Below are 55,574 nucleotides of genomic sequence, written 5' to 3' on the forward strand. Positions count from 1 at the left end.
TTGAACGCTTTAAAGTCCAGACTTGGGAAATCGGTAAAGGAGATCTGTTCATTGGTCCCGATGGTCATCAGATCGATTTAAGCCGAGTAAACGTTCTCTGGACCGGTGTGGATACCGTTCGGCAATTGTTTGAGGGTCGACTAAAGCCGGAAGTCCTGGCTGAAATAACCACCGCCTACGAAGAAAGCTTTGAAGCGTCGTTCGAGATTCGAAACGTCTTGTTCCGTGTCCAGTCAGGTCGTAGCGGGGGGTTAAGTACATCCTCCAGAACCGCGAGTACGGTCTGACCAATCTGGTTCAGAGCTTCTACGCCGAAGCCGACACTTAGGGAACCCACGTCAAAATCGAAACGTCCCCGCGCTGGCTCTATGAACGCTCCAGTCAGCAAGTCCACGACGAATTGGCCGAGTGGGGAATGCATTTCCTGAAGGCGATTAACCCCGTCGGCACTGCGTTGCATCTGGCGGTGGATTTTTAGGGGTGGGGACCACCGGAAGACTTTGCGCAACACTTTGTGACCAGGGCAAAGACGGTCACCGTCCACAGCGGAATGAGAGACTTCCACTTTCAGGGCTTACAAGGGACCACTATCAATGGTCGCGGTGAAACCTACACCTTTGGCAAGGCTAACAGGTTGCAGGTGTGTCTGTACGACAAGTCAAAGGAGATCGACGTGAGCGACAAGCGCGCATTCATGGAGGGCATCTGGGAAAGCGCAGTCAATGAAGACGCCTTCCCGGATACCTGCTACGACTCGGACAAGTCGGTCTGGCGGTTGGAAATCCGCTTTCATCACAGAATCGTCAACGAGATCTCCCAGGGCACACCCAACATGAAGCCCATTTATACCTTCATGGATGCCGTACCGCATCTAACTGGTTTGTGGAAATACGCTCTTCAGGGCAACCGCTACGAGGCTAAGAGGGACTGGGTACACCCCATCTGGACGAAACTTCGGGATGACATCGGCTTCGGGTATTCGGCCCCTGATCTGCTCTACAAACGCGTAAAAAAGGAGCCTGGTTGCGGCAACGAGAAGAACGTCTCCCTCGCCTTCGGCAATCTCCTGAGCATTTATGCCCGCAACCGTTTTAACACCCGTCAGGCTTGGGATTGCCTCAAGAAAAGCGGCCTCTGGGAAGACTTGTGCAGCTACTATCGGCGTCGGGAGATCTATGAGAACGAACTGTTCCCGCTTGTTCAGGACGGGCTCATCAAACGACGACTGCTGACTAAGGTGGCCGCGTGATTTCAAAAAACGAACATGGCTGGAAGGTGGACTTCTATCCGGAGGGTAGGGAAGGTCCGAGAGTACGCAAACAGGGCTTCAAAACCCGATTGGATGCACTTCAGTTTGTTCGTGACTATGGGCGTAAAAATCGGGTCCCATCGGAACGACTCAAAGATCTGGTTAAGAAGTGGTACGACTATCACGGCCATATGCTGAAGGACGCGAAGTACCGTCTGTCGAGGACAAACGCTATCTGCGATCGGCTTGGGAACCCCGGAGTAAAGGATTTCACCGCGACTGACTGGATGGAATACCGTGCCCTACGAATGCAGGAAGTTACGCCAAGAACCTGTAACCACGAGCAGCGATACCTTTCGGCTGTGTTTGCTGAGATGGTGAGAATCGGGCACCTCAAAGCTAACCCGATCGGGCCGGTTCGTCAGGTGAGGGTCAAAGAACGGGAAATGTCCTTTCTTACTATCGACCAGTGCAACCAGCTCCTGGAGGAATGCAGGCAAAGCTCGAATGAGTTTGTCTGGTCTGTAGCAATGATCTGTCTGGCGACGGGCGCAAGGTGGATAGAGGCGGAAACTCTGACGAACTCCGGGTTTCTCTCAGGGAAAGTCATCTTTCGGGATACGAAAAACGGAAAGAGCGGGGCGGTTCCGATTGATCCGAAGATCCAGGAGCAAATTCTTGAAAATGCCTTGCCGGGTCCAGGACGTTTATTTGGTCCATGCCGATCAGCGTTTCGCGCTGCCTACAAGCGATGTGGATACTCAACACCGCAACAGTTCACTGACATCCTCCGGCATACCTTCGCTAGCCACTACTTGATGAACGGAGGGGACATTCTTACGCTCCAGAGGATTCTAGGGCATGGCAACATTGCTATGACTATGAAGTACGTGCATTTGTCTCCTGATCACCTAGAGTCTGCGGTCAGGTTGTCTCCTATTTCCCGTGTAGTCATGACGGAAGGCTCGGTGGGTATCAATGATTTAAAGCGCGAGCCTGGACAGAGGTAGGGCTATTCCTAGGCAGCTTGCGATCCAGTAGAAGAAAAAAATGATGGACGCAATCGTGAACGTGGTTGCCGCTCTCCAGATTAGGTTTCTTAAACCTTGACCATTCTCGATTTTTTTTAGCTGCTCGTGCTGATCGTTGTGAACTGCGATTAATTGTTTGTAGGTGTTTGCTGCAGCTAATAGCTCGTTATAGTTCCCTCTAGATAGAATCTGTCTTACTTCATGCTTAGCTTGCTCTTTTGTCATTCCTTTGTTGCCATGCTTTAGATCAAAGGTTCTATTTATGGCTTCGTCGATATTTTTTTGGATAGAGCTTTTGAAGTCTGAATCGGGACCGAATCCTGGAGGCCACTTTACTTTGTCCCGCTCGCCATCAACTCGATCAAGAACATCCCTGCTGCTAGCTTTCATTGAGTACCTCGGGCTTTTTGGAGTGTCTACGATAGGTTGCCAAAACTATACGGCTAAAACTGTAGCTGAAAAAACGAGAACATTTAGGAGAGTTATAGGACGTGGGCTTTTGTGTTATCGGTTCGAGGCACGTAGGTCGGCGCAAAGACTTGGTCTCCCACGCTGTAGTCAATTTGTAGTCAACCAACGAAAAAAGGGTTACAGCGTGAACTGTAACCCTTTGGAATCTGGTAGCAAGGGGCGGAGTCGAACCGCCGACCCCAGCATTATGAGTGCTGTGCTCTAACCAACTGAGCTACCTTGCCATTTCGCTTTGGGCTTCGCCCCAAACGAGGCGCGTATTTTCAGTATTTGGGCCCATGCTGTCAAGGCTTCGGGCCTATTTTTTCCTGAAAAGTTAGACGTTGAAACGGAAGTGGATAACGTCGCCGTCCTTGACGATGTAGTCTTTGCCTTCCAGGCGCCATTTCCCTGCATCCTTGGCGCCGGCTTCGCCGTTGTACTGGACGTAGTCGTCGTAGCTGACCACTTCTGCCCGAATGAAGCCGCGCTCGAAGTCGGTGTGGATCACGCCCGCCGCCTGAGGTGCCGTGGCACCGATTTTTACGGTCCAGGCGCGCACTTCCTTCACGCCAGCGGTAAAGTAGGTCTGCAGGCCCAGGAGGCCGTAGCCGGCACGAATCACGCGGTCCAGGCCGGGCTCTTCCATGCCCATTTCATCCAGGAACATGGCTTTCTCGTCGTCTTCCAGCTCGGAAATCTCGGCCTCCAGCTTGTTGCAGATCGGCACCACCACGGCGTTCTCCGATTCGGCGATTTCCCTGACCTTGTCGAGATGCGGGTTGTTCTCGAAACCGTCCTCGTTCACGTTCGCGATGTACATGGTGGGCTTGACGGTCAGCAGGCACAGTTCGCGCACCAGGGCCATCTGGTCTTTGTCCAGGTTCATGCTGCGCACCGGCTTGCCTTCGTTCAGGACGGGCAGCAGCTTCTCGAACATGTCGAGCTGGGCCTTGGCGTCCTTGTCGCCGCTCTTGGCGACGCGCTGAACGCGTTTGATCGCTTTCTCGACGGTGTCGAGATCGGCCAGGGCCAGTTCGGTGTTGATGACGTCGATGTCCGAGGCGGGGTCGACCTTGTTGGCCACGTGGATCACGTTGCCGTCTTCAAAGCAGCGTACAACGTGGGCGATGGCGTCGGTCTGGCGGATGTTGGCCAGGAACTGGTTGCCGAGACCTTCGCCCTTCGAGGCTCCAGCAACGAGGCCTGCTATGTCCACGAATTCCATGGTGGTGGGCACCACGCGCTCGGGCTTTACGATCTCGGCCAGCTTGGTCAGGCGAGGGTCGGGCATGGCCACCACACCGGCGTTCGGCTCGATCGTGCAAAACGGGAAGTTTTCCGCGCCGATGCCGGATTTGGTCAGTGCGTTGAACAGGGTGGATTTGCCGACGTTGGGAAGGCCGACGATGCCGCAGTTAAATCCCATGGAATGCCTCTGCTGGTACTGAAAAAATGGTGGGCGGATTATACCGGTGTCAGCCGGTGGGTGCGAGTAAGGGGAAATGCCCCCTCAGGGCGCGGGCTTGAAGCTGTGCAGGCGGTTCATGGCCGCGGCCAGTTTGCCGCTGGCGGCATCCGGCAATACCCGCATGACTTCGTCGAATACCGCGGTGAGGTCCTCTGTTTCTTTCTTGCCGAGTCGGCCCAGAACAAAACCCGTGACCTTGCGGCTGTCGCCGGGATGGCCGATGCCCAGGCGCAGGCGCTGAAAATCGTTGGTGCCCAGGTGGGCAATGGTGTCCCTGAGACCGTTGTGACCACCGTGGCCGCCGCCTTTTTTGAGTTTGGCAGTGCCGGGAGGCAGGTCGAGTTCGTCGTGGGCAACCAGGATCTGTTCGGGAGAAATCTTGAAGAAGTCCGCCAGAGCCTTGATGGACAGGCCACTGCGGTTCATGAACGTGGAGGGATTCAGCAGGTGCAGGTCAAGGCCGTGCAGCTGAATGCGGGCGTAGAGCCCATGGTACTTCTTTTCGGGGCGGAGCGTCTGGCCCGCATGGCGGGCCAGCGCTTCGACGAACAGGGCGCCGGCGTTATGGCGGGTATTTTCGTAGTCAGGCCCCGGATTTCCCAGGCCGACCACCATGACAATATCCTGTGCCATTCGCCGTTGCCCCCGGAGTGCTTACTCCTTCTCTTCGCCGCCTTCTTCGCCTGCTTCACCTTCTTCCGCTTCGTCGTCAGCCTTGGCGCCACGCGGTTTGTGGATAGCAACAACCGGCAGGTCGTGGTCTTCGCCCTGCAGCAGGGCAGCAACACGAACGCCTTCCGGAAGTTTCAGGTCACTCAGGTGAACAACCTGGTCCATTTCAACGGAAGTCATGTCGACCTCGATGAACTCGGGCAGGTTCTGCGGCAGACAGATCACTTCCACTTCGTTGATCTGGTGGTTGGCAACACCACCGTGCAGCTTGATCGCCGGAGCGGTGTCTTCGTTGATGAAGTGCAGCGGTACGTTAACGTGGATCTCGTGATCCTTGTCGACGCGCAGGAAGTCAGCGTGCGTCAGGATAGGCTTGTACGGGTGACGCTGCAGATCCTTCAGGATCACGCTTTCTTTCTTGCCGTTCAGTTCAACGGTCAGAACGTGAGAGAAGAATGCTTCGTTTTCCAGGGCTTTCTTCAGTTCGTTGTGCCAGATGGAAATCGGAGTTGCATCCTTGTTGCCACCGTAGATGATGGCCGGGATTTTCCGTTCCTCACGACGCAGGCGGCGGCTCGCACCTCTCCCCTGATCGTCACGAGGAAATGCTTCGATAACAAATTCCTGAGACATGGTAGTAACCTCAATCGTCACCTGAACTGCCCGCGACCAGGCGTTGGATCAGGTGATGTTTCTGAAAAGCCGGATTTTTCCGACTGACTAAAAGAGTCGGGAGCCTGATTAGGCTCCCGACCCGGTAACTGCTTGTTTTGCCTGAAAACTAGCGCGTTAAATTCGCTCAGGCATTGTCGAACATGGCGCTGATCGATTCTTCGTTGCTGACGCGGCGAATGGACTCCGCGAGCAGACCGGCCATTCCGAGGACGCGGATTCTATCACAATTCTTCGCTTTGTCACTCACCGGAATGGTGTCGCAGACCACCAGTTCATCCAGTTGTGACTCGTTGATGTTGTCGATCGCCGGACCGGAAAGCACCGGGTGGGTGATGTACGCCACCACGCGGGCCGCGCCATGCTCTTTCAGGGCGTTGGCTGCCTTGCACAGGGTGCCGGCGGTATCGATGATGTCGTCGACCAGGATGCAGGTCTTGTCTTTCACGTCACCGATGATGTGCATGACCTGGGAGACATTGGCCTTCGGTCGGCGCTTGTCGATGATGGCCAGGTCCGCATCGTCCAGCTTCTTGGCCACGGCCCGGGCGCGGACAACGCCGCCCACGTCGGGGGATACCACGATGAAGTTTTCGAAGCGCTGCTTTTCAATGTCTTCGAGCATGACCGGGGTGGCATAGATGTTGTCCACCGGAATGTCGAAGAAGCCCTGGATCTGGTCTGCGTGCAGGTCGACCGTGAGGACCCGATCCACGCCGATGCTGGAGATCATGTCGGCAACGACCTTGGCGCTGATGGCGACGCGGGTTGATCGTACCCGGCGATCCTGGCGCGCGTATCCATAGTAGGGGATAACGGCGGTGACTCGTGTTGCGGATGCACGGCGAAGTGCGTCAGCCATCACGATCAGTTCCATCAGGTTGTCGTTGGTGGGGTAGCAGGTCGGCTGGATGATGAACACATCATGGCCGCGAACATTCTCATTGATCTCAACGGTGGTCTCACCGTCGCTGAAGCGGCCTACAGTGGCCTGACCCATGGGAATGTGGAGTTTCTGCGCGATAGCTTTGGCAAGCTCGGGGTTGGCATTGCCAGCGAAAATCATCAGTTTGGACACGACGGCATCCTTCTCAGTATCGGCGTTTGATTCAGAAGAAGCGGGAGAAAGGTGGCTGGGGTGGCAGGATTCGAACCTGCGCATGACGGGATCAAAACCCGTTGCCTTACCACTTGGCGACACCCCAGTATCGTGCTTTTTTGGCATCATTTCAGCTCTGTTAGCTTTTTGTGTAGAGGTGAACTGTTCACCCCTTTAGCTACGAACCCCGTGACGCCGGAGGGTTTGCTTTCCCAGATAATCCGGGCTGCGGATTCTGTCGGGAAACGTCCAAATATGCAAGCCCCGGTTCCGGTTAATCTTGCAGGTCCGAATTGTGCAAGCCATTCCAGGCTTCGGTTAACCTCAGGATACAGTTTTCGAACTACATCCTCACAGTCGTTTCGGTACCTCGAGGCGTCTCCCTCAAAAGCGGGCGCTATTTTGATTCTCGGGGTGTTCCTTGTCAACCCTTCCTCGGAAAAAATCTTGCCAGTATTGATGTTGCAGGATGGCTTCAAAATGACGAACCAGTCTTCCGGCGGACTGGCTGGCGTCAGCTTTTCCCCCACGCCTTCACCGAACGCGGCGTGGCCCCGCACGAAAACGGGAACGTCCGCGCCAAGGGTCAGTCCGAGTTCGGCGAGGTCGTCCAGCGGGACGTGCAGTTGCCACAGGTGGTTCAGGGCCAGCAATGTGGTGGCGGCATTGGAGCTGCCTCCGCCGAGGCCTCCGCCCATCGGTAGGCGCTTGTTGATGCCAATACTGACGCCCGGAAGCGGGCCAGGCGCCCGTGCGGCCAGGGCCTTTGCTGCCCGGACAATCAGGTTCTCGTCGTCCGGCACGTCGGGGACGGGGTCGGTCAGGCGAATGCCGGGACGCTCGGGTGTCAGGGTGAAGGAGAGTTCGTCGCCGAAGTCGAGGAACTGAAACAGGGTTTGCAGTTCGTGGTAGCCGTCGGGCCGGCGACCAACGATGTGGAGAAAGAGGTTCAGCTTGGCCGGTGACGGCAGGGTGATGCTGGCGGTCACTGGTCTGCCTCGTGCCGGTTCCATTCACTGACCACCAGGCGAACCCGCTTGTCGTCCTTCAGGGCGGTGATTTTTGCGGGCAGTTCGGGGTGGTCCGGCAAGAACTGCTGCCATCGGTCATAGCGGATTTCCCAGCCGGCCTGTCGAATCATGGCAAGCTGACTGCGTTCATCAAACAGCAACCGGAAATCGTCGCCCGGCGCGGGCAGGCCCCGTATCCACCAGACCAGGTGGTTCAGGGGCAATTGCCATCCGGTAGCCGCTTCCACCAGGGCTTCGGGTTCACCGGACCGGTAGGTGTCGCCACTGGGCAGGGTCAGCTCGATGAAGCCGGGCACGCCTTTCAGGGTGGTGCTGCCCATGCCCAGAAACGAGGACGAAAGGGCCAGGTCGTAGGCTTCGCCGTCCTGAATCCAGTGATTGATTAAAGCCGTGCCGCTGTCAGAGGGCTGGCGCACGGCCAGCTTGCCCATCAGCCGCCAGTGGTCGAACCGGGTAAGTTGTTGGCTCCGCTCAGCCCAGCTTGCGGGCGGCTGGTCGGTCATGCCCTCGGGCAGGGGCTCCAGTTGGATGGTGGTGCAGGCGCCCAGCAAGGCCAGTAATGGCAGGGTCAACCAGACGCGGAACCGCACAGCCATCAAAGATCACCGTTGTCGGTCAGTCGTTGGATGGTCTCGCGAAGGACATCGTGGTCGGCGTCCTGTTCCAGGCCCTCTCTCCAGATGATTCGGGCCTGTTCTTCCGCCCCGCTCATCCACAGGGCCTCGCCGTAGTGGGCAGCCACTTCGGGGTCCGGGTAAGCGGACCAGGCGCGGGCCAGGTAATCGAGTGCAGGCTCAAGCTGGCCCTCCTGAAACAGGACCCAGCCCATACTGTCGAGAATGGCGGGGTTATCCGGGTCCAGGGCGAGCGCGCGCTCGATGTAGCCGCGAGCTTCTCCCAGTCGGTCGGTCCGTGTGGTCAGGATGTACCCCAGGGCATTGAGCGCCACCGCGTTGCCGGGATCCTCGTCGATGATCCGTTTGAGGTCCTCCTCGGCGCGTGCCGGCTTGTCCAGGGAGTCCAGTAACATGGCCCGGGCGTAGCGGATCTGGATGTTGTCGGGATATTCCGCCAGCGCCTCGGTGGCCGTTTCCAGGGCAGCCTGTTCCTGGCCCTGGTCGAGCAGCAGGTTTACTTCCAGTAGCCAGAAGTTCTCGGCCTGCTCGGGGTTGGCGTCCTTGAGGTTGCGGATGTTGGTGACCGCCTCATCCAGCCTGCCATTCTCTGCGAGCAGGGCGCTTGTCCGGGCCAGAGCCGGAAAGTAGTAGTTGCCCTGGGTCACGCCCATGTAGTACCCAACCGCCTGCTCGGTGTTACCGGCTTCGTCCTCAATGCGCCCGAGGTAGTAGTTGGCCTCGTTGGTGTGCTGGCCCTGCTCGATGAGTTGAGTCAGTTCTCGCCTGGCCAGGTCGGTCTGACCATTTTCCAGTGCCACCAACGCGTGGGACAGTCTCAGGCCGGGGTTGGTCGGGTATTGCTGGGCCAGACGACTGAATTCGTCCTGAGCGGCCTGAAGCTCTCCCTCGCCAATCAGCATCCGTCCATAAAGCGTCCCCATCTGACGGTTTTCCGGGAAGCGGCGGGTGTTGACCATCAGGTAGTCGAGCGCTTCTTTTTTGGCGTCAGCCTCATACAGCAGGTCGCCCTTGAGGATGATGGCTGGCTGGAAGTTGGGGTGGGCCTCAAGCAGCGTATCGAGCCGGTCCAGGGCCTGTCCCGGATCGCCGTTCACTTTCAGGAGCAGGGCAATGCTGTACTCCAGTTCGGGGGAGTAGGTGTGCCGCTCCGCCAACTCCTTATAAAGCGTGAGCAACTCCTGCTGATCTTCCGGCGGCAGGTTGCCGGCCATGGCGGCGAGGCTGTCGAAGTCGGCGTCGCCACCCTGATCCATGATCTTTTCCATGTGGCCCAGGGCAACGTCCAGTTCGTTCCTTTTTACGGCCTGGATAGCGGATACCCGGAGCGCCTGGAGATTGTCCGGATCGACTTCGAGCCAGAGATCGGCGAGCTGTTTCTGGGCATTATCTCCGTTCAGGGACTGGGCAATCCGCATGGCGCGTTCGATAACGCCCGGATCCCGGGATTTCTGGGCGGCTTTCAGGTAGTTGACCAGAGTGACATCAAAGCGTCCGCGCTGGGCGGCTATCTCTCCGGATAAAAGGAGGTACAGAACGTCCGGCTCGAAGTCAGCGTACTGGATGCTGTCTTCACTGGCCGCTTTAGCCTTCGTGGGGGCGGGCTTTTCGGGCTCGGGTGCTTCCTTGGTGCCCGTGAAACCGGCACAGCCTGCCAGCGAGAGGCCAATCAGGCAGCTAACCAAAAACGGTAAGGATTTGTGCATGCAACTTCCCGTGAATCTGTCGACAACGCATCAGAAATAATCGCCAATCAGCCGCATTCGTTGAGCTGGATCGGGTCTCGGCTTCGGCCGGTTCCCTATAATGGCATAAGCGTCTGATCTTGCCCAACCTGTCCGCACTTGCCGAAGCGCTGAGGCATTTGGGTGGCAGCGGAGGGCGCTGGCCGTTAAAATAGCGGCAATTAACCCCTTTCTGCATAAGGTTGTTCACCCACGAGATGGCACTGGTAACGCTCGGAATCAATCATCGCACCGCGCCGGTCGAATTGCGTGAACGTGTGGCGTTCACGCCCGAGCGCATGGCCGAGGCGTTTGCCGAGTTGCGGGTCGCATCGGGCGCGTCCGAGGCAGCCATTCTCTCCACCTGCAACCGAACCGAACTCTACCTCGCCGGCGACGACGACTGTGCCCCGTCGGTGTTGCGCTGGCTCGCCGGATTTCATGATCTGGATGCCGCTGAGCTGGAGCAGTCGCTGTATGTGCACCGCGATGCTGACGCAGTCCGGCACGTGATGCGGGTAGCGGCGGGGCTGGATTCGATGGTTCTGGGGGAGCCCCAGATCCTTGGCCAACTGAAAGACGCCTACGCCCTGGCCCGGGAGAACGACGCCAGTGGCTCGTTTCTGTCCCGGTTGTTCGAGCAGACTTTTTCGGTGGCCAAACGCGTGCGCACCCAGACCGCCATCGGCGAAAACCCGGTGTCGGTGGCCTACGCTGCCGTCAGCATGGCACACCACATCTTTGCGGACATGGGGCGCAACAAGGCGCTGCTGATCGGTGCCGGCAAAACCATTGAGCTGGTGGCGCGACACCTTGCCGACGCCGGGGTGAAAGACTTTCTGGTTGCCAATCGCACGCTGGAGCGGGCCCAGGGGCTGGCGCAGTCCTACGGTGGCAAGGGCATCCTGCTGTCGGAAATTCCCGATCACCTGACCGACGTCGACATCATCATCTCCTCGACCGCCAGCCCCCTGCCGATTCTGGGCAAGGGGGCGGTCGAGCGCGCGCTGAAGAAGCGCAAACACAGGCCCTATTTCATGGTGGATATTGCCGTGCCCCGGGACATCGAGCCGGAAGTGGCGTCGTTGGCGGATGTCTATCTCTACACGGTGGACGACCTGCGGCAGGTCATCGAAGAGAATATCCGGTCCCGCGAGGGAGCCGCCCGGGAGGCCGAAAACCTGGTGGCCGCTGGCGTTCAGGATTTCCTGAATCAGCTCCGTGCCCTGGACGCCGTGTCGACCCTCAAGCAGTTCCGTCAGCGCGCCGAAATCCTGCGCGACACCGAAACTGAAAAAGCTCTGCGCACGCTTCGCAACGGCGGCGATCCGGAAACGGTTCTGCGTAGCCTGGCTCGAGGCCTTACCAACAAACTTCTGCATGAACCGTCGGTTCAGGTCCGCAAGGCGACCACCGAAGGGCGGCCCGAGGTGACTGAATGGCTGCGTGAGTTGCATCAGCTGGATGTTCTGGAAGCAGACGAGCCGACCACCCCGGAAAAACTATGAAACCATCAATCCAATCCCGCCTCGAACAGCTTGTTGACCGTTTCGAGGAGGTGAGTGCAATGCTCAGTGATGCCACCGTTATCGCTAATCAGAACCAGTTCCGGGATCTTTCCCGCGAATTTGCAGAGATCGAACCGATCGTGCATTGCTTTGAAGCCTGGCGACAGTCGCTGGCGGATATTGACGAAGCGAAGGAACTGGCGAAGGACAGCGACGCGGACATGCGCGAGATGGCCGCCGATGAACTGGCCGCCGCCGAGCAGAAAAGCGAAGAGCTGGATGAGGAATTGCAGCGCCTGATGCTGCCCAAGGATCCCAACGACAGCAAAAGCATCTTTCTGGAAGTGCGCGCCGGCACCGGTGGCGACGAAGCCGCCATTTTTGCCGGCGACCTGTTCCGGATGTACAGCCGGTACGCCGAACGTCGCCGCTGGCAGGTAGAGGTACTCAGCGAAAGCGAGGGCGAGCACGGCGGCTACAAGGAAATCATTGCCCGGGTGGCCGGCGAGGGTGTCTACGGCGCCTTGAAGTTTGAATCCGGCGCCCACCGGGTTCAGCGGGTGCCGGAGACTGAATCCCAGGGTCGGATTCATACCTCGGCCTGCACGGTGGCGGTCATGCCGGAAGCGGACGAAGCCGAGGCGGTGGAAATCAATAAGGGAGATCTTCGGATCGACACGTTCCGGGCATCGGGTGCCGGTGGCCAGCACGTTAACAAGACCGATTCGGCGATCCGGATAACCCATTTGCCCACGGGTATTGTCGTGGAATGCCAGGAAGAGCGTTCCCAGCACAAAAACCGCGCCAAGGCCATGAGCTTTCTGGCGTCCCGGCTGCAGAATGCCGAGATTGAGCGCCAGCAGAAATCCGTGGCAGAAACCCGCAAGAGCCTGGTGGGCAGTGGCGACCGCTCCGAGCGTATCCGTACCTATAATTTTCCGCAGGGCCGGGTCACCGACCACCGCATCAATCTTACCCTGTATAAGCTGGATGAGGTCGTGTCCGGGGATCTGGATGCGGTGATTGTTCCGCTGCAGCAGGAGCATCAGGCTGAGCTCCTGGCCTCCCTTGCCGATGACCAGTAAACCCTCACTGACCTGTGAGAGCCTGTTGCAGCAGGCGGCGTGCCGAATCGCCAGTGACACGTCTAGGCTGGACGCGGAACTGTTGTTGAGCCATGTCACCGGGCTGAGCCGGACCAGCTTCCGGGCCTGGCCGGAGCGGGAGATTACCGCGGAGCAGGCGGGCCGATTCGAAAAATTGGTGTCCGAACGGGCGAGTGGCACCCCCATCGCCTACCTGCTCGGCAACCAGGAATTCTGGTCCCTTCCTTTATACGTCAGCCCGTCGACTCTGATTCCCCGGCCCGACACCGAGTGCCTGGTGGAGGCCGCTCTATCCTTGCCGTTGCCGGCCAAGGCCCGGGTGCTGGATCTGGGAACCGGAACCGGTGCCATTGCCCTGGCGTTGGCCAGCGAACACCGGGAATGGCAGGTAAGCGCTTGCGACTGTGTGCCGGAGGCGGTGGCGCTGGCGCAGCGGAATGCCCGGGAACTGGGCCTTCTGGTCGGTGTGACGCAGAGTTCCTGGTTTCGGGGCTTGAGCGGCGGGCCGTTCGATCTGGTCGTCTCTAACCCGCCTTATATTGCCGCCGAAGACCACCATCTGGCACAGGGCGATGTGCGCTTTGAGCCGGCTTCGGCGCTCGTGTCCGGTGCCGATGGTCTGGACGATCTGCGGGTGATCATCAATGAGTCCCCGGACTGGCTTGAGGCAGGAGGCTGGTTACTGGTGGAACACGGTTTCGACCAGGCTGCAGCGGTTCGCGCGCTGTTCGGTGCCCGCGGATTCGTGGCGGTTGAAAGCCGGAAGGACTACGGTAATCAAGAGCGTATGACACTGGGACAGTGGCCACAGGGCGCTGCCTTGCCGGATCAGGAAACAGGAGACCAAGATGCTCAGTGACGACGAGCTGCTTCGCTACAGCCGACAAATACTGATGCCCCGATTCGACGTGGCCGGCCAGGAAAAACTGAAATCCGGCCGGGTGCTGGTTCTTGGTGCCGGTGGCCTGGGCTGCCCGGTAGCGCTTTACCTGGGCGCTGCGGGTGTCGGACAGATGACGCTCGTGGATGATGATGACATTGAGCTGGCCAACCTCCAGCGCCAGATTGGTTTCGAACAGTCGGAGCTGGGCGACTCCAAGGCGGAGGCGCTGGCGGCCCGCGTACGACGCATCAACCCCCTGGTTTCCATCACCGCGCTGAACCAGCGCCTGGACGGCGATGCCCTGGATCGGGCCGTGGAAGAGGCCAGCCTGGTGGTGGACTGCAGTGACAATTTCGCCACCCGTTTTGCCCTTAACCGCGCCTGTGTTGCCGCCGGCGTGCCGCTGGTGTCCGGTGCGGCGATTCGAGGTGAGGGGCAGTTGTCGGTTTACGATTCCCGGAATGAAGCCAGCCCCTGTTACCACTGCCTCTACCCTGAGCAGGGCAACGAGGACCTGACCTGCTCGGAGGCCGGTGTGATCGCGCCCCTTGTGGGCATGATCGGGGCAGCCCAGGCGATGGAAGCGATCAAGGTGATCTCCGGAGTCGGCCGGCCACTGATCGGCCGGCTTCTGATTCTGGATGCCTGGGACATGCAGTGGCGCGAGATGAAGCTGGCCCGGGATCCGGAATGTCCTGTTTGCGCCTCTAAATGATCAGTGCCTGCGGGCAGGGTGAGGCCGGCAGGCTTGTCCAGAACACGCTGTGAATACATCCCTGTACGCTCGGCTCCGCCATCCATGGCTCCGCACGGTTTTGGACAAGCCTGCCAGCCTCCCCCCTTTCAGTCCTTGAGTGCCTGAAACTTCGCAATAGCCTCCTTCCGGCTTTCCTTCAGGTCGACGATCGGTTTCGGATAGCCGCCGGGAATCACGCCGCCTTTGCCTGGATCGTGAATGCGTTTGGCGTCGAGTTTGGCCAGCTCAGGCACCCACCGGCGAATGAAATCGCCCTTCGGGTCAAATCGCTCACTCTGGGTCACCGGGTTGAAAACCCGAAAATACGGCGCGGCGTCTGTGCCGGTCGAGGCGCTCCACTGCCAGCCTCCGTTGTTGGATGCCAGGAAGCCATCCACCAGTTTCGACATGAAATAGGCCTCGCCCAGGCGCCAGTCAATGAACAGGTTCTTGGTCAGGAACATGGCGGTGACCATGCGCAGGCGGTTGTGCATCCAGCCGGTTTCATTGAGCTGGCGCATGGCCGCGTCTACCACGGGAATACCAGTATTCCCGGTCTTCCACGCGTCAAATGCCTCGCCCGGTTCGTTCCACGCCAGGGCTTCGGTCTCCGGTTTGAATGCCCGATGCATGCTGACACGAGGGTAGTGGTACAGGATATGGACGTAGAAATCCCGCCAGGCGATTTCGTTGATCCAGGTCGTCAGCCCTTCCTGGTTGCCACCCATGCCCTGGGCCTGGCGGGCGGTCAGAAGGCACTGGCGACCGGAAAGAACGCCGTTGGCAAGGTAGGGTGACAGTTGGCTGGTGCCGTCGATCGCCGGAAAGTCCCGGTCGTTCTTGTAGGCGCCGGCCCGCTCGGACAGGAACGTTTCAAGTTGGTTGTGCGCCGCGTCTTCACCGGTTTTAACCAGGGCCGGCGGCGCGTCCCGGAACGGCTCGGGAATGTCGTCCAGGCGTTCGGGCCGGACGGGGTCGCCCTGGGCCGGCGGTATCGGAAAGGCCACCGGCTGGGTGTCGTCGACCCAACTGCGCCAGCGCCGGGAGAACGGCGTGAACACGGAATAGGGCTCCTGCTGCTGGGTCAGGATGTCACCCACCGGTGCCACGGTCTGGTCCCGGTACTTGCAGACGCCGATGTGCTGTTCGTCCAGCCGGCTTTTCAGTGCCTTGTCCCGACGCCGCTCGTTGACGCCATACTCCTCGTTAAAATGTACCCGACCGATGGCGTTGTCGCGACAGAATTGTTCAAGCCTGTCGATGCTGTCGTCAAAGCGGCTGGCGCGGATGAACGTCAGTGGAATACCCAACTTGGCCAGTTCCTCCGACAGCGCGTTGGCGTGAGCGATCACAAACTGCACCCGCGCCGGGGACCAGTCGTGTTCCAGCCATTGCTCGGGCGTCACCACGAAGCAAGCCCGCAACTCGGAAGCCTCCTTGCAGGCGGCGGTAAGGGCAGGGTTGTCAGCAATCCGGAGGTCGTTCCGGAACCAGACCAGATGTCTCATGGGAAGTCCTGTGTCACGTTGCGCGTCCGGGCATACGGGCAATTACATCCCGGTGTTTCAATAAAATCACAGACTTGGATATTCGCTGAGGTGGCATGATTGGATTATAGTTAGTCCAAATTGCCCGCAGAACAGCAAGGAGACACAAGGCGAAGATGGAATCCGAAACCGAAGGCCGGCGCGACGGCGTTTGGGCTCAGCCCTATCACCTGGCTTCCGGGCAGACCCAGTACCACCAGTTGGGTCAGGTACGTCTCTGGGTGACGCTGCTGGACCAGGAATGGCAGGTTCGCTCCCAGACCATGGAGCCGGATACCGATCCTGTGACCTGGACCGAAACCATTGGCCACACGTTGCCATCATCGGAGGTGACACTCCAACGGTTTATCCGCTCCGGAGACTCCGGAACGGTCACGTTTATCCCCGCGGTTGCCGCGCTGCCCACGGTGATCCGTCCGTACCAGTCCCTGACCATTCCTGCCGACGGTCGCTGCGTCATTTACGTCGGTACGGTGCTGTGGATGAAGATCTGCGTTGGCGAGGCGCAGACTTTGCTGACTGAGGTTCCGCTGGGGATTCCGTCGCTGACGTGGGTGGGCGGCAACACCATGGAGGGGGAATTGTGTTATTCCTCTTCCAGCTATGCCCGTCTGGTCCTTGAAGCGGTACCGAAGCGGCCCTGGCGTGCGGTGACGCCGGTGACCATCGTCAACCGGCGCGAGGAGCCGTTATTGCTGGAACGGTTCAGCCTGCCGACACCGCTGCTGTCCCTGCACCTGAACGAGCGGGGCCAGGTTTGGACGCCCGGCGTGACGGTGGAATGCGAAACGGATATGAACTCGGCAAGCCTGCGTGTGGAGCAATCGTTGCTGGCGGCGGCCGGCACATGTCGGCGAGTGGGGCCGGCCCGCGAAAATATCGCCCGGGGCAGACTTGTCCGGGCTTTTGATCGAATGTTCGGGTAAGCCCGGTCTAGGGAGTCGAAGTTTTGCTGGAGCAAATACAAACTGGCGTTGCGTCGGTGTTCAACAATATCGCCTGGGGTACGTGGGTCAGTTCGATTTTTCTGATGGTTCTGGGGCTGGTGCTGGCCTCACTGGCGGCCCGAAGCATCTCCCGGTTCATGGCCCAGAGAAGTACCCGCCACCATACCGTCATGGTCCGCCGGTTGGTGTTCTATCTGATCCTCCTGCTGTTTGCGATTGCAGCACTTCGGGAGGCCGGATTCTCGCTGGATGTGGTCCTTGGCGCGGCAGGGATTCTGACGGTTGCCATCGGCTTTGCTTCCCAGACCTCCGCGTCCAACATGATCAGCGGCCTGTTTTTGCTGGTGGAGAAGCCCTTTGAAATTGGCGATGTGATCGAAGTCGACGCAACCATCGGCGAAGTGGTCGGTATCGACATGTTGAGCGTGAAGTTGCGGACACCGGACAATCTGTACGTGCGTATTCCCAACGAGACCCTGATCAAGACGCGAGTGGTGAACCGGTCCCGGTTTCCCATTCGTAGGCTCGACCTGACGGTGGGGATTGCCTACGCTGAAGATGTGGAACGAGTCGAAGCTCTGCTGTTGAGGCTCGCGGAACAGGAGCCTGTCTGCCTCGAGGAGCCCAAGCCCTTTGTGCTGGTGACCGCGTTCGGGCCGTCGTCCGTGGATATGCAGTTTTCCTTCTGGGTACCCAAGGACAAAGTGCTGGATGGGCGCAGCAGTATCATGGTAGCGATCAAGAAAGCGCTGGATCGGGAAAACATCGAGATACCTTTCCCGCACACCAGTGTCTATGCGGGCAGCCATTCCGAGCCCTTCCGTGTGCAGCTGCTGGGGCCGGAGACACTTGTTAACAAGGAACCACTGGATGTCGACGAAGACCGTTGAAGTGATCAAATCCATCCCCCCTAAACCCAACGAAAACAAGCTAGGCCTCGGCTGGCGGGAGTGGGTCGCGCTCCCGGATCTGGATATCAGCCGTATCAAGGCCAAGGTGGATACCGGCGCACGCACCTCGTGTCTGCATACCTTCCGAACGGAACCCTACACCGAGAAGGGCGAGCGCCGGGTCCGGTTCTGGGTCCACCCGGTCCAGAATGACATGCACAATGTTGTGGAGTGCGACGCCAGGGTGCTGGATGAGCGCAACGTGTCGGACTCGGGCGGGCACAAAGAAATCCGCCTGGTGATCGAGACCACCCTCGTGGTGGGCGATCAGAGCTGGCCCATTGAAATGACACTGACCAACAGGGACTCCATGCGGTTCCGGATGTTGTTGGGGCGTACCGCGATGTCCGGGCGCACCCTGGTTTACCCCGAAGCTTCTTACCTCGCCGGTGAACCGGCCCTAAGGACTGAAAAATGAGAATTGCGGTCTTATCGCGGAACAAGAACCTTTATTCCACCCGTCGCCTGGTCGAAGAGGGCATCAATCGGGGGCACGAGGTGCGGGTGATCGACTGTCTTCACTGTTCCATGAACATCACCTCGGCCAAACCCCAGATTCATTATCACGAAGAGGTTCTGGAAGAGTACGACGTGGTAATTCCTCGAATCGGCGCCTCCGTTACATTCTACGGAACGGCCGTCTTGCGTCAGTTCGAGATGATGGGCGTGTTTCCGCTGAACGAATCGGTGGCGATCACTCGCTCCCGGGATAAGCTGCGCTCGCTGCAGTTGCTGGCGCGCAAGGGAGTGGGCATGCCGGTGACCGGGTTTGCCAACAAGCCGGACAACGTCCCCGAACTTCTGAAAATGGTGGGTGGCGCGCCGGTGGTGATCAAGCTGCTGCAGGGCACCCAGGGCATCGGTGTGGTGCTGGCGGAAACCCGCAAGGCTGCCGAGAGCGTGATTGAGGCCTTCATGGGCCTGAAGGCCGACATTCTTGTGCAGGAGTTCATCAAGGAAGCCGGGGGTGCCGACATCCGTTGTTTCGTGATTGGCGATAAGGTCATTGCCGCCATGAAACGTCAGGGCGCGGAAGGGGAGTTCCGGTCGAACCTGCATCGCGGCGGCAGCGCGTCGTTGGTGCGGATCACGCCGCAGGAGCGGCGTACCGCCATTGCCGCCGCCAAGGCGATGGGGCTGAATGTGGCCGGCGTGGACCTGTTGCGCTCTACCCGCGGGCCGCTGGTGATGGAGGTGAATTCGTCGCCGGGGCTGGAGGGCATCGAGAACGCCACCGGCAAAAACATTGCCGGCATGATCATCAACTGGACCGAAAAGAACCAGAAGCCCTGGAAAACCCGCACCAAAGGCGGGGGCGGCTGATATGGCTGCAAGGGCGCCGTTTGTTATTGCCGATCAAGAAATCCGCGCTGGAACCCGTCAGACGGTCGAAGTACCCGTCGCCAAGTTGTATACCCACACACCACTGCACATTCCGGTGGAGGTGGTCCACGGTCGCCGCTCCGGCCCGGTGTTGATGGTGTGTGGGGCCATTCACGGGGACGAGATCAACGGCGTGGAGATTGTCCGTCGCGTGCTCAAGAATTCCGCCCTGCGCCACCTGCGTGGCACACTGGTGGCTGTGCCTATTGTCAACATCTTTGGCTTTGTGCAGCGTACCCGCTACCTGCCGGACCGGCGGGACCTGAACCGCTGTTTTCCCGGCACCGAGAGTGGCTCGTTGGGCGGCCGTATTGCGTACCTGCTGCGCACCCAGATCATGGAGAACGTCTCCCATATCATCGACCTGCACACGGGGGCGATTCACCGTTTCAACCTGCCGCAGATACGGGCCGAGCTGAAGAACCCCGAAACCATCCGGATGGCCGAGGCCTTTGGCGCGCCCATCATCATCAACGCCAGCCTGAGAGAGGGAAGCCTGCGTGCCTACGCGGATTCCCAGGACATACCGGTCATCACCTTCGAAGGTGGCGAGGCTCTGCGCTTTGACGAAGTCGTGATTTCAAGTGGCGTGAAGGGGGTGGTCCGGGTCATGCGGGAATTGGAAATGATACCGGCCAAGCGGGGGCCCAGAGCGCCGAGGAAACGGTCCGAGACCGCCGCCAATTCCCTGTGGGTTCGCACGGACATCGATGGCATCATGCGTCCAGTCGCGAGGCTGGGCCAAAAGGTCCGGAAAGGTCAGAAACTGGCCATGGTGGCCGATCCGTTCGGGGAATCCGAAAGCGCCGTTCTGTCGCCGTGTTCGGGTATCGTCATCTGCGTGAACAATCTGCCCCTGGTAAACGAGGGCGAGGCCATTTACCACGTTGCCCGTTTCGATGAACTGAACGAGGCTGAAAAGGCGATGAAGTATTTCCGAAGCAGCTACGAGTCGGATGTGGGCGATGAAGTCGTGCCGGTTCATCCATGGGATGAAAACCAGAAATAATGGGGGAGCAGGTCATGATCTGGGATCAAACGTTTGTCGACCTTTCGCCGCTGCCTCGCGGTTTCCACCTGGTGACCCGCGACGTTCTGGCGCAGGCACCGGACCTGACCAACTGCGAGGTGGGTCTGCTGCACCTGTTCATCCAGCACACGTCGGCGTCCCTGGCGATCAACGAAAACGCCGATCCCGATGTACGCGGCGATCTCGAGCGGCACTTCAATGTGATGGTGCCCGAGAACGCGCCGCATTATAAACACGTCACGGAGGGGCCGGATGACATGCCGGCCCACATCAAGAGCATCCTGGTCGGGCCGTCTCTCACACTCCCGGTCAGTCGGGGCCGGCTGGCGCTCGGCACCTGGCAGGGCATCTATCTCTGTGAGCATCGCGATCGCGCCGGTGGTCGCCGGTTAGTGGCCACGTTGCAGGGTCGGTAATCGGCACCTGTCCCATCGTCCCTCCCCATACCTTTCCATTCAGTGACTAAACTGAGGGTGTATTTCCACCCATTCCCAGAAAAGGATGGGTGAAAATACACCCATTTTTGAGCAGGAATGACCTCTGGATTTAGGTAATTGACTGTTTTAAAAGAACGTTTCGAAAGTGGTCTGCTCCTTGCTCCTACAGAACCACCGGAGTCGACCATGACTCCGTCAAGCACCCAACAAACAAAATGAAACGGGGAGCACTCTCTATGAAAACCCAAGCTGTAATGGCGGCGGCGTTCGCCTCTACTCTCGTTGTTGCAAACCCTGCAGTTGCCCAGGACCGGTCCGGATGGCCCGACAGCTTCACTGTGGGCACCGCAAGTCAGGGGGGAACCTACTTCGCCTATGGCTCTGGTTGGGCCAACTTTGTCGCAGAAAACCTGGGCATTTCCGGCGGTGCCGAAATCACCGGCGGGCCGATGCAGAATATGGCACTGGTGCACACCGGTGACCTGAAATTCGGCCTGACCACCATGGGGCCGGCTCGCGAATCCATGGAAGGCAATAGCCCGCTGGCTCCAGGCATGAATATGGACAACGTCTGCGCCATGTTCCCGATGTACGAGACACCGTTCTCCGTGACCGCACTGTCCAGCTCCGGCATTACCTCCATTGACGATATTCCTGATGGCGCCACCATCGGCTTTGGTCCGGCAGGGTCTACGTCCGATACCTACTTCCCGCGCATGATGGAAACGCTCGGCGTGAATTTTGAGCGTCGCAATGGCAGCTGGTCCGATCTCGGCGGGCAACTGCAGGATGGCCTGATTGATGTGGTGGCGTTTGCTGCCGGCATTCCTATCCCCGCGGTCAGCCAGCTGGAAGTTCAGACCGACGTGAACATCATCGGCATGAACGATGCCGAAGCCAAGAAGGTGATTGATAACTTCCCGGTTTCTGAGTTCGTGATCCCGGCCAGCACCTACCAGTCCCTGAACGAGCCGTCTCGCGTCGTGTCCATGTGGAACTTCGCCATGGTCAACTGCGACATGCCGGAAAGCTTTGTGTACGAAATCACCAAGCTGACCATGGAGAACAACGACAAGATGGTCTCCATTCACAAGGCTGCGCGTAACTCCGTTCCCGAGAACTACAGCAAGAACAACGTCCTGCCCTGGCATCCGGGCGCAGCTCGCTGGTTCAACGAGAACGGTTACCCGATCGAAGACAGCATGATCAAGTAGTAACCATCGCGTTGAGGAGGGTCGCCCCTGCGGCCCTCCTCGGTGCCGTCGGCCAACGGCCGATTCCGGTTTGTCTGTAAGCAGGGTTTATCATGACCACAGAACAATATCCCAAAGACGGTTCTACCCAATCGTCAGAGAATGCCTTACCCGATGACGATCACATGCTCGCCCACGACGTGGATGAAGAGCCGGTTGAAGCCAATCGCCGAATGTTTGAGGGTGGCCTCCTGAAATTCGTCACGCTGCTGGCCATCGCCTATTCAGCGTTCCACCTTTACACCCTGAACATCGCGCCGCTGGAAACCTGGTCTTTCCGCATTGTCCACATAGCCGGCGCCCTGGTACTCGGTTTTATTCTGTATGCCGGTGCCCGCTTTGTGTCTGCTGAGGAAGGCCCGGCCCGTCATCGCTGGACCACCTGGATGGGTGCAGTTGCCCTGGTGCCGGCGTTCTATGCGCTGTACCAGACCTATTCGTTCTATCAGATGGTGCAGGGCGGCACCCTGCGGATTCCTGTCGAACTCGAAACCTGGCACTTTGGCTGGCCACTGCTGGCTGCCACCGCAACCGGCATCATCATGAGCTGGTTCCACCAGCGCGAGCGGGCCCGATTCAGCGTGCCTGACCTGGTGCTGATTGTGTGTTCCGTGGCGGTCGCCGCGTATTTTCTCGTGGCCTATAACACCAGCATGCGGATGTCCACGGGGACATCGTTCGCACCGATCGGCATTTCCTTTGCGGCCATTGCCGGTACCGCACTCATCATGGAGCTGACGCGCCGCGTGGCCGGTATGGCGCTGGTGGTGATCGGACTGGTGTTCCTGGCCTACGTGTTCGCCGGTCCCTACTTGCCGGGCTTTCTCGGCTATCCGGGGCTGTCGGTCCAGCGCTTCTTCAGCCAGGTCTATACGGACGCGGGCATCCTCGGGCCGACCACGGCCGTGTCTTCCACCTACATTATCCTGTTCATCATCTTTGCCGCCTTTCTGCAGGCCTCGAAGGTAGGCGATTACTTTGTGAACTTCGCATTTGCGGCGGCGGGCCGGTCCCGGGGCGGGCCTGCCAAGGTGGCGATCTTTGCGTCCGGCCTGATGGGCATGATCAATGGCACCAGTGCCGGCAACGTGGTCTCCACCGGTTCCCTGACCATCCCGCTGATGAAGAAGGTTGGCTACAGCAAGAAATCCGCAGGCGCCGTGGAAGCTGCAGCCTCGACCGGTGGCCAGATCATGCCACCGATCATGGGTGCCGGCGCGTTCATCATGGCCGAGATCACTGGCATTCCCTACACCGAAATTGCCATTGCCGCGATCATCCCGGCCATCCTGTACTTCGCGTCGGTCTACTTCATGGTGGATTTCGAGGCCAAGAAGCTTGGCATGCGTGGCATGCGCGAAGACGAGCTGCCGAACCTGAAGCGGTTGGCGAAACAGGCGTACCTGTTTGTGCCGATCGTCATCCTGATCGTGGCCCTGTTCCAGGGTTACTCCGTGATTCGGGCAGGTACCCTGGCCACCGTGTCTGCGGCGGTCGTGAGCTGGATTTCGCCGCACAAGATGGGCATTGCTTCGATTCTGAGGGCCCTGGAAATTGCGTCCTACATGGCCATTCAGATCATCGTGGTCTGTGCCGCCGCCGGGGTGATCGTCGGGGTGATTTCCCTGACGGGCGTTGGCGCGCGCTTCTCGGTTTTGCTTCTGGATGTCGCTGCCGCCAGTAACCTGCTGGCGCTGGTCTTCGCCATGTTCATTTCCATCCTGCTGGGCATGGGCATGCCGACCACGGCCGCTTATGCGGTGGCTGCATCCGTCGTTGCGCCGGGTCTGGTCCAGTTGGGTATCGAGCCACTGACGGCGCATTTCTTCGTGTTCTACTTCGCCGTTGTGTCCGCCATTACCCCACCGGTAGCCCTGGCCTCTTATGCGGCCGCGGGTATTTCCGGCGCCAACGCCATGGAAACGTCGGTCGCCTCCTTCCGCATCGGTATTGCGGCCTTCATCGTGCCCTTCATGTTCTTCTACAATGGTGCGCTGTTGATGGAAGCCGAGTGGCTGGAGATCGCGCGGGCGCTGGTTACCGCCACCTTCGGGGTCTACATCCTGTCGGGCGGCGTGCTGGGCTGGTTCGCCCGGGTTTCGGCACCGTGGCCCACCCGTATCCTGTTGATCGTCGCCGCGTTGCTGATGATCGAGGGCGGTGTCTGGACCGATCTTGGTGGCATCGGGCTGGCTGTGGTTGCCTTTCTCACCCAGCGCCAGAGGGCGCTGGGAATGGCGACCGCCTGACCCTGGGTCCGGGCAGGCAGGACAAGCGTACGCGTTGCGGTTGTCCTGCCTGGTTCCGGGCGCTACTCTAGCGGCTTTTGCAGGAACCGGTTCCCATGCCCTACCGGATTGGCGCTTTCGCATTGCTGGTCATCACCCTGGTTGTCGCCTGGACGCTGGGCGGCTGGGTTGGATATCGCCAGGTTGAACAGGAAAGCCTCGAGGAATCCTTCCGCTATCGTCAGCTTGTGGCCAACGAGCTGAACCGTTACCTGCCTATCCCCGAACTGATGGCCGAGCATCCTCTGCTCAGCGAGGCCCTGGAAAACCCTGACGACAGCGAGATCATTCTTCAGGCCAACGAAGAAATGCAGCGGATGGCGACCATTGTTGGCAGTTCCGACGTCTACCTGATGGATGTATCCGGCCTGACGATTGCGGCCAACAACTACCAGCAGGAAGACAGTTTCGTGGGTAGCAACTATGCCTTCCGCCCCTACTTTTCCGATGCCATCGCGTCTGGTGATTCTGCCATTTACTTTGCGCTGGGCATGATGTCGGGTGTGCGTGGGCTGTATTTCTCGCACCCGATCCGGAATGATCAGGGAACGATGCTGGGGGTGATTGCGGTCAAGGTGCTGGTCCATGAACTGGAATCCCAATGGCACCGGCCCGCTTCCCTGAGCGAAGCGGAAATGGTGGTGCTGGACCCGTCGGGGGTCAGCTTCCTGGCCAGCAAGTCGAGTTGGCTGTATCGGGATTTCGAGCCTCAAACCGATGAAGAGAGCAATGCGGAAACCCGGCAGCGCTATCCGGATCGCGATCTGGCGCCAATTCAGATTGAACGTCTCGGCCGGCCGTGGGGCCTTTCCGAGCAATCAGAAAAGATCCGTATCGGGGAAGTCGTGCGGGGCGGAGACTACCTCAGCGTTCGTACTTCCCTGCCGCGCCTGGACTGGACCCTTCAGGTCATGGTCAGCACCCGGCCGGTGGTCTGGACCAGGCTGGCGTTCGTGGTGGGTGGTCTTGCCATTCTGTTTGGCGGGTTTCTCACCTGGCTGTATCTCCGGGAACGCTACCGCCGGGAAGCGGAGCTGGCGTTCAGGGGGGAGCAGCTGGAACGGCGTGTGGCGGAGCGAACCGCCGATCTGGAGCGCTCCAACGAACAGCTGCTTGAGGAAATTCGGGAGCGGGAACGGACCCAGACCGAGTTGAGGGAAACCCAGCAAGAACTGATTCAGGCGGCCAAGCTGGCGGTCCTGGGCCAGATGTCGGCGGGCCTTAACCATGAGATGAATCAGCCGCTCACTGCGATCCAGACGTACGCCCGGAACAGTCGGAAGTTCCTTGATAAGGGCGCCGCGGAGATGGTGGATGCTAACTTGCAGGAAATCGTCACCCTGTGCGACAAGATGGCGGAGCTGACCCGGCAATTTAAAGTGTTTGCCCGGAAATCGGAGGGACCACCGTCGGTGGTGGATCTGCGCTTGCCGGTGGATGCGGCGCTGAAGATCATTACCGCCCAGAAAAACAGCACGGGTATTGATATAGACTGGCAACGTCCGGAGCAGGCGGTCATGTGCCACGGTGACCTGATCCGTATCGAACAGGTCATGGTGAACCTGATGGCCAACGCGGTGCAGGCCGTAGAGGGGCGGGAAGCCCCCCGTGTCAGCATTCAAATCAGGGGTCATGGCGACAGCTGGCAGTGCATTGTCCGGGACAACGGCTCTGGCTTGCCCGGTAACACCGAGCAGATATTCGAGCCTTTCTTCACCACGAAATCGGTGAAACAGGGGTTGGGCCTGGGACTCTCCATCTCCCGGCAGATTGTCGATGCTCTTGGCGGGCGACTGACGGGCCACAACCGGACGGACGGGCCGGGGGCGGAATTCGTATTAACGCTGAAAAAGCGGGAGGCCATGGAATGACAGATCCTTCGGTAATCTTTGTCGACGACGATCCGCATATTCGCCAGGCCATCAGTCAGACGTTCGCCCTGGAGGAGTTGCCCGTTGTCTGTTTCGAAGATGCGGCGTCGGCGCTGGAACAGATTTCGCCGGAGTACGAGGGCGTGGTGTTGTGCGATTACAACATGCCGGGGATGGATGGCCTGGAAATGATGGACCGGGTCCGGGAGGTGGACGAGGCCATTCCGGTTATCATTCTGACGGGGCAGGGCGACATCAGTACCGCGGTGTCCGCCATGCAGCAGGGCGCCTACGATTTTATCGAAAAGCCCTTTGATCATGAGGAGCTGATCGAGCTGCTGCGCCATGCCCTGGAGAAACGCCACCTGGCGCTCGAGAACCGTCGGCTCAAGGCCCAGTTGCGCCATCTCGCCCGGCCCGGCCCCCGGATTCTGGGGGATTCGCCAACCATGCAAAAGGTGATGGCGACGGTCGATCCGGTGCTCGACATCTCGGCCAATATCCTGCTCCACGGGGAGACCGGCGTGGGCAAGGACGCGCTGGCCCGCTACATCCATGAGAACAGTCGCCGCAGTACACACAACTTTGTGGCCATCAATTGCGGCGCGGTGCCGGAAAACCTGATCGAAAGCGAACTGTTTGGTCACGAAGCCGGGGCCTTCACCGGGGCTGACAAGCGTCGGATCGGCAAGATCGAACACGCCCACCGGGGGACTCTGTTCCTGGACGAGCTCGAGAGTATGCCGATGCCCTTGCAGGTCAAGTTGCTGCGGGTGCTGGAAGAACAGAAAGTCGAACGGCTTGGCAGCAACCAGGTTCAGGATGTGGACGTGCGCATCATCGCCGCCACCAAGGCCGACCTGAAGGCGCTCAGCGATCAGGGGGAGTTTCGCTCCGATCTCTATTACCGGTTGAACGTCGTCAAGGTGGATATCCCGCCGTTGCGCGAGCGGAAGGAGGATATCCCTTTGCTGTTCCATCACTTTGTTCTGATTGCCGCCGCGCGTTATGACCGGGAGAGCGTTCCCCTGGATGCGAGTCAGGCGGCGCGGCTGATGCAGCACTCCTGGCCCGGGAACGTGCGGGAATTGCGGAACCTGGCGGAACGCTACGTGCTCCTTGGGCCGGCCGCCCTGGACGGCAATACGGCTGATGGCACCGCCAATGTCGCGGGGCGGCAAACCCTCACGGAGATGATGGACGGCTTCGAGCGGTCTGCGATCATCAGTGCCCTGAATGCCTGCCATGGCAGCATCAAGGACACCATGGTTCAGCTGGGCATTGCCCGCAAGACTCTCTATGACAAAATGAAAAAACACGGCCTGGACAAGGCCGAGTTCAAAGACTGAAATCGATACAAAAAACGGGGCCTGGGCCCCGTTTTTTGTTGCTGCCTCAGAGATTGGCTTCGGCAAATTCCGCGAGTACGGAGCGGGGTACCCCCTGCAGGTGGATGTGCGCTCCGTGTCGGAAGCTCTTGAAACGCTCGGTCATGTAGGTCAGTCCCGAACTCAGGGCGCTCAGATACGGCGTATCAATCTGAGCCAGGTTGCCCAGACAGATCACTTTCGAGCCGTTGCCAGCCCGGGTGATGATGGTCTTGATCTGGTGGGGCGTCAGGTTCTGGGATTCGTCGATGATGATCAGGCTGTGCTGGAAGCTGCGGCCACGGATGTAGTTCATGGATTTGAAGTGCAGCGGGACCTTGCTGAGGATGTAGTCCACGCTGGCGGTCATGTTCTCGTCGTCCTCGTGCAGGGCCTCGAGGTTGTCGACAATGGCGCCGAGCCAGGGTTCCATTTTCTCCGCTTCGGTGCCAGGCAGGAAGCCGATATCCTCGTCGAGTCCCTGGGTTGAGCGAGTGGCGATGATGCGTTTGTAGAGCTTGGAGGCAACGGTCATCTCAATGCAGGCGGCGAGGGCGAGAATGGTTTTGCCGGAGCCCGCGGAGCCGGTCAGGTTCACCAGGTGAACGTCCGGATCCAGTAACAGGTTCAGGGCCAGGGCCTGATACACATCCCTGGGTACCAGTCCCCACACCTCTTCGTTCATCAGGTCATGCTGATGCAGGTCCCGGATCACGATCTGGGTGTCCGACAGGTCGGACACCTTGCCGACAAAGCCCTGCTGGTCAATCACGAACTCGTTGATGTTCAGGCGCGCCAGCTCCCCCTCGCGCCTGAGAATGTGCTCGGTGATGCCTTCTCGCTGGATGGTCTCGACTTTCTCGATGGTATCCCAGAAGGAATTGGGGAATTCCCGGTAGCCCTTGGGCAATAAATCGATGTCGTCGAGCAACTGGTCATTGTGGTAGTCCTGCGCTTCGACGCCAAAGCCTCGGGCCTTGAGGCGCATGTTGATGTCTTTGCTCACCAGGATAATGTCCCGGTCCTCGTGCTTGTTCTGCAGCGCCGCCAGGGTGTTGATGATCTTGTTATCGTTCAGGTGTTCCGGCAGGGAATGGGATTCCACATGCTCGGTGCTCATCAGGATGAGCAGTTTTCCCAGGGGCTCCGCTTTCTTGCCGCGCACGATCGGAACGCCTTTCTCAATCTCTTTCGGGCTGGCATCGCCCAGCAGTTTGTCGATGTTCCGGATGGCCTGCCGACAATCCGCAGCCACCGCCTGTTTGCCGGATTTCAGACTGTCGAGTTCTTCGAGGACGGTCATCGGAATGATGACATCGTGTTCTTCAAAGTTGAGGAGGGCGTTGGGATCGTGAATCAGGACGTTGGTGTCGAGGACGTACATCTTTTTGCGAGCTTGCGGTGCTCTGGGCATAGGTGGCGCTACCTCTCTGGTGGCTCAGTCGTTACGGGTACAGCGTTGCGTGAGTTCCGTGTCCGAGATCAACTTCAGCATATCGTAAGTCGTTATGATGCCGGTAATTTTTGAATCGCTGGTGACAAAAATCCGGTGCAGGTGCTCGCGCATCATGATATCCGCAATGTCGCGCACGGGCGTCTGCTCGTCAACCGATAAAACGCTGGGGGTCATTATGTCCCGTACTTCCACCGGGACTTTGCCCATCTCCTCGAAAATGACCATCTTCAGGCGACGGGCTTCTTTCTCTTCCTCGGGGGTGAGGTGGGCATCGTTATCGGAACGGTGGGCGTTCCACCGGAATTCGGTGATGTCCTTCAGGGTGGCGATACCGACAATGTCACCGTTTTCGTCGGTAACCGGGCTGCCGGTGATTTCGTTGTCGGTGAGGAAGCGGGCCAACCGGTCCATGGTCCAGGATTGGGGGACTGCCTTGATGCTCGGAGTCATGATCTCGTAAGCGAGAACGGTCATCGAATAGCGCCTGCCTCTGAAATGTCCTTTTGCTCAAGCTTAGCCTGTCAGTGGGTGTGCGTCATCCCCTCAATTTCCGGACGGACGCACATCCACAAGCTGGCCGGTTTCATCATAGACCAGTTCAAAGTTCTGGTAACGATCTTTTCCGGCAACCCGCTCGAGGGCCTGCAATGAGCGGACGGGGATGTCCACCAGCAGGGAATTGACCAGCCAGCCCGGCAGTGAGCCGTTGGGATCGGTGTGCTGCAGCCAGATCATGCGGGTCTTGCTCCCTTCCGGGATAAACCGGTACAGGGTGTCTGAGCGGTCCACGCGGACCCGTGTATCGAATTCGGCGCGTTGGTTCGGCGTCGCGTTCAGGTCCATGATGATTTCGCCGGACCCCTGATCGCCACGGGTCCGTATACGCAGCACATAATCCCGGTCGGTCACCGGCCAGGGCATGTCGTTGACCGAATAGGCGTACCGGTCATGGAAGTCGCCCGTGCCGAAGGCGTAGGACTCCGTGCAGTTATGGACCCACTCAACGCAGGACTGTGGGTTCATCATCACGGCCATCAGGTTCTCGATAGGCGCGTCGATAACGGCTTCCGCCTTGAAGGCCTTGAAGCTGGAATCGTCCCGGTCAATCGTGTAGACGCGAATACTGTCGGCTTCCTTGCGCAGGCTCCAGCCATCCGCATCCTCGGCAGGCAGTTCTGCCCGGGCGTGGGCAGCTGCGAGTGCGGTCACCAGCAGGGCGCAAAGTCCGCTACTGATGGCTGAGGCCAGGCCCGTAAATCGGTGGGCTCCGGTCTTTCTCATAGGGTAAACTTCCTTGAATATGGTGGCCCGAGTCTAGCATGAGGCTGTAACGGATAAGGCCACGGAAACAAGGGATTGTGAACCAGGTAACTCCCTGGGCCGCTGCTCCCGTCAAATGGCCCGAAGTGACGATGACTATGAGCACACGAAAGCTGATTGATGAAAACGGGAAAATCACGGCCGGCGTCCTCGACGGTCCGGTGGATGAGATCAATTACCTCGATTATGACCTTCGGACGGTCATGGACCGGCCGCGCTCCCGCCTTGCCCGCCGGTGGCGGTTCAACCAGTTCCAGTTTGTCAGCGCCATGGGGCCCGGCTGGGTCTTCGGAATGGCTCTGGTGGACCTGAAGCTGGTGGCGAACGGGTTCTTCTACCTGTACGACTTCGAAACCGGCACCCTGTATGAAAAGTCCTTTCTCCAGCCCTTCGGCCGTGGCGCACGGATTGAACCGAATCCCGAGCATGGCATGGCCACGTTCATCAAGGGCGAGGTTGCGCTCCGGATCGTTGCCGCACCGGGTGGCCGCAACATCACGGTCATTGCCCCGGGAGGCATCCGGGTCGACCTTGAGATCCAGGAGGACCATGATCCGCTCAGGCTGGTGTGTCCGGCCGGCTACAATGGCTGGGTGTTTACCCGGAAATCCGCGGGCTTGCCGGTGGAAGGGGAGGTGCGCTGGGATCACCGCATCTGGCGATGCGATGCCGACACCCGCGCCTCCATCGACTGGAGTTGCGGTTTCATGCGGCGGGAAACCGCCTGGAATTGGGCGTGCCTCGCGGGCAAACTGGCGGACGGTCGCTCCCTCGGCCTCAACCTCGCGGCCGGTGTCAATGAAACCGGGATGACCGAAAACGCCCTGTGGCTGGAGGGTCGGTGCATCAAGCTGGGCGCTGCCCGCTTTGAGTTTGACCGGTATCGCCCGGGCAGTGACTGGGGTGTGAGTACGGACGATGGTCGGGTGGATCTCAGGTTCGTGCCGGCAGGGGTGCGCAAGGAAAAGCTGAATGCGCTGGTGCTGGCGTCCAACTTCCGTCAGTTCATTGGCACCTTCACAGGTCATGTGGTTGATGAGGCGGGAACAAAAATCCCCGTAGAGGGCCTACGGGGATTGATGGAGGATCATTTCGCACGCTGGTAGTCCCGCTCTACAGGACTCCGGCGCCAACGATCATCGTTCAGGCAGGGTCACGTTCAGTTCGAGAACGGAACAGCTTTCGTTGCGGTCGACTTCCACCTGCACCATGTCGTCGCTGATCTGGACGTATTTTCGGATTACCGCCAACAGTTCCTGCTGCAGTTTGGGAAGGTAGTCCGGCTGGTCTCTCTGGCCGCGTTCATGGGCAACGATGATCTGCAGTCGCTCTTTGGCCACGTTCGCGGAGTTATTCTTCTTACCCTTGAAGTAATCGAGGAAACTCATCCGTTAGCCCCCCTTGAACATCCGTGAGAAAAACCCTTTCTTCTGGGCCGTCATGAACCGGTGCTCCCGGTCCTCGCCGAGCAGTCGGGCCACGGCGTCGTCGTAGGCCTGGCCGGCATCGCTTTCTTCCTCGAGAATTACGGGGAGGCCCTGGTTAGAGGCGTTCAGCACCACCTGGCTTTCTGGAATCAGGCCCAACAGAGGGATTGCGAGGATTTCCTCAACATCGCCCACCGACAGCATTTCGCCTTTCTCAACCCGGGCCGGGTTGTAGCGGGTAAGCAGCAGGTGTTCCTTGACGGGGTCCTGTCCCATCTCTGCACGGCGGGATTTGCTCTGCAGAATGCCGAGAATGCGATCGGAATCCCGAACCGAGGACACCTCCGGGTTGGTGACTACCACCGCTTCGTCGGCATAGTACAGCGCCATCAGGGCACCGTGTTCGATGCCGGCGGGGGAATCGCAGACGATGTAATCGAAGGTTTCGGACAGCTCGTTGATGACCTTTTCGACGCCATCCTTGGTCAGCGCTTCCTTCTCGCGGGTCTGGGAGGCTGGCAGGATGTAAAGGGTATCGACGCGCTTGTCGCGGATCAGCGCCTGGTTCAGGCTGGCTTCACCCTGAATGACGTTGACGAAGTCGTACACGACCCGTCGTTCGCAGTTCATGATCAGGTCAAGATTGCGCAGTCCCACGTCAAAATCGATGACCACGGTTTTGTGGCCGCGTTTAGCAAGGCCGGTGCTGATTGAGGCGCTGGTGGTGGTCTTACCAACGCCGCCCTTTCCTGAAGTAACGACAATGATTCTAGCCAAGGTTAGATTCCTGTTTCGCGGTGGATTCGTCGTGTCTGCCGAATTATCCGGTCAAGTTGTTGTTGTCCTCTTGATATCAGGCCTTGTCCAGTGGCGTTACCACCAGCAGGTCGTCCCTGAGCTGGATCTGCACAGCGCTTTTCCAGCCATTGTCCTGAAGATCTTCGGAGATTTTATAGTGTCCGGCGATGGACACAAGCTCCGCCTCAAGAGATTGGCAGAAAACCCGGGCCGATTCGGCCCCGTGAATGCCCGCCAGGGCCCGACCCCGCAAGGGGCCGTAAACGTGAATATTGCCAGCAGCGAGCACTTCGGCGCCGGCCTGAACCGGTGCCAGTATGATCAGGTCCCCATCCGGCGCGTAAACCTGCTGTCCGGACCGGACCGGCTGGTTGATCACTCGGGCAGGACTGGGGTCGGAGGAGGTGCTGGCAGCCGTGGGTTCCACCGCCTCTCGTGCCTCGCCTCCGGTGGCCGGTTCCGGCTCGTGCGCGCGATCCCGGTGACTGCTGCCAGGCAGCAACGCCAATGCCGCGCCCCTCGCGAGTCGCCTCTGATCATCATTGCCTCCACGGACGCCCACCACGTGGATGTTGTGGCGGCGGCAGGTGCCAATGATCTTGAAGAAATCCAGCTCGCTGTCGAGACCCTCGTACCTCTCCAGGCTGACAATAATGGGAATATCCTTGAAGAAGCCCGGCGCCTGACTGATCTTGTCCCGCAGGGTTGCTTCAAAGTCGTCGTTGTCGAAGTAGTGCAACTCCAGTGCGGTCATCGACACGCTGGCGCTTTTCAGTTGAAAAACCTGGTTAACCCCGGAGGTGGCGGTATCGGTCATGAACGGGTCTCTTCCATGGTGTTTGGCGTCGGGCGCGGTCGCAGGGGCTCGTCCTCAAAGCGGATGCCGGACCAGCCGGTACTGATGAACTGGCGAATGTTGCCATGGCTGTCACCGGCCGGGTCGCCCATAACCTGTTGGTAGTGCTGTGCGAACAGTTGCAGGGTTTCGGTCTCTGGCAGATTGCAGTAGCGGCCCAGGGCAAAGACCCGGCAGGATCCGACGTTTTCACCCGCCGGGTTGTGCAGCGGACCGTTGTGGAAGCCAGTCGGCTGGTATTCAAAATGGCGGTCGATCAGTGCCAGGGTATCGTCGAAATCCGCATGGCCTGCCGCAAGGGAGGCAAGATGGATGCGCACCGCGTCATTGACGTTCATTATTTGTGATCCTGCTTGGGACCGATCTGGTAGCGGGATTTCCACTCTTCATAGGGCATGCCGTAGATTTCTTCCCGGGCATCCGGATCCGAAATGTCGAAACCGCGCTCTTCGGCTTCGGCGCGGTACCACTTGGACAGGCAGTTTCGGCAGAAGCCGGCGAGGTTCATCAGATCAATGTTCTGTACGTCGGTGTTGGTCTGCAGGTGCTGCACCAGCCGCCGAAAGGCAGCGGCCTCGATTTCAGTGCGATCGGACTCTGGAATTGGGTTGCTCATGGGGCCTCGCGTCGATTCTGACTCGTTGTAATGGGATTCCTGACATTCTCAGCATGATAGCTTAAGATACAAGGCTGTATAAATGTACAGAATGTTGACGCGAGCCGCCCTTTTACCATGCATCAGCGCAAAATTATCCATCTGGACTGCGATTGCTTCTACGCGGCGGTGGAAATGCGGGACGATCCGAGCCTGCGAGACGTGCCGCTGGCGGTGGGCGGCGCCGGCGGTCGGGGCGTGGTGACGACCTGCAACTATCGGGCGCGGGCCTTCGGCGTGCGGTCTGCGATGCCGGGTAGTGAAGCCCGCAGGCTGTGCCCGGGGCTTGTGACCGTTCCGCCTGACATGGCCCGCTACCGCGCGGCATCGCAACAGGTGATGGCCATCCTGCGGGAAATGACCGATCTGGTGGAACCGCTATCCCTGGACGAAGCCTTCCTGGATGTCTCCGACATTACCGATCACAAAGGCAGCGCGACGCTGATGGCCCGTTACCTGAGGGAGCGCATCCATCGGGAGGTCGGGATCACCGTCTCGGCCGGCGTTGCCCCCAACAAATTCCTGGCCAAGATTGCCAGTGACTGGGAAAAACCCGATGGCCTGTTTGTCATCCGGCCGGAAGACGTTGATCTCTTTGTCCGCCGGCTGCCGGTGGAAAAACTGTTCGGTGTCGGCCAGGTGACGGCAGGCAAACTGCATGCGCTCGGTGTTGAAACCTGCGGTGACCTTCAGGCGGTTGGCCCCGAGGTGCTGGTCGATCGGTTCGGCAAGCAGGGGTATCGGCTGCACGAAATGGCGCACGGTCGGGATGAGCGCCCGGTGGTGGTTTCCCGCATCGCCAAATCGATCAGCGTCGAGCGAACCTTTTCCCAGGACCTTCCGGACCGGTCCGCCTGTGAGACCGTCATGGCTGCCCTGGTAGCGGACCTGAACCTTCGTTTGACCCGCAAGGCGCGGCAGAAACCCATCCACAAGCTGTTCATCAAGATCCGTTACAGCGATTTCTCAACCCATACCCTGGAGCGGGTGCGGGAGCACATCAAAGAGCCCGGGTTCGAGGATTATCTGCCCCTCTTCAAGGAACTGGTCGGTGACAAGGACCGTCCTGTGCGCCTGCTGGGGCTCGGGGTCCGGTTTCGGAACGATGACGCACCGGTCACCCAATTGCGGTTGTTCGACTGACCTCACGCCGGCAGCAGTAGCAACATGTCGGGGAGCAGGTACCGGGCCGAGGCGTAGCCCATCAGGCCGCCAATCACCGCACCAGCCGCAACATCAGTCGGGTAGTGCAGGCCCAGAACCACCCGGGATGCGGCAACGCTGAGAGTGAATGGCAGGATCACCAGCGCCAGGCCGGGCAAAACCAGGGTTAGCATGGTCTGGAAACAGACGGCGTGCAGGGTGTGGCCGGACGGGAAACTGTACCGGTCCAGAGGCGGTGTGCCGCAACTGATGGATGGGAAGGAAATAAAAGGTCTCTCCCGCACCAGCCAGCGCTTCAGCAGCTTGTAGGTCAGGGTGCAGGAAAGCCCGGTGAGTGCCATCAGCACGGCCAGTGCCGGCCCCTGACCGGTCGCGATCAGGGGGGTGGCAAGTATCAGTGCATACCAGAACCAGCCATCGCCCAGTCGACTGACCAGTTGGAAATAGCCGAGCGCGCTCGGGAATCGCGCGATACCGTTGATGGCCTGGCAGAACGCGTATTCCCGTTGGTCCGCCTGATTAAAGAATCGAGATGCTTTGCTTGTTAATGCCATGGTATCCGACCCCAGCAGGTTGGTTGAAAACCAGTTGTTCGAACTGCTCGATCTGCGAGTTCCAGTCCAGTTCGAGGGCATCCAGGCGAGCCTGGGCGCGAATGCGATTAAGCAGAGTTGGTTGGTCGGCCAGGCGCAGGGCGCTGTCGACAAAGTCTTCATCCCGGGGCAGGGCGGCTTTCATGCCGTTCTCTTCATGGCGCAAATGCTCGCTGGCCGCGCCGTCGTCGAAGGCCACGACCGCAAGTCCACTGGCCATCGCTTCGAGAACCACGTTGCCGAAGGTGTCCGTCTTGCTCGGAAACAGAAACAGGTCACCGGAGGCATAGTGACGGGCGAGGTCTTCGCCACGCTGAGTGCCGCAGAAAACGTAATCCGGATGCCGTTCAGCCAGTTGTCGCCGCAGGGGGCCATCGCCCACCAGGATGAAGCGGGCCTGTGGGTGCAGGCCCCGAATCCGCTCGTAACAGGCGACGGCCATGCGCAGGTTTTTTTCCGGTGCCAGGCGGCCCACATAAATCACTGCCCGATCGTTGGCGTTAAGGCCCCATTCCGCCCGCAGGGCATGGTCCCGCTTGTGAGGACTGAAACGGCCGCAGTCGACGCCGCGGCTCCACAGGCCGGCAGGTTTGATCCCCATGGCAGCGATGGTCTGTTCCATCTTGCGGGTCGGTACCAGGGTGACGGCCGTGCGATTGTGGAACCAGCGGCCATAGGCGCACAGCAGCCGCTCGAGAATCCCCACGCCGTAATAGCGGCTGTAACGGTGGAAGTTCGTATGGAAACCGGAACATACGGGGACGCCCATTGCCCGCGCCGCCGTTACCGCAGCTACCCCCAGAGGCCCCTGCGTTGCCACGTAGACGGCATCCGGACGGTCCTGTTTCCAGAGCCTTCTGAGACGGCTGCTGCGAACCAGGCCAAAGCGGAGATCGGCATAACCCGGCAGTGGCAGGCCGGTAACCACATGCTCGTGACTGAACAGGCCGCGACCGGCGCCGGCCACCGATCCCTTGCTTTCATGACGTTGTCGGGGGCGTATCACGGTGACACGGTGTCCACGCTGCATCAGTCCCTGGCAGAGGTGTCTCAGGGTATTCGCCACCCCATTGATTTCCGGGGGAAAGGTCTCGGAAACAATGGTAATGTGTTGTTCACGTCGCTTGGCCTGGATGGTCTCGGTCACGATGTTTCCTGTGGTTCCTCTGACATGTCTCCAGTGTGGAAACTGGGCATGACAGTTAGACGACAGTCCCGTGACATTCCCTTTACCCGTCGAACAAACGGATGCGGAGAAATTATGCAAACGCGAAAGCTTGGCAATACCGACATTGATGTCAGTCTTATCTGCCTGGGCACCATGACCTGGGGGGAGCAGAATACCGAGCAGGACGCTTTTGAGCAGCTGGACTACGCCACGTCGCAGGGCGTGAATTTCATCGACGCGGCAGAAATGTACCCGGTCCCGCCCCGGGCCGAGACCCAGGGTTTGACCGAGGCCTGCCTGGGTAACTGGCTGGCGAAGCGGGGGCGCCGAGATGACCTGGTCATCGCCTCCAAGGTGGCAGGCCCCGGCAATGGCCTGACCTACCTCCGGAACGGGCCCCGGCTGACCCGGGCGCACATCCGGGAGGCCTGCGATGCCAGTCTGCAGCGTCTGAAGACGGACTACATCGATCTGTACCAGGTCCACTGGCCGGATCGCACGGCCAATTTCTTCGGCAAGCTGGGGTACGAGCACAACCCGGACGAGACGTTTACCCCAATTGAAGAAACCCTGGGTGCCCTGGACGAGCTGGTCCGTGAGGGCAAGATCCGCCATGTCGGCCTGTCCAATGAAACCCCATGGGGAACCATGGAGTATCTTCGCCTGGCCAGAGAGAAAGGCTGGCCACGCCCGGTCAGCATCCAGAATCCCTACAACCTGTTGAACCGAACCTTCGAGGTGGGTATGGCGGAAATCGCGCACCGGGAACGGGTCGGGTTACTGGCCTATTCGCCACTGGCCTTCGGCATGCTGTCCGGCAAGTACCTGGGCGAGGCGTGGCCTGAGAAAGGACGGCTGACCCTCTACGAGCGGTTCACCCGCTACACCAGTGGCCGCGGTATGGACGCGACCCGGGCATACGTGGAGCTGGCCCGGAAGCATGGCTTGTCGCCGGTGCAGATGGCGCTGGCCTACGTCAACAGTCGCAGCTTTGTCACCAGCAACATCATTGGTGCCACCACCATGGAGCAGCTGCGTGAAAACATTGGTTCGGCCGCCGTGGAGCTGGATTCGGAGGTGTTGGAGGCCATAGAAGCCATTCACGGGGATTACACGTACCCCTGTCCGTAATTGTTCAGGCAGGCCCCGGAGTGCCGATTGCCGGGGCTTCCCGTTTTCCTGTTACAAACTGACATATCCTGGATTATTTTTTGACAAAAAGGCGGTCGTTTATTGACAAATAATCGACGCATTTGTGTGCAATTTCACATCTTTCCGGCGTTCAATCATTAGACTTTAGCCTTAGCTATCTTTAGAATTTCGGTTCGGTCAAAGGTCTTAGAAGTATCATGATTATTCGCATTTTTGTCGCTCTACTCGCTCTCAATCTGGTTGCTTTCGTCGTTCGCGCCGAAGCGGACGAGCGCGTGTTTGGTAATGCGGATGAGGCCACCACAACCGAGAGTATCTACGAGCTCCAGGAAAAAATGTCCGGCGATTTTGAAGAGGATTCGGTTGAGGCTTTCAGCGAACTGGGCTCCCGCCTCTTGACGCTGACCCTGTCACGGTCCGCTGACGATGGTAAGCGCTACGCCTCTGAGCCGGCGCAGCCTGACCATGGCATCGCTCTGCTCAATGAGGGAGCCTGCCTGAACCTGAAGTGGAACTTCTGACGCTTCCTTCCCGCATTTCCGTCAACGTTCTATCTATTCCTTTCCCCTGATATTTCCTGTGAATCATGATCTGGCGCATTGCCAGTGCCTTTGTGTCGTGTGATCATCGCCCCACAGCCTGATTGACCCACAAGGAGCTTGGTGATGGCGGAGGAAAACAGTCGTCGTTCAAACGATGTGAACGCCTGTGTCGATGAAGTGATTCGCCGGGTTGGAAAAAACATTACGCTGGGACTGCCACTGGGTCTGGGGAAGCCCGTCCGGTTTGTTAATGCGCTGTACCAGCGGGCTGTCGACGATCCCGACATTCAGCTGCACATTGTTACCGCCCTCTCGCTTCTCGCGCCCCGAGGCGGTTCGTCCCTCGAGAAACGCTTTCTGGGGCCGTTCACCGAGCGCCTTTACGGTCGGATTCCGGAATTGGCCTATGCGCGGGCGGTGACGGCCAATCGACTGCCCGCCAATATCCGGGTTTCAGAGTTTTTCTTCAAAGCAGGCAGTTACCTCAACAACCGGCCCCAGCAGCGGCATTACGTCTGCAGCAATTACACCCACGCGGTGCGCGATCTGATGGCCCAGGGCATCAACGTGGTGGCACAGATGGTTTCCCCGGGGGAAGAGGCGGGTCGGTCCGGCATGGTCAGCCTTAGCTGCAACCCGGATCTGACGCTGGACCTGTTGCCCCTGATGCGGGAGCGTGAAGCCCAAGGCACACCGGTTGCACTGGTGGCGGAAATGAACCGTAACCTGCCGTGGATGGATCATCATGCGGCGGTGGAGGAGACCGAATTCGACGTGGTCTTTGACCAGGCAGCTTCCGATCACCCCTTGTTTTCGGCGCCGGAAATGGCAGTGAGCCCCGAAGACCATCTGATCGGGTTTTACGCCAGCGCTTTGCTTCGGGATGGCGGCACTCTTCAGGTCGGCATCGGATCCCTGGGAGCGGCCCTGGTCCACAGCGCCATTCTCCGGCACCAGCATAACGATGCGTGGCGGGCTGTGTATGAGCACCTCAAGGTCGCGGAGCGGTTCCCGGTGGTGGCAACCGACGGTGGTACCGGGCCATTCACGCAGGGTCTCTACGGCTGCAGTGAAATGATGGTGGATGGCTTCCTGTATCTGATGCAGGCGGGCATCCTCACGCGCGAGGTCTTTGAGAATGCTGACCTCCAGACGCTCATCAACCAGGGGGAGCTCACCCCGAACGTATCCATGGCGTCGCTGGACGTGCTCCGCCGCGAGCAACTGATCGATTCACCCATGCGGGCGAGGGACGTCAGCTGGCTGGTTCAGTTGGGTATCCTGAAAGACTCGGTGACGTTCCGGGGCGGGCGCCTGATGATTGGAGAGCAGTCGGTTGAGGGCGATCTGGACCGTTCCGAGGCGCGTGAGGCGATCGAAACCCTGGCGCTGGGGCGTCGGCTCAAAGGTGGTATCGCCATGCATGGTGGCTTTTACGTCGGGCCGGAACGGTTCTACCGGGCGTTGCGGGAACTGAGCGAAGAGCAGCGTAACCAGATCTGCATGACCAGCGTGAATTACATCAACCAACTTTACGACCACCGCTTCGGAAACCAGCGGCTCAAGGCGTCGCAGCGGGTTCACGGGCGTTTTATCAATTCGGCGATGATGTACACGCTCAACGGCGCCGCCGTATCGGATGGCCTGGACGATGGCCGGGTGGTCAGCGGTGTCGGGGGGCAGTACAACTTTGTGGCCATGGCCCACGAGCTACCGGGCGCACGGTCGATCCTGACCTTGCGGGCCACTCGTCATTCCGCCGGCAAGACCCTCTCGAACATCGTTTTCAATTACGGCCACTGCACGATTCCCCGCCATCTCCGGGATATTGTTATTACCGAATACGGTATTGCCGACCTGCGCGGTCAATCGGATGAGCAGGTCTACCTGCGGCTTATCCGTATCGCCGATTCGCGATTCCAGCAGGACTTGCTGAAGCAGGCGCAGAAAGCGGGCAAGGTGGATCCGGCCTTCCGGCTACCGCCGGATTGGTGTGATAACACGCCGGAAGCCGTTCGCGCTGCGGTCTCCGCCGGCGGCGGCGCCGACCGGTTCCCGGCTTTTCCCTTTGGCCGCGATTTTACCGATGAGGAACTGACGTTAGGGAAAGCCCTTAAAACCCTCAAGGCCGCAACGGCAACCCGTCGTGGTAAACTGGCAACCTTATGGCAGGCCGTTCGGGCCCGGGATGATGAGGGCCGGTACGCTTCATTGCTTGAGCGCATGAGCCTGGGCAACCCCTCCGGCTTGCGGGAGAAACTGGACCAACGTCTGGTGATCCACGGCCTGCAACTGATTGACACACCAACCGCTACAGGAAAACCAGATACCTGATGGATGCTTCACAAGCCAGACCCGATGTTTTCACCGTTCACTACGTCCTGAAGAACAAGATTGGCGAACTCGTCGACACCTCGGAAGGAAGCGAACCGCTCCACTTTATTTACGGTAGCCCCGACATCATCGAGGGTATCCAGAAGGCGGTAAAAGACCGCAACGTGGGCGATTGCCTCGAAGTGACCGTGCCGCCGGCAATGGCTTATGGTGAACACAATCCGGAACTGGTACGCAAAGTGCCCCGTTCCATGTTTGAGGGCGTGGAAGATCTTCAGGTCGGCATGAAGTTTCAGACCAACACCGGCGATGAGGCGAAGATCGTCCAGGTCGTCGGTATTGATGGCAACCTGGTTAAGGTCGACGCGAACCACCCCCTGGCGGGCTTCACGCTCTATTTCGATCTGGAGATCGTCGGGCGCAGGGAGGCTACTGAGGACGAGGTAACCCAGGGTCGCCCGCTGTTCTGATGCCCTCTCCCGGGGGGGCGTCCAGTTCGCCTTGCTGGATTCTGCTCAGGCCTGCTCGCACCGTGTTCTGCAACTGCTCGGCCAGGTCCGATGTGCCGGTTTCCGGGCTCACCTCAATCGGGGAGTGAAAGAGAACGTCTACCCGTGCGGGTGGCTGTCGAAGTAACGCCACGATGTGGCTCTGGAAAGTATCCTCGCCCACAAAAGGGGCAAGGTGGTCGGGGCGTCCATTGCGACGGTAACTGATCGTCACGGGCTGTATGGGGACGCTGGAGTCCGCCGCCGCGCCCAGAAGCAATCCGTGGAAAGGCAAAACGGTCAGGCCCCGACCGGTGGTCGCTTCCGGAAAAATGAGCACGGAGTCACCCGCCATGAGCTTCCCGGCAACCGCCTTGCGTATTCGCCGCGCCTTGCCGCTCCCCCGTTTGATGAACAAAGTGCCCGCCTGCTGGGCCAGCCAGCCAATGACCGGCCAGTGTCCGACTTCCGCCTTGGACAGAAACAGGGTCGGGGTAAGGCTGCCCAATATCGGGATATCCGTCCAACTGATGTGGTTACTGACAACCAGAACGTTGCGGGACGGCGGAGCACCGTGCAGGTGAACGTGGAGTCCGAGGCACCAGCAGGCACCACGGAAACAGCGTCGGGCCCAGGGCGTGCGGTCAATGGGGCGTCGGGTAACGGTCTCGGTGGCCAGGAGCGACGTCGCCAGCAGGCTGGTAGCAGCCAGGAACAGGCTGAAATGTGTCAGCCGCACGGTGAGTCTGAGCCATTCCATGGGAGCCTCCCGTCGGTTCCGCTTCAGGCTGTCTTGCCCAGAAAGTGCCGACTGTACCGGGCGGCCAGGTTGTTAACCTCTAGAAGCACCAGGAGGTCAGCGCACCGGAAGTCCGGATCCCAGCAGGGCTCGCCACAGACTCGTGCACCCAGGCGCATGTAGGCCTTCAGCAGCGGAGGGACATCCACCGGCCGCTCCTCATTGGCGGTGTGGGTCAGGTGCGGAAGATCCCGCAGTGGATAGACCCGGAAACGGTCCTCCGCCAGGTATTCCCGTTGCAGGTGGCGGGCGATGCGCCAGGCCTTGAGGCCACCGTCGGACATGCTGATGCTTGCGCAGCCGATCAGGTAGTCAATTTTGTGGGCTACCAGGTATTCCGCCACCGCCGACCACAGCAGGCTGATGGTGGCGCCATTGCGGTAGTCCGGGTGCACACAGGTGCGCCCGAGTTCGGCAACGGCGCCAGGGAGATTCCTGAGGGCAGTGAGGTCAAACTCGCCAGCGGAGTAGAAGCCGCCGACACGGTCGATGTCGGCCTGGTGCAGGATTCTCGTGGTGGCCACCAGTTCACCGGTGTCAGTGTCGGTGACAATCAGGTGGTCACACACCGTATCGAAGGTGTCTGCGTCGAGCCCCGGAATCTCGGCGCCGAGATCGCTGTCGTACTCCTCGGAGAACACCCGGTACCGTAAACGCTGGGCGCTTTCGATCAGGGCGGGGCTCCGGGAAATATCGGTTGTCAGCCGACGGGCACTGCGACGGGGTCTCACGGATTGAGCGGTCATGGCATGGTCTCTTCTGTGTCCATTTCCCGACAAGCGTATGAAGCCGTTGTGACACGCGGGTGACCGGAGGGTGACGTCTCCGTGACAGTGTCCTCTGATCTGGGCCGGATGTGCCCATTGTCACGGGGTGTAACAGAGGCGTTGTTCCATGTATATTTCTGAATAGCATGTATAATTGCTGTTACGGCAGGTTGCCTGTATGGTCGGGCAAGCAGTGTTACCCAAAACCGGAATAACAAAACCAGAGATGGATGGCGTGGAACAGACAAACGAAAGTTGGCGAATTCTCATTGTCGAGGATGACGAGCGGCTGGCAGAGTTGACCCGTGAGTATCTGGAAAGTAACGGGCTGCAGGTGTCCCTCGAAACCCATGGCGGTCCGGCAGTGGAGCGCATCCGGAACGAACAACCTGATCTGGTGGTTCTGGACCTGATGTTGCCAGGCGAGGATGGATTGTCTATCTGTCGTCGGGTGCGTCCCTTCTACTCCGGCCCTATCATCATGTTGACTGCCCGTACTGACGACCTGGACCAGGTATTGGGTCTGGAGATGGGGGCGGACGATTACATTGGCAAACCGGTCAAGCCCCGCGTTCTCCTGGCCCGAATCCGTGCCATGCTTCGTCGGGTGACCGAGACCGGCCAGAACGGTGGGGATGAGGCAAGCGGCGAGGAACCGGTACGCCTGCAGTTCAATGATCTGGTGGTTGACCGTTCCATGCGCGAAGCCTGGCTGAACGATGAAAGCATCGACCTGACCAGCGCGGAGTTCGACCTGCTTTGGTTGCTGGCCAGTAATGCCGGCCGGGTGCTCAGCCGGGAGGAAATCTTCACAGCACTGCGTGGTATTGAATACGATGGTCAGGACCGCTCCATCGACGTGAGGGTTTCCCGGATTCGGCCGAAAATCGGCGATGACCCCATCCACCCCCGTCGAATCAAGACCGTTCGCAGCAAAGGCTATCTGTTCGTTAAGGAAGCCTGACGATTCAGCCTCTGGAGCCGGTGTGATCCGTGACGGTCACGCCGGCATTCCGTGCCAGGGTTTGTGACATGCCCCTGATGTTCTTCCTCAAGCTCTATGCCCGTTTTGCCGGCCTCACAGCGCTGGTACTGCTGGTCTGTATTGGCTTGTTTGTGGGCGTCAATTCGGTCCGGTCGCAGTTCTGGCACGAACGCTTCCCCGAGCCCCTCATGCGCTGGCTGCAATCTGACCCGGCCGCTGCCGAGCGTTATCACTGGCTTGGTTCGCTCTACAACTTCTCTGTGCTTGGTTCGGATCAGCTCGAATCCCTGTCCCCGATTACCCTTGAGCGCCTCGGATACCATCAAGTCGTTGCCGTGGAGAGTTCGACGGGCTACCGCATTTTGGTGGGAGCCCCTGAAGACCGGGTGCTGCAGCTTCGGCTGAACGACCCCTATCAGCAGGTAGCCGAAGCCGTGGCCCTGATTTTCCGCTGGCATCTGGATTCGTCCGGCTCGGATGAACGATCGGAACTGGCGGTCAGGATGTCGGATGAGCTGAATGTTCGCGTCCGGGCCATTGATACCCCGGCGCTCCTGCCGCCCGGGGATGTGCTCGATGAGGTTGCCAGCCAGGGCATGGTTTTCTTCCGTGATGGTGGGAACGGGGCGGGGCGCGTGTTGGTCAGGCTGGAAGATGGGGAGCTGATACGGATTGATCTGGCTGCCCCCTTTGACCCCTGGGCCACGCCGGTCATTCTGCTACTGGTACTGGTGGTTGGCGGCGTGCTGGCGGCGGCGCTGTATTTCGGGTTGCGGGAGGTTGACAGTAACCTTCGCAAAGTGGAGTCGGTCGCGATTCGCATTGCCCGGGGCGAGATGGGAGCCCGGGTGGAAGCCGGCCCGGGCACCCTGGTGTCGAGGCTCGCTGCTTCCTTTAACGGAATGGCGGAACATATCCAACGCCTGGTTCAGGTTCAGCGTGAAATGATACATGCGGTATCCCACGAATTGCGGACACCGGTTGCGCGAATCCGGTTTGGCGTCCAGATGATCGAGTCGTGCCAGGACGAGGAGCGGTTGCAGAAGCAACTGGATGACATCGACGGCGACATTCAGGAGCTGGATGAGCTTATCGATGAAATTCTCACGTACGCCCGCCTGGAGCAGGGCGGGCCGGTCTTCTCGCTGCAAGAGGCGTCGGTGACGGATCTGGTCCGGCAGGTGGTTTCCGAGCAGCAGATCATCCGGCCGGGCTTGGTGATTGAGGCAGACATTGAGCAGGGCTCTGAACACTGGGCAATGTCGGATGTTGAGCCGCGTTACATACATCGTGCCATCCAGAACCTGGTCGGCAACGCCGGCCGGTATGCCAAGGGCCGTGTCCTGGTCCGCTGCCACATTGATGAGGACAATTGCCGCATTGATGTTGAGGATGACGGGCCCGGGGTGCCGGAAGAGGATTGGGAGAAGGTGTTTACCGCCTTTGCCCGCCTTGACGACAGTCGGACACGAACCTCCGGCGGTTATGGTCTCGGTCTGTCAATCGTTCGGCGGATTCTGTACTGGCACGGTGGCCAGGCATTCGTCGGTCGCAGCGAGGCACTGGGCGGGGCGCGGTTCAGTCTGGTCTGGCCGCGAAAGAAGCCTGTCGACGCCATAGTGTGAACTGTACCTCACCGTCTAACCTGATGTAACAAAGCTGCTACATAACCGCTACTGAAGATCCCGCCGGCCTTATCGATAATAGAAAGCGTAAGGGATGACTTTTGAGGTTGTAGTTCTTACGAACTTTCCTTGTTTCATTCGTCATTTAAGGGCCGGTTTTTCCGGCCCTTTTTTTATGCCTTTCTTCCCTTTTTCTGTCCTGTTCACTCTCACCGTTGCGGTACTGCTGCTAGAATCCGGAAAAAACAACCGGAGATCTCCATGACCCGCTACCTGCTTGCCATCGATCAGGGAACCACCAGTTCCCGTGCCATTGTCTTTGATGAGAGCGGCCGCAGCATTGCTGTTGACCAGCAGGAGTTTCACCAGTACTTCCCCCACGATGGCTGGGTGGAGCACGATGCCCTGGAAATCTGGGACAGTACGCTGGCGGTTTGCCGGGGCGCCCTGGAAAAGGCCGGCGTTTCGGCCGGCGAGCTGTCTGGTATAGGCATCACCAACCAGCGCGAGACCACGGTGATCTGGGACCGCTCCACCGGCAAACCCATCTATCATGCCATCGTCTGGCAGGACCGTCGGACCGCTTCCCTGTGCACCAAACTCAAGACCGACGGTCATGAAGATACCGTTGTCGAACGGACCGGCCTGTTGATTGACCCGTACTTTTCAGCAACCAAGATTGCCTGGATCCTGGATAATGTCGACGGTGCAAGGGCCCGGGCTGAGTCCGGCGAGCTCGCATTCGGTACCGTGGACAGTTGGTTGCTGTGGAACCTGACGGCGGGCAAGTCCCATTACACCGACGCGACCAATGCCTCTCGGACAGCGCTGTTCAATATCCACAGTCAGGACTGGGACGACCAGCTCCTGACGCTGTTCAGAGTCCCCCGGTCCCTGTTGCCGGAGGTACTGGACAGCGCCGCCGATTACGGCAGTACCGAGCCGGAGTGGCTGGGGGCACCGGTTGCGGTTGCCGGCATTGCCGGTGACCAGCATGCCGCCTTGATTGGGCAGGCCTGTTTCGAGCCCGGCATGGCCAAAAGCACCTACGGGACGGGCTGCTTCCTGATGCTCAACACCGGTGACCGGGCGTTGCGGTCCGAAAACCGGCTGTTGACTACCATGGCGTACCGGCTGAACGGGAAACCCTGCTACGCCATGGAAGGCAGTATCTTTGTTGCCGGGGCCGCCATGCAGTGGCTGCGGGACGGCCTGAAACTGATCAGTCATGCCGGTGAATCGTCGGCCCATGCGGAGTCCGTGGGGGTCGATAACCCGGTGTACCTGGTGCCCGCATTCACCGGTCTCGGGGCCCCCCACTGGGACCCTCACGCCCGCGGCGCCATCATGGGACTGACCCGTGACACCGGCATTGCCGAAATTGTGACGGCTGGCCTTCAATCGGTGTGTTACCAGACCAAGGATCTGGTTCGGGCCATTCAGAACGATGGTGCCCGACTGGCGTCGCTGAGGGTGGACGGTGGCATGGTGGTGAATGAATGGCTGATGCAGTTCCTCGCCGACATTCTCAACGTGACCGTGGATCGTCCAAGAGTAACGGAAACCACAGCACTGGGTGCCGCCTTTCTGGCAGGCCTGCAGACCGGGGTATACGAGAGCCTGGATGAAATTGCCCGCTTGTGGGAGTGCGAACGCCAGTTCCATCCGGCCATGGGGCCGGCGATGCGGGAATCACTGTATGCTGGCTGGCTCGACGCGGTAGAACGCGTCTGCAATCACTGAGGGTGAGTCAGGCGGTGCGCTCGAAGGCAATAAGGTGGTCGGCTTCGACGCGCACTGGCACCGTCTCGCCCAGGTGGAAATCCAGGTGACTCCGGAACAGTGCCTCGAACTCGGTTTCCTCGGAGCACCGAAAGCGGTACAGCGTGGATGTGCCGGCAAAGGTCTTCTCAACCACCTTGGGGCGTAGCTCGGAGTCGGGGTCGTAGAGGATGTCGTCGGGCCGGATCAGGACATCGACGAGCGTGCCCGGCGACCACTTGTACGCCCGGTTACCGCGAATGACGCCCAACTCCGATTCGATCGTGTCCGGTCCAAGTGCCTTCCCCGGTATAAATCCGCCCTGACCCACAAAGCTGGCGACGAAACGGTTCAAGGGCTCGTGATAGAGGTTGTAGGGCACATCCCATTGCTGGATCTGGCCGTCGCGCAGCACCGCGACCTGGTCGCACATGGCGAAGGCTTCCTGCTGGTCATGAGTGACCAGGATGGCACTGATGCCCAGGGTCTTGAGGATTTCCCGAACATCCAGGCTAAGGCGACGGCGCAGGTCTGCATCCAGGTTGGAGAACGGCTCGTCCAGCAGGATGAGGGTCGGCTCCGGCGCCAGGGCCCGGGCAAGGGCAACCCGCTGTTGCTGGCCACCCGAGAGTTCATGGGGGTAGTTGTCGGCCAGGTCCTGCAGGTGAACGACGTTGAGCAGTTCCATCACCTTCTGGCGACGCTCCGCCTTGGGCATGTTGCGAAGACCGAAGCCGACGTTGTCGGCGATGGTCAGGTGGGGAAACAGGGCGTAGTCCTGAAATACCATGCCGATTCGGCGCTTCTCCGGGGCCAGAGTCCGACCCGGCAGGCTGATCGCCTGGGATTGCAGGCAGATTTCGCCACTGTTGAGGGGGAGGAAGCCGGCCAATGCACGCAGAATGGTGCTCTTGCCACAGCCACTGGGGCCAAGCAGGCAGCCAATATCCCCATGGCTGAGCGCGAAACTCACGTCCCGGATTACCGAATCCCCACCATAGCCGCAGGACAGGTTGGTGACCTCGAGCAGCCAGTCTCCCGGGGCATTTGCCGTCATTGCCATGGGATTAATCCAGTCGGTTCAGGATGAGGAATTCCAGCAATGCTTTCTGAGCATGCAGCCGGTTTTCGGCTTCGTCCCAGACCACGGAACCGGGGTGCTCCATCATGTCGGCGGAGATTTCCTCGCCGCGGTGTGCCGGCAGGCAATGCATGAACAGCGCATCCTTGTCTGCCACTTTCATCAGTTCCGGGTTGATCTGGTAGTTGCGGAAGGCCTGCTCGCGGATTTTCTGCTCTTCCTCCTGGCCCATGGACGCCCACACATCCGTGACCAGCAGGTTGGCTTTGCGTGCCGCCTCGGCGGGATCACGAAAAACGGTGACCCGGTCGCCGTGGGCCTCCAGCAAGGCCGCATCGGGCTCGTAGCCTTCCGGGCAGGCCACATTCAGGTGAAAGTCGAACTGGGAGGCCGCATTGACGTAGGAATGGCACATGTTGTTGCCGTCACCAATCCAGGCCACCGTGGCACCGCGGATGCTGCCACGGTGTTCGCGGTAGGTCTGCATATCCGCAAGCAGCTGGCACGGGTGGAAATCGTCGGTCAGGGCGTTGATGACGGGAACCCTGGAGGCAGCGGCGAATCGCTCCACCGTCTCGTGGGCGAAGGTCCGGATCATCACCGCGTCGACCATGCTGGAGATCACAATGGCGGAGTCTTCAATTGGCTCACCGCGGCCCAATTGGGTGTCGCGCGGAGACAGGAAAAGGGCGGAACCGCCCAGCTGGGCCATGCCGGCTTCGAACGAAACGCGGGTGCGGGTCGAGGACTTCTCGAAAATCATCGCCAGAACGCGATTCTTGAGGGAGTCCCGTAACTTACCCTGACGCCACTCCTTACGAAGTTTGGTGGCGTGATCCACCAGGCTCTCGAGCTCGGTGGTGTTCATGTCGTTCAGTGTCAGAAAATGTCTTGCCGCCATGCAATGGCCCTTGTGTCAACGAACCCCGCCATGGGCGGGGTTGGCGAATAAAATATGGCTAGAAAGTTGCCTGAAAAAGGGCCAACAAGTCTAGCCCTTCGCAGCAGGGATGACAACGCCGCCGGCCGCGCCACCACAGGTGATCGTTCCAGACGTTTGGTGCGGTGTTGGCGTGGCGTGTACAATAACGTCAAGTCCGTTGCCCTTCGGCAATTTTGTTTCCTTTCAGAGGTGAGTGTTCATGGATATCAATGAAACCATCAAGAGCCAGCTCGAAGATAACCCCATCATCCTGTACATGAAGGGAACCCCGCAGGCTCCCCAGTGTGGATTCTCCGCCAAGACCGTTCAGGCACTGATGGCCTGTGGCGAGCGTTTCGCGTTCGTTAACATCCTGGATAACCAGGAGCTGCGTGAGGCCCTGAAGGTCTACTCCAGCTGGCCGACCTATCCCCAGCTCTACATCAACGGCGAACTCGTCGGCGGTTGCGACATCATTCTTGAAATGTCCGAGAGTGGCGAGCTGGCCAAAGTGGTCAAAGACGCAGCAAAGCAGGCGGAAGCCTGATTTAGTTTCATCAGAACCGTTTCGGGGCGAAAATCAGCTCGACTTCGAAACGGTTTCCGCCCGCTTTCGCGGAGGGCGGTTCCGGATAGGGGCTGGCTGCCAGCGCAGCGCGATATACAGCGTCGTCGAGTCTTTTGAATCCAGTTGATTTCAGGATCCTAGCGCTCGTTAGTGCTCCACTCTTCAAAAGCTCCAGCTCCACCCTGACCATCACTCTATGGGGTAACTGGCTTGGGCTAGGAGCGCTCCTGTCGTTGAATTCCAGTCCTATAGCTTTTCTCAGTAGAAACAAATAGTTCTCGAGTTCGCTAGGTGATTCGGTGATCTGGGTGAGGTTCGCGGTCAGTTCAGGCTCGGACTCTGGCACCGGCTCGCCTGAATGGGTAGCTACGCTGGCTGGAGATTCCGGGGCCTGGGATGTTTGGCTCGGAGACGGTCGCGAAGGCGTGGTTGGTTCCGTTACCGTCGACGAATCTCTCGAAGGTGCCGTCGCTTGTTCCCGAGGGGGCGACTCCGCCTCGGTAATTGTTCTTTCTGAGTCTGTGGTCGTGGGTTCGACGATCGTGGGGGCGCTCTCGATTTCCGTCGGTGCGACCTCGAATCTCGGGTTCCGGTTACCGGGAGTCTGCGTCGAGGTCGAGGTCGAGGGCGTCAGGGCCGGCTGGGCCGTTGTCCCGGGGGAGACGAGCTCCACGCGGACGCTGTGACGAACGTTGTCGGGCTGCTGAATGGGCGACGGGAAACCGGACAGCAGAAGCGTGTGAAACAACAGTGCCGTCGATACGGCGAGGCCGATCCTGTAATTTGCCGGGGTGCGGTGCGTCGTTCGTTGTAGCTCCTGCATCAATATCAGGCTGTCTTGCTCCGCAGGCTGCCCACGACTGCATCCATGGCCCGATCAATCAGGGCACCCTGTTCGAGCAGTGTCAGGCGGCCCCGGCGCATCTCGTGCGCCAGTTCAATCCGGTTTTTCTCGATGACCTTCAGGCCCATCCGGTTCACGAAGACAAAGCTGTCGGCATCTTCAATGATCGCGGACAGTTTGCATCGGAAGCTTGCACCATTCACCAGGCGAAATTCCACCCAGTTTCCGATCTCGATGCTGTCGATCTGGGCAACGTACTCGGCAATCGCCGCCTCTTCCAGTTGTTGTTGCCGTTCCACGGCGGTCTGGTGGACGGGGCCAAACTCTTCCTCGGGATTTTCGGGAGAGTCCTGACGGGCTTCGATGGCAGCATTGGTCCGAAATGCTTCGGCCAGTTCGTGTTTGAGGTGGCCCATCATTTCATCCAGTTTGGAGGAGTTATAGGAAACCTCCTCCAGTCCGGCTCGAAGTGATTTGAGCAGGCTCGGGACAACTCTCACCCATTGGTCCCGCTCTTCGTCCTCCTGATGCGGGTGCAGGCACCAGATCAGGTCGTCGACAATCCGCACAGTTTCATTCCAGCGGTGTTCCACATCATCCCGTAAATAGGCCAGGAACATGACGCGGCTCCAGCCATTGATCAGGATCTCGTGGACCGGATCGGGCAACCGGTAGCGCGCGATTTTCTGCTTCAGCAGGTTGTCGACGGTTTCCTGTGCTTTCTGGGATTTGATACGACCGCGCTCCGATTCCCGCGTGCGTTGTTCGACCAGCGAGGCCTTGCGATTCTCTTTTTCCAGGAACTGTTCGAATTCGTGGTTGAGGGTTTCGAACAGGGCTATGTCACCGTTAAATTCATTGAGAATTCGTTGAACGATGTTGTGAATCTGGCTGTACAGTTTGTCCCGTGCCTTCTCATCGCTGGAACTCCAGCCAATCCCGGCGCGGGCCAGTGAGTTCAAGAGCCGGCGTGCGGGGTGGGTCGCCTGGCTGAAAAAGCTCTTGTCACGAATCACCACTTTGAGAATCGGGATCTGAAGGCGGCTGATCAACACCTGAACGGGAGCCGACAGGTTGTAGTCGTCAAGGATGAACTCGAACAACATCGACACCAGGTTGATCAGATCCTCGTCCGCCTCGTTCAGTGCGGGCTTTCGGCCATCGCCGGAATCCGCCTTCGCGAGGATCTGCTGGACCACGTATCGAAGGTCAATGGTAATCGGCTCGCCGTCGCTCAGGTTGCCGCTGATCGGGCGCGTATCCGGCAGTGGAAGGGCATTAAGCAGGTCGGCCAGCTCGGACTCCCCGACAACGCGAATGCTGGGATCGGCCGCGCGGGGTGGAATGCCGGCGTTGGCGCGTTGCAGCGCCAGCATCTGCCGGATCTGGTCAAACACCGCACTGTTGCTGAGGTCTTCTGTGACCTGGTCAGACCGGGCCTCGGTCGATGAGGATTGGGTGCCCTGATCCGCCCCGGTTTGGTGCTGCTTGCCCGTCTTGCCGTGGTACCGGAAGTTGGGGATGATCCCGGCCTGAATCAAAATCCGGTTGGCTTCGTCCAGGAGCATGCCCAGATTGGAAACCACATATCGGTCAAACTGCTTGAGCAGGATGAGGCGTTCGCGGATCTGAATCTCAAGTGACTGGATGGCTTCGATAAAGGCGCTGCACAGGTGCTCAGGTGCCATCGGGTTGACCGGCGATTCATCCGTGGCTTCCGGGTAGACCTGGCTGAATCGGGTCTGCAGCTGCAACAATGGACCCTGGAAATGCGCCTTGGCCTTGGTGATCATGGCGTTGAGGGCCACCTGTTCTTCCAGGTCTTCATCGCCAACCAGTGACAGGCTGTCAATACCGGACTGTGGGCTCGCGGTGTCCTCCTGGTTCTGGCCGATGCGAGGAGGACGCGAGAAAAATCGGGAGACCGCGCTCTGGAAATGCCGCTCAACGCCTTTGCGCTTGATCCGGATCTCGCGCATGGCTTCGAAATAGCGGTTTTGCTCGTTGTTGCTGCGGGCATTGTTGGCCAATTCGAACAACGAATCATCCACAGCATCAAAGGCGCCCTGCATCAGATCGCCCAGCCCGGCGACTACCGTGTCACGGATGCGGGTAACCTCCGCAGGAACCGGTTTACCGTCGGCCGCTTCCCTGTGCTCACGGAGGTAATGTATGCCGGACTGCTTGTTCATGGCAGACTCCTTTTACGCCTCAACCGGATACATGACCGAGCTTACAATCCTATCTTCTAGTTATTGGTCAAATTTACCGCATTTTCAGCAAACTTAACATGAATAAAACAAAACATGGGACCGTCTTCAAAGAAACGAAGGATGCCCGTTAAGGCACCCTTCGCCATTTCAGCGGTTTGCTGTCGATAGCTCAAGTTCAGCTTACATAGACAGGTCCAACCCCCATGCTCCAGATGACCACGGTGATGGCCATCAGCGCCACGAACATCACCAGGCCAACCGTCAGAACTGCCGAGGCGAACATGAAGCCGCGCTCCTCAGGAATTTTCATCAATATCGGTAGGCCTTCATACAGAAGATAGACGGCGTAGGAAATGGCAACCAGCCCCGCCAGCATGTTGGCCCAGATATTGGGATAAATAGCGATCACGCCAAGAAGAAAGACGGGCGTGGCGGTATAAGCCGCAAGTGTAACGCCCCTCGCGGTGCGTTCGACCGCATCGTAGGTGGCCGCGAAAAAGTCGATAAACTTACCAAGCACAAAAATGCCCGCCAGCATGGCGGCATAGAACAGCACCGAGAGCTGCAATGCACTCCCGCTCGAGAGTCGTGTTATCTGTCCGTCCCCGATTTGCCAGCCTACCTGGGTGGTGCCGTAAAAGCCGGCGGCTGCTGGAATCAGGGCAAGTAACAGGATGTGGCCAAGGTATAACCGGGTGGTGGTTTCGGATTCGTTCCGAATGGCTTCCCACTCCTGGTCCGGATGGGCCAGAAGACCGAAACTGTGCGTTAGGCTCATGGATGTACTCCTTATCATTGTTTTTGTCTCGCACCGTTTTGAGTGTTGGTGGCGATTCGATAAGGGTCAAGGATTCGGTTAAATTGTGATCTTTCTAGAAAGCGCTCCGCTATAACTTCGGGGTCTATAGCGGAGCGTCTGGGCGGGCGTGCTAGCGTCCGAGCGAGCGTTTTCTTCGTTTCCGGGGGTGCACGATGGCGGCCTTGACCACGTTGTCCTTGATCTGGAGTACTTCCACACGGTGTCCGTCCACCTTCAGGCACACGTTGGTATCGGGGATGTTTTCCAGGGTTTCGGTGATCAGGCCGTTCAGGGTTTTCGGGCCATCAATGGGCAGCTTCCAGCCCAGCGTCTTGTTGATGGTGCGCACGGCAGCGGTACCGTCGATGATGAAGGTGCCGTCGTCCTGAGGGATGATGTCGGGGCTGGTTGCCGCGTAGTCCGTTGTGAAGTCGCCGACAATCTCTTCCAGAATGTCTTCGAGCGTTGCCAGTCCCAGTACATCTCCATACTCGTCGACAACGATACCGAACCGGCGCTTACCCTTCTGGAAGTTGATCAACTGCGTGTTCAGCGGCGTGCTCTCGGGAATAAAGTAAGGTTCCTGGCACAATTGCATGATCATCGCCTTGTTGATCTCCTCCTGCTGGAGCAGCTTTGAGGCGCTGCGCAGGTGCAGAATGCCCTGGATGCTGTTGATGTCGCCTTTGAACACCGGCAGCCGGGTATGCTGGCTGCTCCGGAGCTGGCGGAGGATGGTGTCGGTGTCGTCTTCGAGGTCGATACCGACCACTTCGTTGCGCGGCACCATGATGTCATTGACCGTGACCTTCTCCAGATCAAGGATGCTGACGAGCATGTCCTTGTGTTTTGCCGGAATCAGGGCGCCGGCCTCGTTCACCAGGGTCCTCAGTTCCTCGCGGCTGAGGTGGTCACTGGCTGCCTCCTCGGGCGAGATGCGCAGCAGCTTGAGAATGGCGCCGGTGAGGAGGTTAACCGCCCAGACGATCGGGTACAGGATCTTGAGCAGCGGGCCGAGCACATAGCTCGCCGGAAAGGCGATTTTTTCCGGGAACAGGGCGGCGAGCGTCTTCGGGGTGACCTCGGCAAATATCAGGATCACCACGGTCAAGAGGATCGTCGCGATCGCAATGCCGGCGTCGCCCCAGATCTCGATGGCAATGACGGTGGCAATCGACGAGGCAAAGATGTTGACGAAGTTGTTGCCGATCAGAATGACGCCGATCAGTTGATCTGTTCTCTGGAGCAGGTTCTGGGCCCGCTTGGCGCCTTTGTGGCCGGTTTTTGCGAGATGCTTCAGGCGATACCGGTTCAGCGACATCATCCCGGTTTCGGAACTCGAAAAGAAACCGGACAGGAGAATCAGACCGACAAGGAGGATAAACAGCGCGGTAAGCGATGTTTCGTTCAAGAGAAGGTGTCCTTATATTACCGACAAGTGGGGAAAATAGGGTGTGGCCAAGCCCTGTGTCAAGTTATGCCGTCCGGTCAGTCAGGCGCCTTTCTGGAACAGCAGTTCCAGGACAAACTTGCTGCCATAGAATGCCAGCATGAGCAGGGCGCAGCCGGCCAGGGTCCAACGGCTGGCGGTAATGCCGCGCCAGCCCTTGGTGTAGCGGCCGACCAGCAGAGCGACGAACACCGCCAGCGACAGCAGGGAAAATACGGTTTTGTGGGCAAGGTCCTGGGCGAACAGGTCTTCAACAAACAGGGCGCCGGTCACGATGGCCAGAATCAGCATGACAACGCCTGCCCACACCATTTCGAACAGCAGGGATTCCATGGTCTGGAGTGGCGGCAGGTTACGCACCAACAGGCTGTTGTAATTGTGTTTGAGCTGACGGTTCTGGAAATAGAGCAGGGTGGCCTGAATGGCGGCTAGGGTAAACAGGCTGTAGGCTGTCACCGACAGGGCAA

General features: G+C 59.3%; 56 protein-coding genes and 2 tRNA genes (2 of these 58 running past the window's edge). 28 read left to right on the forward strand and 30 right to left on the reverse strand.

Features of this window, described 5'->3' with window-relative positions; genetic code table 11:
- The 3 genes from KXD86_RS18905 to KXD86_RS14905 form a co-directional block, all read left to right on the forward strand.
- A protein-coding gene (locus tag KXD86_RS18905) for a hypothetical protein (protein WP_228739608.1) crosses the window boundary here: on the forward strand, positions 1–287 show its 3' portion. It extends 13 nt beyond the left edge of the window; 287 of the gene's 300 nt are visible here — the last part of the coding sequence; its start codon lies off the left edge, out of view; the stop codon is at positions 285–287.
- Between the two features lie 227 nt (positions 288–514).
- Positions 515–1,249, forward strand: a complete 735-nt coding sequence (locus tag KXD86_RS18910) for a phage replication initiation factor (RefSeq protein WP_512699706.1) — start codon at positions 515–517, stop codon at positions 1,247–1,249.
- Positions 1,246–2,259 (forward strand): phage integrase, encoded by a 1,014-nt coding sequence (locus tag KXD86_RS14905; RefSeq protein WP_218636948.1) that lies wholly within the window; start codon positions 1,246–1,248, stop codon positions 2,257–2,259. The genes KXD86_RS18910 and KXD86_RS14905 overlap by 4 nt, the downstream gene beginning before the upstream one ends.
- On the opposite strand, the gene KXD86_RS14910 is transcribed toward KXD86_RS14905, so the two are convergent.
- The 10 genes from KXD86_RS14910 to KXD86_RS14955 all read right to left on the reverse strand — a co-directional run bounded on the left by KXD86_RS14910 (position 2,233) and on the right by KXD86_RS14955 (position 10,016).
- A complete protein-coding gene (locus tag KXD86_RS14910) occupies positions 2,233–2,670 on the reverse strand; it encodes a hypothetical protein (protein WP_218636949.1) in 438 nt (145 codons plus the stop codon). The genes KXD86_RS14905 and KXD86_RS14910 overlap by 27 nt on opposite strands.
- Before the next feature lie 228 nt (positions 2,671–2,898).
- Positions 2,899–2,975: transfer RNA gene (locus KXD86_RS14915), tRNA-Met, on the reverse strand.
- A 92-nt stretch (positions 2,976–3,067) separates the two neighbouring features.
- Positions 3,068–4,159, reverse strand: coding sequence for a redox-regulated ATPase YchF (gene ychF / locus KXD86_RS14920; RefSeq protein ID WP_218636950.1), 1,092 nt, complete (start codon positions 4,157–4,159; stop codon positions 3,068–3,070).
- A gap of 84 nt (positions 4,160–4,243) precedes the next feature.
- A complete protein-coding gene (gene pth, locus KXD86_RS14925; RefSeq protein WP_218636951.1) occupies positions 4,244–4,834 on the reverse strand; it encodes an aminoacyl-tRNA hydrolase in 591 nt (196 codons plus the stop codon).
- A gap of 21 nt (positions 4,835–4,855) precedes the next feature.
- Positions 4,856–5,506 carry a 50S ribosomal protein L25/general stress protein Ctc gene (locus tag KXD86_RS14930; protein ID WP_218636952.1) on the reverse strand — a complete coding sequence of 217 codons (651 nt, stop codon included), beginning with the start codon at positions 5,504–5,506 and terminating at the stop codon, positions 4,856–4,858.
- Between the two features lie 166 nt (positions 5,507–5,672).
- Positions 5,673–6,623, reverse strand: coding sequence for a ribose-phosphate diphosphokinase (locus tag KXD86_RS14935; protein WP_218636953.1), 951 nt, complete (start codon positions 6,621–6,623; stop codon positions 5,673–5,675).
- Between the two features lie 52 nt (positions 6,624–6,675).
- A tRNA-Gln gene (locus KXD86_RS14940) sits at positions 6,676–6,750 on the reverse strand.
- A 19-nt stretch (positions 6,751–6,769) separates the two neighbouring features.
- A complete protein-coding gene (ispE, locus tag KXD86_RS14945) occupies positions 6,770–7,657 on the reverse strand; it encodes a 4-(cytidine 5'-diphospho)-2-C-methyl-D-erythritol kinase (RefSeq protein ID WP_218636954.1) in 888 nt (295 codons plus the stop codon).
- Positions 7,630–8,271 carry a lipoprotein insertase outer membrane protein LolB gene (gene lolB, locus KXD86_RS14950; protein WP_218636955.1) on the reverse strand — a complete coding sequence of 214 codons (642 nt, stop codon included), beginning with the start codon at positions 8,269–8,271 and terminating at the stop codon, positions 7,630–7,632. Before lolB ends, ispE begins: the two co-directional genes overlap by 28 nt.
- Positions 8,271–10,016, reverse strand: coding sequence for a tetratricopeptide repeat protein (locus KXD86_RS14955; protein ID WP_218636956.1), 1,746 nt, complete (start codon positions 10,014–10,016; stop codon positions 8,271–8,273). Before KXD86_RS14955 ends, lolB begins: the two co-directional genes overlap by 1 nt.
- A 236-nt stretch (positions 10,017–10,252) precedes the next feature.
- On the opposite strand from KXD86_RS14955, the gene hemA reads away from it, so the two are divergent.
- From hemA to KXD86_RS14975, 4 genes are read left to right on the forward strand one after another with little or no spacing between them, the layout of a single operon-like run.
- Positions 10,253–11,542 (forward strand): glutamyl-tRNA reductase, encoded by a 1,290-nt coding sequence (hemA, locus tag KXD86_RS14960; RefSeq protein ID WP_218636957.1) that lies wholly within the window; start codon positions 10,253–10,255, stop codon positions 11,540–11,542.
- Positions 11,539–12,627: a peptide chain release factor 1 gene (gene prfA / locus KXD86_RS14965; protein ID WP_218636958.1), complete on the forward strand. Its 1,089-nt coding sequence runs from the start codon at positions 11,539–11,541 to the stop codon at positions 12,625–12,627. Before hemA ends, prfA begins: the two co-directional genes overlap by 4 nt.
- Positions 12,617–13,507: a peptide chain release factor N(5)-glutamine methyltransferase gene (gene prmC, locus KXD86_RS14970; protein WP_218636959.1), complete on the forward strand. Its 891-nt coding sequence runs from the start codon at positions 12,617–12,619 to the stop codon at positions 13,505–13,507. The genes prfA and prmC overlap by 11 nt, the downstream gene beginning before the upstream one ends.
- A complete protein-coding gene (locus tag KXD86_RS14975; RefSeq protein WP_218636960.1) occupies positions 13,497–14,246 on the forward strand; it encodes a HesA/MoeB/ThiF family protein in 750 nt (249 codons plus the stop codon). The genes prmC and KXD86_RS14975 overlap by 11 nt, the downstream gene beginning before the upstream one ends.
- A 128-nt stretch (positions 14,247–14,374) precedes the next feature.
- Here KXD86_RS14975 and phrB read toward each other — a convergent pair whose 3' ends face one another.
- Positions 14,375–15,775 (reverse strand): deoxyribodipyrimidine photo-lyase, encoded by a 1,401-nt coding sequence (phrB, locus tag KXD86_RS14980; protein WP_218636961.1) that lies wholly within the window; start codon positions 15,773–15,775, stop codon positions 14,375–14,377.
- A gap of 155 nt (positions 15,776–15,930) precedes the next feature.
- On the opposite strand from phrB, the gene KXD86_RS14985 reads away from it, so the two are divergent.
- From KXD86_RS14985 to KXD86_RS15030, 10 genes are all read left to right on the forward strand, one after another.
- A complete protein-coding gene (locus KXD86_RS14985; RefSeq protein WP_218636962.1) occupies positions 15,931–16,740 on the forward strand; it encodes a DUF432 domain-containing protein in 810 nt (269 codons plus the stop codon).
- 23 nt (positions 16,741–16,763) lie between these two features.
- Positions 16,764–17,651, forward strand: a complete 888-nt coding sequence (locus KXD86_RS14990) for a mechanosensitive ion channel family protein (protein ID WP_218636963.1) — start codon at positions 16,764–16,766, stop codon at positions 17,649–17,651.
- Positions 17,632–18,129, forward strand: a complete 498-nt coding sequence (locus KXD86_RS14995) for an ATP-dependent zinc protease family protein (protein ID WP_218636964.1) — start codon at positions 17,632–17,634, stop codon at positions 18,127–18,129. The genes KXD86_RS14990 and KXD86_RS14995 overlap by 20 nt, the downstream gene beginning before the upstream one ends.
- The gene (rimK, locus tag KXD86_RS15000) at positions 18,126–19,034 is read left to right on the forward strand and encodes a 30S ribosomal protein S6--L-glutamate ligase (RefSeq protein WP_218636965.1); all 909 of its coding nucleotides are present in this window, start codon (positions 18,126–18,128) and stop codon (positions 19,032–19,034) included. The genes KXD86_RS14995 and rimK overlap by 4 nt, the downstream gene beginning before the upstream one ends.
- Position 19,035: 1 nt before the next feature.
- Positions 19,036–20,103: a succinylglutamate desuccinylase/aspartoacylase family protein gene (locus KXD86_RS15005; protein WP_218636966.1), complete on the forward strand. Its 1,068-nt coding sequence runs from the start codon at positions 19,036–19,038 to the stop codon at positions 20,101–20,103.
- A 14-nt stretch (positions 20,104–20,117) separates the two neighbouring features.
- Complete coding sequence (locus tag KXD86_RS15010) at positions 20,118–20,540, forward strand: secondary thiamine-phosphate synthase enzyme YjbQ (protein WP_218636967.1); 423 nt, start codon at positions 20,118–20,120, stop codon at positions 20,538–20,540.
- A 257-nt stretch (positions 20,541–20,797) separates the two neighbouring features.
- Positions 20,798–21,775, forward strand: coding sequence for a TAXI family TRAP transporter solute-binding subunit (locus KXD86_RS15015; protein WP_218636968.1), 978 nt, complete (start codon positions 20,798–20,800; stop codon positions 21,773–21,775).
- Between the two features lie 92 nt (positions 21,776–21,867).
- Positions 21,868–24,063 (forward strand): TRAP transporter permease, encoded by a 2,196-nt coding sequence (locus KXD86_RS15020; RefSeq protein ID WP_218636969.1) that lies wholly within the window; start codon positions 21,868–21,870, stop codon positions 24,061–24,063.
- 95 nt (positions 24,064–24,158) lie between these two features.
- The gene (locus tag KXD86_RS15025; RefSeq protein WP_218636970.1) at positions 24,159–25,973 is read left to right on the forward strand and encodes a sensor histidine kinase; all 1,815 of its coding nucleotides are present in this window, start codon (positions 24,159–24,161) and stop codon (positions 25,971–25,973) included.
- Entirely contained in the window at positions 25,970–27,322 is a 1,353-nt protein-coding gene (locus KXD86_RS15030) for a sigma-54-dependent transcriptional regulator (RefSeq protein WP_218636971.1), read from the forward strand. Before KXD86_RS15025 ends, KXD86_RS15030 begins: the two co-directional genes overlap by 4 nt.
- Before the next feature lie 46 nt (positions 27,323–27,368).
- Here KXD86_RS15030 and KXD86_RS15035 read toward each other — a convergent pair whose 3' ends face one another.
- The 3 genes from KXD86_RS15035 to KXD86_RS15045 all read right to left on the reverse strand — a co-directional run bounded on the left by KXD86_RS15035 (position 27,369) and on the right by KXD86_RS15045 (position 30,077).
- The gene (locus tag KXD86_RS15035) at positions 27,369–28,754 is read right to left on the reverse strand and encodes a PhoH family protein (protein ID WP_376770982.1); all 1,386 of its coding nucleotides are present in this window, start codon (positions 28,752–28,754) and stop codon (positions 27,369–27,371) included.
- A 24-nt stretch (positions 28,755–28,778) separates the two neighbouring features.
- Positions 28,779–29,270, reverse strand: a complete 492-nt coding sequence (locus KXD86_RS15040; RefSeq protein ID WP_218636972.1) for a CBS domain-containing protein — start codon at positions 29,268–29,270, stop codon at positions 28,779–28,781.
- 69 nt (positions 29,271–29,339) lie between these two features.
- Positions 29,340–30,077 (reverse strand): START domain-containing protein, encoded by a 738-nt coding sequence (locus tag KXD86_RS15045; protein ID WP_218636973.1) that lies wholly within the window; start codon positions 30,075–30,077, stop codon positions 29,340–29,342.
- Between the two features lie 137 nt (positions 30,078–30,214).
- Between KXD86_RS15045 and KXD86_RS15050 the strand changes: the two genes are divergently transcribed.
- On the forward strand, positions 30,215–31,222 hold the full coding sequence (locus tag KXD86_RS15050) for a DUF2804 domain-containing protein (RefSeq protein WP_218636974.1): 1,008 nt from the start codon (positions 30,215–30,217) through the stop codon (positions 31,220–31,222).
- 30 nt (positions 31,223–31,252) lie between these two features.
- Here the strand turns inward: KXD86_RS15050 and minE are convergent, their stop codons facing one another.
- From minE to KXD86_RS15075, 5 genes are all read right to left on the reverse strand, one after another.
- The gene (minE, locus tag KXD86_RS15055; RefSeq protein ID WP_218636975.1) at positions 31,253–31,504 is read right to left on the reverse strand and encodes a cell division topological specificity factor MinE; all 252 of its coding nucleotides are present in this window, start codon (positions 31,502–31,504) and stop codon (positions 31,253–31,255) included.
- 3 nt (positions 31,505–31,507) lie between these two features.
- Positions 31,508–32,320, reverse strand: coding sequence for a septum site-determining protein MinD (gene minD, locus KXD86_RS15060; RefSeq protein ID WP_218636976.1), 813 nt, complete (start codon positions 32,318–32,320; stop codon positions 31,508–31,510).
- 76 nt (positions 32,321–32,396) lie between these two features.
- Positions 32,397–33,158: a septum site-determining protein MinC gene (gene minC / locus KXD86_RS15065; protein WP_218636977.1), complete on the reverse strand. Its 762-nt coding sequence runs from the start codon at positions 33,156–33,158 to the stop codon at positions 32,397–32,399.
- Positions 33,155–33,535, reverse strand: a complete 381-nt coding sequence (locus KXD86_RS15070) for a HopJ type III effector protein (protein WP_218636978.1) — start codon at positions 33,533–33,535, stop codon at positions 33,155–33,157. Before KXD86_RS15070 ends, minC begins: the two co-directional genes overlap by 4 nt.
- On the reverse strand, positions 33,535–33,813 hold the full coding sequence (locus KXD86_RS15075; RefSeq protein WP_218636979.1) for a DUF1244 domain-containing protein: 279 nt from the start codon (positions 33,811–33,813) through the stop codon (positions 33,535–33,537). The genes KXD86_RS15070 and KXD86_RS15075 overlap by 1 nt, the downstream gene beginning before the upstream one ends.
- A gap of 117 nt (positions 33,814–33,930) precedes the next feature.
- On the opposite strand from KXD86_RS15075, the gene dinB reads away from it, so the two are divergent.
- Positions 33,931–34,995 (forward strand): DNA polymerase IV, encoded by a 1,065-nt coding sequence (gene dinB / locus KXD86_RS15080; protein WP_218636980.1) that lies wholly within the window; start codon positions 33,931–33,933, stop codon positions 34,993–34,995.
- 2 nt (positions 34,996–34,997) lie between these two features.
- Here the strand turns inward: dinB and KXD86_RS15085 are convergent, their stop codons facing one another.
- Together KXD86_RS15085 and KXD86_RS15090 are read right to left on the reverse strand one after the other, a co-directional pair.
- Positions 34,998–35,570, reverse strand: coding sequence for a phosphatase PAP2 family protein (locus KXD86_RS15085; RefSeq protein WP_218636981.1), 573 nt, complete (start codon positions 35,568–35,570; stop codon positions 34,998–35,000).
- Positions 35,536–36,756, reverse strand: coding sequence for a glycosyltransferase family 4 protein (locus tag KXD86_RS15090; RefSeq protein WP_218636982.1), 1,221 nt, complete (start codon positions 36,754–36,756; stop codon positions 35,536–35,538). Before KXD86_RS15090 ends, KXD86_RS15085 begins: the two co-directional genes overlap by 35 nt.
- A 114-nt stretch (positions 36,757–36,870) precedes the next feature.
- On the opposite strand from KXD86_RS15090, the gene KXD86_RS15095 reads away from it, so the two are divergent.
- From KXD86_RS15095 to KXD86_RS15110, 4 genes are all read left to right on the forward strand, one after another.
- Entirely contained in the window at positions 36,871–37,908 is a 1,038-nt protein-coding gene (locus KXD86_RS15095; RefSeq protein WP_218636983.1) for an NADP(H)-dependent aldo-keto reductase, read from the forward strand.
- A gap of 218 nt (positions 37,909–38,126) precedes the next feature.
- Entirely contained in the window at positions 38,127–38,450 is a 324-nt protein-coding gene (locus KXD86_RS15100; protein WP_218636984.1) for a hypothetical protein, read from the forward strand.
- 144 nt (positions 38,451–38,594) lie between these two features.
- Positions 38,595–40,805, forward strand: a complete 2,211-nt coding sequence (locus KXD86_RS15105; protein ID WP_218636985.1) for an acetyl-CoA hydrolase/transferase C-terminal domain-containing protein — start codon at positions 38,595–38,597, stop codon at positions 40,803–40,805.
- Complete coding sequence (locus KXD86_RS15110; RefSeq protein WP_218636986.1) at positions 40,805–41,275, forward strand: FKBP-type peptidyl-prolyl cis-trans isomerase; 471 nt, start codon at positions 40,805–40,807, stop codon at positions 41,273–41,275. The genes KXD86_RS15105 and KXD86_RS15110 overlap by 1 nt, the downstream gene beginning before the upstream one ends.
- Here the strand turns inward: KXD86_RS15110 and KXD86_RS15115 are convergent.
- Together KXD86_RS15115 and KXD86_RS15120 are read right to left on the reverse strand one after the other, a co-directional pair.
- Positions 41,235–42,053: a lysophospholipid acyltransferase family protein gene (locus KXD86_RS15115; RefSeq protein WP_218636987.1), complete on the reverse strand. Its 819-nt coding sequence runs from the start codon at positions 42,051–42,053 to the stop codon at positions 41,235–41,237. The genes KXD86_RS15110 and KXD86_RS15115 overlap by 41 nt on opposite strands.
- Before the next feature lie 23 nt (positions 42,054–42,076).
- Complete coding sequence (locus KXD86_RS15120) at positions 42,077–42,838, reverse strand: GNAT family N-acetyltransferase (protein ID WP_218636988.1); 762 nt, start codon at positions 42,836–42,838, stop codon at positions 42,077–42,079.
- A 247-nt stretch (positions 42,839–43,085) separates the two neighbouring features.
- On the opposite strand from KXD86_RS15120, the gene KXD86_RS15125 reads away from it, so the two are divergent.
- From KXD86_RS15125 to glpK, 3 genes are all read left to right on the forward strand, one after another.
- Entirely contained in the window at positions 43,086–43,823 is a 738-nt protein-coding gene (locus KXD86_RS15125; protein ID WP_218636989.1) for a response regulator, read from the forward strand.
- Positions 43,824–43,891: 68 nt separating this feature from the next.
- Positions 43,892–45,469 (forward strand): ATP-binding protein, encoded by a 1,578-nt coding sequence (locus tag KXD86_RS15130; protein WP_218636990.1) that lies wholly within the window; start codon positions 43,892–43,894, stop codon positions 45,467–45,469.
- A 261-nt stretch (positions 45,470–45,730) separates the two neighbouring features.
- Positions 45,731–47,212, forward strand: coding sequence for a glycerol kinase GlpK (gene glpK, locus KXD86_RS15135; RefSeq protein WP_218636991.1), 1,482 nt, complete (start codon positions 45,731–45,733; stop codon positions 47,210–47,212).
- A 7-nt stretch (positions 47,213–47,219) separates the two neighbouring features.
- On the opposite strand, the gene KXD86_RS15140 is transcribed toward glpK, so the two are convergent.
- Together KXD86_RS15140 and argF are read right to left on the reverse strand one after the other, a co-directional pair.
- The gene (locus KXD86_RS15140) at positions 47,220–48,293 is read right to left on the reverse strand and encodes an ABC transporter ATP-binding protein (protein WP_218636992.1); all 1,074 of its coding nucleotides are present in this window, start codon (positions 48,291–48,293) and stop codon (positions 47,220–47,222) included.
- A gap of 4 nt (positions 48,294–48,297) precedes the next feature.
- Positions 48,298–49,212 (reverse strand): ornithine carbamoyltransferase, encoded by a 915-nt coding sequence (gene argF / locus KXD86_RS15145; protein WP_218636993.1) that lies wholly within the window; start codon positions 49,210–49,212, stop codon positions 48,298–48,300.
- Between the two features lie 241 nt (positions 49,213–49,453).
- On the opposite strand from argF, the gene grxD reads away from it, so the two are divergent.
- Positions 49,454–49,780 (forward strand): Grx4 family monothiol glutaredoxin, encoded by a 327-nt coding sequence (grxD, locus tag KXD86_RS15150; protein ID WP_218636994.1) that lies wholly within the window; start codon positions 49,454–49,456, stop codon positions 49,778–49,780.
- A gap of 10 nt (positions 49,781–49,790) precedes the next feature.
- Here grxD and KXD86_RS19090 read toward each other — a convergent pair whose 3' ends face one another.
- Complete coding sequence (locus KXD86_RS19090) at positions 49,791–50,147, reverse strand: energy transducer TonB family protein (protein ID WP_376770983.1); 357 nt, start codon at positions 50,145–50,147, stop codon at positions 49,791–49,793.
- Between KXD86_RS19090 and KXD86_RS15160 the strand changes: the two genes are divergently transcribed.
- The gene (locus KXD86_RS15160) at positions 50,101–50,487 is read left to right on the forward strand and encodes a hypothetical protein (protein ID WP_218636996.1); all 387 of its coding nucleotides are present in this window, start codon (positions 50,101–50,103) and stop codon (positions 50,485–50,487) included. The two genes, KXD86_RS19090 and KXD86_RS15160, sit on opposite strands and share 47 nt — an antisense overlap.
- 142 nt (positions 50,488–50,629) lie before the next feature.
- Here KXD86_RS15160 and KXD86_RS15165 read toward each other — a convergent pair whose 3' ends face one another.
- From KXD86_RS15165 to KXD86_RS15180, 4 genes are all read right to left on the reverse strand, one after another.
- On the reverse strand, positions 50,630–52,837 hold the full coding sequence (locus KXD86_RS15165; RefSeq protein ID WP_218636997.1) for a DUF1631 domain-containing protein: 2,208 nt from the start codon (positions 52,835–52,837) through the stop codon (positions 50,630–50,632).
- Positions 52,838–53,033: 196 nt separating this feature from the next.
- A complete protein-coding gene (locus KXD86_RS15170) occupies positions 53,034–53,636 on the reverse strand; it encodes a Yip1 family protein (RefSeq protein WP_218636998.1) in 603 nt (200 codons plus the stop codon).
- A 151-nt stretch (positions 53,637–53,787) separates the two neighbouring features.
- A complete protein-coding gene (locus KXD86_RS15175) occupies positions 53,788–55,068 on the reverse strand; it encodes an HlyC/CorC family transporter (protein WP_218636999.1) in 1,281 nt (426 codons plus the stop codon).
- Positions 55,069–55,149: 81 nt separating this feature from the next.
- On the reverse strand, positions 55,150–55,574 hold the 3' portion of the coding sequence (locus KXD86_RS15180; protein ID WP_218637000.1) for a cytochrome C assembly family protein. Its footprint extends 382 nt past the window's final position; 425 of the gene's 807 nt are visible here — the last part of the coding sequence; the start codon falls outside the window, past its right edge; its stop codon occupies positions 55,150–55,152.

The organism is Marinobacter arenosus, from assembly GCF_019264345.1.
GTDB lineage: Bacteria > Pseudomonadota > Gammaproteobacteria > Pseudomonadales > Oleiphilaceae > Marinobacter > Marinobacter arenosus.

What these genes read in the sequence shown, in the direction of transcription:
- KXD86_RS15115 (WP_218636987.1), bottom strand. Translation starts at nt 42,053, where the DNA reads ATGGAATGGCTCAGACTCACCGTGCGGCTGACACATTTCAGCCTGTTC.
- KXD86_RS15100 (WP_218636984.1), top strand. Translation starts at nt 38,127, where the DNA reads ATGATTATTCGCATTTTTGTCGCTCTACTCGCTCTCAATCTGGTTGCT.
- KXD86_RS15035 (WP_376770982.1), bottom strand. Translation starts at nt 28,754, where the DNA reads ATGCCCAGAGCACCGCAAGCTCGCAAAAAGATGTACGTCCTCGACACC.
- KXD86_RS14985 (WP_218636962.1), top strand. Translation starts at nt 15,931, where the DNA reads ATGGAATCCGAAACCGAAGGCCGGCGCGACGGCGTTTGGGCTCAGCCC.
- KXD86_RS15005 (WP_218636966.1), top strand. Translation starts at nt 19,036, where the DNA reads ATGGCTGCAAGGGCGCCGTTTGTTATTGCCGATCAAGAAATCCGCGCT.
- minC (WP_218636977.1), bottom strand. Translation starts at nt 33,158, where the DNA reads ATGACCGATACCGCCACCTCCGGGGTTAACCAGGTTTTTCAACTGAAA.
- KXD86_RS15030 (WP_218636971.1), top strand. Translation starts at nt 25,970, where the DNA reads ATGACAGATCCTTCGGTAATCTTTGTCGACGACGATCCGCATATTCGC.
- KXD86_RS15125 (WP_218636989.1), top strand. Translation starts at nt 43,086, where the DNA reads ATGGATGGCGTGGAACAGACAAACGAAAGTTGGCGAATTCTCATTGTC.
- KXD86_RS15070 (WP_218636978.1), bottom strand. Translation starts at nt 33,535, where the DNA reads ATGAACGTCAATGACGCGGTGCGCATCCATCTTGCCTCCCTTGCGGCA.
- KXD86_RS15010 (WP_218636967.1), top strand. Translation starts at nt 20,118, where the DNA reads ATGATCTGGGATCAAACGTTTGTCGACCTTTCGCCGCTGCCTCGCGGT.
- KXD86_RS15020 (WP_218636969.1), top strand. Translation starts at nt 21,868, where the DNA reads ATGACCACAGAACAATATCCCAAAGACGGTTCTACCCAATCGTCAGAG.
- KXD86_RS15040 (WP_218636972.1), bottom strand. Translation starts at nt 29,270, where the DNA reads ATGACCGTTCTCGCTTACGAGATCATGACTCCGAGCATCAAGGCAGTC.
- KXD86_RS14975 (WP_218636960.1), top strand. Translation starts at nt 13,497, where the DNA reads ATGCTCAGTGACGACGAGCTGCTTCGCTACAGCCGACAAATACTGATG.
- prfA (WP_218636958.1), top strand. Translation starts at nt 11,539, where the DNA reads ATGAAACCATCAATCCAATCCCGCCTCGAACAGCTTGTTGACCGTTTC.
- pth (WP_218636951.1), bottom strand. Translation starts at nt 4,834, where the DNA reads ATGGCACAGGATATTGTCATGGTGGTCGGCCTGGGAAATCCGGGGCCT.
- KXD86_RS15095 (WP_218636983.1), top strand. Translation starts at nt 36,871, where the DNA reads ATGCAAACGCGAAAGCTTGGCAATACCGACATTGATGTCAGTCTTATC.
- grxD (WP_218636994.1), top strand. Translation starts at nt 49,454, where the DNA reads ATGGATATCAATGAAACCATCAAGAGCCAGCTCGAAGATAACCCCATC.
- KXD86_RS15120 (WP_218636988.1), bottom strand. Translation starts at nt 42,838, where the DNA reads ATGACCGCTCAATCCGTGAGACCCCGTCGCAGTGCCCGTCGGCTGACA.
- KXD86_RS14910 (WP_218636949.1), bottom strand. Translation starts at nt 2,670, where the DNA reads ATGAAAGCTAGCAGCAGGGATGTTCTTGATCGAGTTGATGGCGAGCGG.
- KXD86_RS15130 (WP_218636990.1), top strand. Translation starts at nt 43,892, where the DNA reads ATGCCCCTGATGTTCTTCCTCAAGCTCTATGCCCGTTTTGCCGGCCTC.
- phrB (WP_218636961.1), bottom strand. Translation starts at nt 15,775, where the DNA reads ATGAGACATCTGGTCTGGTTCCGGAACGACCTCCGGATTGCTGACAAC.
- argF (WP_218636993.1), bottom strand. Translation starts at nt 49,212, where the DNA reads ATGGCGGCAAGACATTTTCTGACACTGAACGACATGAACACCACCGAG.
- ispE (WP_218636954.1), bottom strand. Translation starts at nt 7,657, where the DNA reads ATGGAACCGGCACGAGGCAGACCAGTGACCGCCAGCATCACCCTGCCG.
- KXD86_RS15110 (WP_218636986.1), top strand. Translation starts at nt 40,805, where the DNA reads ATGGATGCTTCACAAGCCAGACCCGATGTTTTCACCGTTCACTACGTC.
- KXD86_RS14995 (WP_218636964.1), top strand. Translation starts at nt 17,632, where the DNA reads ATGTCGACGAAGACCGTTGAAGTGATCAAATCCATCCCCCCTAAACCC.
- KXD86_RS15015 (WP_218636968.1), top strand. Translation starts at nt 20,798, where the DNA reads ATGAAAACCCAAGCTGTAATGGCGGCGGCGTTCGCCTCTACTCTCGTT.
- lolB (WP_218636955.1), bottom strand. Translation starts at nt 8,271, where the DNA reads ATGGCTGTGCGGTTCCGCGTCTGGTTGACCCTGCCATTACTGGCCTTG.
- ychF (WP_218636950.1), bottom strand. Translation starts at nt 4,159, where the DNA reads ATGGGATTTAACTGCGGCATCGTCGGCCTTCCCAACGTCGGCAAATCC.
- KXD86_RS15105 (WP_218636985.1), top strand. Translation starts at nt 38,595, where the DNA reads ATGGCGGAGGAAAACAGTCGTCGTTCAAACGATGTGAACGCCTGTGTC.
- rimK (WP_218636965.1), top strand. Translation starts at nt 18,126, where the DNA reads ATGAGAATTGCGGTCTTATCGCGGAACAAGAACCTTTATTCCACCCGT.
- KXD86_RS15140 (WP_218636992.1), bottom strand. Translation starts at nt 48,293, where the DNA reads ATGGCAATGACGGCAAATGCCCCGGGAGACTGGCTGCTCGAGGTCACC.
- prmC (WP_218636959.1), top strand. Translation starts at nt 12,617, where the DNA reads ATGACCAGTAAACCCTCACTGACCTGTGAGAGCCTGTTGCAGCAGGCG.
- KXD86_RS15075 (WP_218636979.1), bottom strand. Translation starts at nt 33,813, where the DNA reads ATGAGCAACCCAATTCCAGAGTCCGATCGCACTGAAATCGAGGCCGCT.
- KXD86_RS15085 (WP_218636981.1), bottom strand. Translation starts at nt 35,570, where the DNA reads ATGGCATTAACAAGCAAAGCATCTCGATTCTTTAATCAGGCGGACCAA.
- KXD86_RS15045 (WP_218636973.1), bottom strand. Translation starts at nt 30,077, where the DNA reads ATGAGAAAGACCGGAGCCCACCGATTTACGGGCCTGGCCTCAGCCATC.
- minE (WP_218636975.1), bottom strand. Translation starts at nt 31,504, where the DNA reads ATGAGTTTCCTCGATTACTTCAAGGGTAAGAAGAATAACTCCGCGAAC.
- hemA (WP_218636957.1), top strand. Translation starts at nt 10,253, where the DNA reads ATGGCACTGGTAACGCTCGGAATCAATCATCGCACCGCGCCGGTCGAA.
- KXD86_RS14930 (WP_218636952.1), bottom strand. Translation starts at nt 5,506, where the DNA reads ATGTCTCAGGAATTTGTTATCGAAGCATTTCCTCGTGACGATCAGGGG.
- KXD86_RS15050 (WP_218636974.1), top strand. Translation starts at nt 30,215, where the DNA reads ATGAGCACACGAAAGCTGATTGATGAAAACGGGAAAATCACGGCCGGC.
- KXD86_RS15170 (WP_218636998.1), bottom strand. Translation starts at nt 53,636, where the DNA reads ATGAGCCTAACGCACAGTTTCGGTCTTCTGGCCCATCCGGACCAGGAG.
- glpK (WP_218636991.1), top strand. Translation starts at nt 45,731, where the DNA reads ATGACCCGCTACCTGCTTGCCATCGATCAGGGAACCACCAGTTCCCGT.
- KXD86_RS15025 (WP_218636970.1), top strand. Translation starts at nt 24,159, where the DNA reads ATGCCCTACCGGATTGGCGCTTTCGCATTGCTGGTCATCACCCTGGTT.
- dinB (WP_218636980.1), top strand. Translation starts at nt 33,931, where the DNA reads ATGCATCAGCGCAAAATTATCCATCTGGACTGCGATTGCTTCTACGCG.
- KXD86_RS14955 (WP_218636956.1), bottom strand. Translation starts at nt 10,016, where the DNA reads ATGCACAAATCCTTACCGTTTTTGGTTAGCTGCCTGATTGGCCTCTCG.
- KXD86_RS15165 (WP_218636997.1), bottom strand. Translation starts at nt 52,837, where the DNA reads ATGAACAAGCAGTCCGGCATACATTACCTCCGTGAGCACAGGGAAGCG.